Below are 57,285 nucleotides of genomic sequence, written 5' to 3' on the forward strand. Positions count from 1 at the left end.
CGTTGTATCGCGAAAAAGTGGCGGGTCAGGTCGCTTATCGGTTGTATCAGCGTGAAACACAAGGAGAAAGTGATGCTGATTAATATTGGACGTTTGTTAATGCTCTGCGTTTGGGGATTTTTAATCCTCAATCTTTTTCAACCATTCCCACGCCCGCTGAATATTTTCGTTAATGTCGCGCTGATTTTTACGGTTCTGATGCATGGTATGCAACTGGCGCTGTTGAAATCGACCTTACCGAAAGATGGCCCACAGATGACCACTGCCGAAAAGGTGCGTATTTTCCTTTTCGGCGTGTTTGAACTGCTGGTCTGGCAGAAGAAATTTAAAGTTAAAAAATAACCTTATTGCTCGCCAACAAAGCTGACAAAACGCGTTCCTTTAAAGCTCAACGTACCTTTATCACCCACCGTCAGGGCATGGTACTGTTGAGCGTCAAGACGGAACGTCTGCTCCAGTCCGCCGCTTTGCGGTTTGAAACTCGCCTCATAACGCAGACTGGTGCCAGCCGGTATCACTTCCTGCTGACGCGAACGACGATCGTTAATCGGTGTTTCTCGCTTATTGCTCACCACCACCAGTTGTTGCTGGAGCGGTGCCATATCATTATCAGCTTTTTCCCGTCGCTGCTGCATAAAGCGAAACGATGCGGCGACAATGATTAAGCCAATGATAACAATAAAGAAAAGAGGTGCCTTGCTCATCTTTATCCCTCATCGGAAAATGCGGAAATAAGCATACCCTGCCAGTTATGGTGTTGTCATCCGTCCACCCTCGCCACTAAACTGGAAGCAAGACTGTAGGCATTCCGCTTACGAAAAAATAACGAATTCAAGGAACTAAGATGCTTTGGTCGTTTATCGCTGTCTGTCTTTCCGCATGGCTATCTGTGGATGCATCGTACCGTGGGCCAACCTGGCAACGCTGGCTATTTAAACCGTTAACCCTTCTTCTCCTGCTATTGCTGGCCTGGCAGGCACCAATGTTCGACGCGATTAGTTATCTGGTGCTGGCGGGGCTGTGTGCGTCACTGCTGGGTGATGCGTTAACCCTGTTACCACGCCAGCGTCTGATGTACGCCATCGGCGCGTTTTTCCTCTCACACCTGCTGTACACCATCTATTTCGCCAGCCAGATGACGCTCTCCTTCTTCTGGCCGTTGCCGCTGGTACTGCTGGTGCTGGGCGCGCTATTACTGGCCATTATCTGGACGCGTCTGGAAGAGTTCCGTTGGCCTGTCTGTACTTTTGTCGGTATGACGCTGGTAATGGTGTGGCTGGCAGGTGAGCTGTGGTTCTTCCGCCCGACCGCTCCCGCACTCTCTGCTTTTATGGGCGCTGCACTGCTGTTCATCAGTAACTTTGTCTGGCTGGGTAGTCACTATCGCCGCCGCTTCCGTGCGGATAACGCCATTGCAGCGGCTTGCTATTTTGCCGGTCACTTCCTCATCGTCCGCTCACTGTATCTCTGATAAAACTTGACTCTGGAGTCGACTCCAGAGTGTATCCTTCGGTTAATGAGAAAAAACTTAACCGGAGGATGCCATGTCGACTCCTGACAATCACGGCAAAAAAGCCCCTCAATTTGCCGCGTTCAAACCGCTAACCACGGCACAGAACGCCAACGACTGTTGCTGCGACGGTGCATGTTCCAGCACGCCAACACTCTCTGAAAAAGTCTCCGGCACTCGCTATAGCTGGAAAGTCAGCGGCATGGACTGTGCCGCCTGTGCGCGCAAAGTAGAAAATGCCGTGCGCCAGCTTTCTGGCGTGAATCAGGTACAGGTGTTATTCGCTACCGAAAAACTGGTGGTTGATGCCGACAATGACATCCGTGCGCAAGTTGAATCGGCGGTGCAAAAAGCGGGCTATTCCCTGCGCGATGAACAGGCCGCCGAAGAGCCAAAAGAATCACGCCTGAAAGAGAATCTACCGCTGATTACGCTCATTGTGATGATGGCGATCAGTTGGGGACTGGAGCAATTTAATCATCCGTTCGGCCAACTGGCGTTTATCGCCACCACGTTGGTTGGGCTGTACCCGATTGCTCGCCAGGCGTTGCGCTTAATTAAATCCGGCAGCTATTTTGCTATTGAAACGTTAATGAGCGTAGCCGCCATCGGCGCGCTGTTTATTGGCGCAACGGCAGAAGCCGCGATGGTATTGCTGCTGTTTTTGATTGGTGAACGGCTGGAAGGTTGGGCCGCCAGCCGCGCACGTCAGGGCGTCAGCGCATTAATGGCGTTGAAACCAGAAACCGCCACGCGCCTGCGTAACGGCGAACGTGAAGAAGTGGCGATTAACAGCCTGCGCCCTGGCGACGTGATTGAAGTTGCTGCGGGCGGGCGTTTACCTGCCGACGGTAAACTGCTCTCACCATTTGCCAGTTTTGATGAAAGCGCCCTTACCGGCGAATCCATCCCTGTGGAACGCACAACAGGCGATAAAGTCCCTGCAGGTGCCACCAGCGTCGACCGACTGGTTACACTGGAAGTGCTATCAGAACCGGGTGCCAGCGCCATTGACCGCATTCTGAAACTGATCGAAGAGGCCGAAGAGCGCCGCGCACCGATTGAGCGATTTATCGACCGTTTCAGCCGTATTTACACGCCTGCGATTATGGCCGTCGCCCTGCTGGTGACGCTGGTGCCACCGCTGCTGTTTGCTGCAAGCTGGCAGGAGTGGATTTATAAAGGGCTGACATTGTTACTGATTGGCTGCCCGTGTGCGTTAGTTATCTCCACGCCTGCGGCGATTACCTCCGGGCTGGCAGCAGCGGCGCGTCGTGGGGCGTTAATTAAAGGCGGCGCGGCGCTGGAGCAGTTAGGTCGTGTTACCCAGGTGGCGTTTGATAAAACCGGTACGCTAACCGTCGGTAAACCGCGCGTTACCGCGATGCATCCGGCAACCGGTGTTAGCGAATCTGAACTCCTGGCGCTGGCGGCAGCGGTGGAGCAAGGGGCAACACATCCACTGGCGCAGGCCATAGTTCGTGAAGCGCAAGTTGCCGCACTCAGCATTCCTGGCGCAGAGTCACAGCGAGCACTGGTCGGCTCTGGCATTGAAGCGCTGGTCAACGGCGATCGGGTGCTGATATGCGCCGCAGGGAAACATCCTGCCGAAGCATTCGCTGGTTTGATTAACGAACTGGAAAGCGCCGGACAAACGGTAGTGCTGGTGGTGCGTAACGATGACGTGCTTGGTGTGATTGCGTTGCAGGATACGCTACGCGCCGACGCCGCAACTGCCATCAGTGAACTAAACGCACTGGGCGTTAAAGGGGTGATCCTCACCGGCGATAATCCGCGTGCAGCGGCAGCCATTGCCGGTGAACTGGGGCTGGAGTTTAAAGCTGGATTACTGCCGGAAGATAAAGTCAAAGCCGTGACCGAGTTGAATCAACATGCGCCACTGGCGATGGTGGGCGACGGTATTAACGACGCACCAGCCATGAAAGCCGCAGCCATTGGGATTGCAATGGGTAGCGGCACAGACGTGGCGCTGGAAACCGCCGATGCAGCGTTAACGCATAACCATCTGCGTGGTCTGGTGCAGATGATTGAACTGGCACGCGCGACTCACGCCAATATCCGCCAGAACATCACTATTGCGCTAGGGCTGAAAGGGATCTTCCTCGTCACTACACTCTTGGGTATGACCGGCCTGTGGCTTGCGGTGCTGGCAGATACGGGGGCGACGGTGCTGGTAACGGCGAATGCGTTGCGGTTGTTACGCAGGAAGTAAAGGTGTTGCCTGATAGCCTCTGGCTATCAGGCTTAACGCTGGGGCGGGAACGGCGGCATAGTCAGGAAAGCGTAATATAGCGCTAACATCAGAATGACGGAGATAACACTGAATGCAGCAACCAGGCGAGATGCTAATGATGGCCTTTTGAACATCAACCACAGAGCATAAGCAAGCCCGACGCCGTTGAGTAAAGGTAAAAATATCATTAGCCAGAGCCAACCCCATGCAAGTACCCCCAGCCATCCCCCACGACGATAAAAACAGGGAGCTGCCAATTGGGGGCGAATATCGCGAGCAATCCCAGCAATCCCAGACAAACTGGAATTAAATAATCCATTTGTGCATTCCATTACACTTGCTTGCCGGATGCGGCGTAAACGCCTTATCCGGCCTACACAGAGCATCGAACTCGTAGGCATGATAAGACGCGACAGCGTCGCATCAGGCATTGTGCACCATATCGCCAGATGCAGCTTAAACGCTTTATTCGTTCTACAAGCCGGTTGCAAGCCGCAAAATTGAGCGCGATCGCCCCCCTCGCCCCTCTGGGGTGAGGGTTAAGGTGAGAGGAAAAGGCGGCATCGAAGCCAATCTGCCCCCATCAGCCACCTTTGCGAATCAAATAACGATAAGGCAGTCCGTCCGTCTCTTTGGCCACCAGTTCGTGTTCCATAAAGGTACAAAACCCAGGAATATCGCGGGTCGTGGCCGGATCATCGGCAATAATCAGCAACGTTTCGCCAGGCTGCATATTACGCACGGTTTTACGCACCATCATCACCGGTTCCGGGCAGCGCAGGCCTAGTGCGTCAAGTGTGTGGTCAGGGCTGGAAAAGAGATCGGTCATTTTCTTCTCGTCACATAAAAAAACGGCGCTAGTTTACGCCCCGCGAGTCCGTAAGCAAACCAGGTTAACGATTGCGTGAAAATTAACCATTGCATTGTTAACACAAAGCAGTATCATGCGGCGGCTCGAAAAAAGGGTAAGCACGTTATTATCTCACTATAAAATAACGTGCCGTACGTATTGGGTTCCCTCACCCCAATGGTTAATCAAAAAGGTACAATATGAACGCTTTCTCGCAAACTCAACGCTATAAAGCGTTGTTCTGGTTATCGTTATTTCATCTACTGGTGATCACCTCCAGTAACTATCTGGTACAGCTTCCGGTCTCTATTTTCGGTTTTCATACCACCTGGGGCGCGTTTAGCTTTCCGTTTATTTTTCTTGCTACCGACCTGACCGTGCGTATTTTTGGCGCGCCGCTGGCTCGTCGTATCATCTTTGCGGTGATGATCCCCGCGTTGCTGATCTCCTACGTCATCTCGTCGCTGTTTTATATGGGTTCATGGCAGGGATTCGGCGCTCTCGCCCACTTCAACCTGTTTGTCGCCCGTATCGCTACCGCCAGCTTTATGGCCTACGCGCTGGGACAGATCCTCGACGTACACGTCTTTAACCGTCTGCGTCAGAGTCGTCGTTGGTGGCTGGCACCGACGGCTTCCACACTTTTCGGTAACGTCAGCGACACATTGGCCTTCTTCTTTATTGCTTTCTGGCGCAGTCCGGATGCCTTTATGGCCGAACACTGGATGGAAATCGCGCTGGTTGATTACTGTTTCAAAGTGTTAATTAGCATCGTTTTCTTCCTGCCAATGTATGGCGTATTACTCAATATGCTATTGAAAAGACTGGCAGATAAATCCGAAATCAACGCTTTGCAGGCCAGTTAAAGGTTCGTTATCAGACTTGTGATAAGATGGATGAATGAGCCGTTATGGCCGTTTATCAAAAGGAAGATGTCAATGCGCAATCTGGTTAAATATGTCGGAATTGGCCTGCTGGTTATGGGGCTTGCGGCCTGTGATGATAAAGACACTAACGCTACAGCGGAAAGCACAGTCGCGGAAAGTAACGCTACCGCGAATACCGTCAACCTGCTTGATGGCAAGTTAAGCTTCTCGCTGCCAGCAGATATGACCGACCAGAGCGGTAAGCTGGGAACACAGGCCAATAACATGCACGTCTGGTCCGACGCCACTGGGCAGAAAGCAGTGATTATTATTATGGGCGATGATCCGAAAGAAGACCTGGCTGTGCTGGCGAAGCGTCTGGAAGATCAGCAACGTAGCCGCGATCCACAACTGCAAGTGGTGACTAACAAAGCCATTGAGCTGAAAGGTCACAAAATGCAGCAGTTAGACAGCATCATCTCCGCTAAAGGCCAGACGGCGTACTCTTCCGTCATTCTGGGTAACGTGGGAAATCAAATGCTGACGATGCAAATCACGCTGCCTGCTGACGATCAGCAAAAAGCGCAGACCACCGCAGAAAACATCATTAATACACTGGTGATTCAGTAATTTTAAGATGATGAAACGGCCTCCGGTACTTGCTCCGGAGGCCGTTTTTTTAATCGCCACGTCAGCAATAACGCGATTGCTACCAATCCCGCCGCCGCCAGATAAATCACTGGCACACCTGCCCAACTCATCACCAGCCCAGCCAGCGGCCCGGTCACGCCCAGCGATAAATCCATAAACACAGTATAGGTTGCCAGCGCCGCCCCCTGATTCTGCTGAGGCACCGCTTTTACCGCCACCACGCCCAACGCCGGGAACACCAGCGAAAATCCCGCCCCCGCCAGTAGGACGCCGATTTTCGCCATCCACGGCATGGTCGCCACGCCAACCAATAGCAGGCCGATAATCTCAACGCTAAAGCAGATCATCGCCACGTTTAAGCCGCCAATACGATTAATACCGTTAGGGAATAACAGCCGCGTACCGACAAATGCACAGCTAAACAGCGTCAGCGCGAAAGCTGCGCCGTCCCAACCTTTAGCGTCATAAAACAGTGTGATAAAAGTGGCGATGACACCAAATCCGGCGGAAGCTAACGCCAGTGCCATGCCGTATAGCCAGACGCGCCCAAGCACCGCGCGAAACGGCAGCGGCTTGCCTTTGTTGGCTTTCACTGAAGGACGCGGGATCGCCAACAGAATTGCCACCAGTGCCACGCCCATAATGATTAACGCCAGCGCCTGCAAACCGCCCCAGTGATAAAACAGCACGCCCAACGGCGCGCCCATAGCCATCGCCCCGTAAGTGACAATGCCGTTCCAGGAAATGACTCGACCGATATGCAGCGAACCAACCACGCCAACGCCCCACAGTGTCGAGCCGGTTCCGGCAAAACTTTGTCCAATACCGAGAATTACACGCCCCAGACACAGTAATAACAGGCTGATGACGGGCAGACTGGCGGTTAATCCTGCCGTCAGATACCCCAGACCACTCAAAAAGCAGCCGCACAGACCAAAGATGACTATCTTTTTTGGCCCCAGCAAATCGGCGTAACGGCCGGCATGAGGACGACTCAGCAAGGTGGCGAAATATTGCAGGCTGATAACCAGCCCCGCCCAGAAGGCGCTAAAACCCATCACATCATGGACATAGCCCGGCAATACAGCGAGCGGCAACCCGATGGTAAGGTAGCTGGCGAAGTTAAACATGACAATGGAGACAATGCGCAAATTCAGGCGCAATCCGTTAAATGCCGGTTCGGCAACGGGTTCGGGCATGAGGATCACCACGTTTTTACAACAGTGTTTCATTTTTACCACGTGCTGACGTGGAAATCAGCAGTAAGAATCAGAATATTGCTGGCGTGACTCCCGCTACACTTAATACAAAAAGTCACAAGGAAGCCCCAATGGAAACCCCTCAACCCGATAAAACGGGTATGCACATCCTGCTGAAGCTGGCCTCACTGGTGGTGATCCTCGCGGGTATTCACGCAGCAGCAGATATCATAGTGCAACTGTTGCTGGCGCTGTTTTTCGCCATTGTCCTCAACCCGCTGGTCACCTGGTTTATTCGTCGCGGAGTCCAGCGTCCCGTTGCCATTACGATTGTGGTGGTAGTAATGCTGATCGCACTTACCGCGCTGGTCGGCGTGCTGGCGGCATCGTTTAACGAATTTATCTCCATGTTGCCGAAATTTAACAAGGAACTGACGCGTAAACTCTTTAAATTACAAGAAATGTTGCCATTTCTTAATCTGCATATGTCGCCGGAACGGATGCTTCAGCGGATGGACTCAGAAAAACTCGTAACATTCACCACTGCGCTAATGACCGGACTTTCCGGGGCAATGGCGAGCGTGCTTTTGCTGGTGATGACCGTGGTTTTCATGCTGTTTGAAGTGCGCCACGTGCCTTACAAAATGCGCTTTGCGCTGAATAACCCACAGATTCACATCGCGGGATTACACCGCGCACTTAAAGGCGTTTCGCATTATCTGGCCTTGAAGACGCTGTTAAGTTTATGGACGGGCGTGATCGTCTGGTTAGGGCTGGCGCTGCTGGACGTACAGTTTGCACTGATGTGGGCAGTTCTGGCGTTTTTGCTCAACTACGTGCCCAATATCGGCGCGGTGATCTCCGCCGTGCCGCCGATGATTCAAGTGCTGCTGTTTAATGGCGTTTACGAATGCATCCTGGTCGGCGCACTGTTTTTAATCGTCCATATGATCATCGGCAATATTTTAGAACCACGGATGATGGGCCATCGCCTTGGAATGTCCACCATGGTGGTGTTTCTTTCATTGTTAGTCTGGGGATGGCTGCTCGGCCCGATTGGCATGCTACTTTCAGTACCACTAACCAGCGTGTGTAAAATCTGGATGGAAACCACGAAGGGCGGCAGCAAACTGGCGATTTTACTGGGACCAGGCAGACCGAAAAGTCGGTTACCGGGATGAGGCGACAAGTGATACGATACGCACTTTCCATCATAATTAAACGTTGGCCCTGATATGTATCGGATAGTTCTGGGGAAAGTTTCGACCTTAAGCGCAGCTCCACTGCCACCGGCTTTGCGCGATCAAGCACCGCAAGGCCCACGGCGAGAACGCTGGCTGGCGGGGCGTGCATTGCTTTCGCACACGCTTTCTCCACTACCGGACATCATCTACGGTGAACAAGGGAAACCCGCCTTCCCCCCGGAAACGCCGCTCTGGTTCAACTTAAGTCATAGCGGTGACGATATCGCCCTGCTGTTGAGCGATGAAGGTGAAGTCGGCTGTGATATCGAAGTGATTCGCCCGCGCGCCAACTGGCGTTGGCTGGCGAACGCGGTGTTCAGCCTCGGAGAACATGCCGAAATGGACGCTGTGCATCCTGACCAACAACTGGAAGTGTTCTGGCGTATCTGGACACGCAAAGAAGCCATCGTTAAACAGCGTGGCGGCAGCGCCTGGCAAATCGTCAGCGTAGACAGCACCTACCAGTCATCGCTGTCAGTCAGCCATTGCCAGCTCGACAATTTAAGCCTGGCAATCTGCACCCCTACTCCCTTTACGCTCACCGCCGACAGTGTGCAATGGTTCGATTCACTTAACTGATCCGCCCGTCCGACTGCCTATCTCTTGATCCAGAACAGGTTATCAGTATGACGAATACTTAAAATCGTCATACTTATTTCCGCCATCTATTTTAATCCATTGGGGTTACCATGTTCTCCACACTCCGCCGCACTCTGTTTGCGCTGCTGGCTTGTGCGTCTTTTATCGTCCATGCCGCCGCGCCAGATGAAATCACCACCGCCTGGCCGGTGAACGTCGGGCCACTAAACCCGCACCTTTACACGCCTAATCAGATGTTCGCCCAGAGCATGGTTTATGAACCATTGGTGAAATATCAGGCAGACGGTTCGGTGACCCCGTGGCTGGCAAAAAGCTGGACCCATTCGGAAGATGGCAAAACCTGGACCTTCACCCTGCGTGATGACGTGAAATTCTCTAATGGTGAACCGTTCGATGCAGAGGCCGCAGCAGAAAACTTCCGCGCAGTGCTCGATAACCGTCAACGTCACGCCTGGCTGGAGCTGGCAAATCAGATTGTTGGTGTCAAAGCACTCAGCAAAACCGAGCTACAAATCACCCTAAAAAGCGCCTACTATCCTTTCCTGCAAGAACTGGCTCTGCCGCGCCCTTTCCGCTTTATCGCTCCGTCACAATTTAAAAACCACGAAACCATGAACGGGATTAAAGCCCCGATTGGCACCGGGCCGTGGGTTTTGCAGGAATCGAAACTGAATCAATACGATGTCTTCGTCCGTAACGAAAACTACTGGGGTGAAAAACCGGCAATTAAAAAGATCACCTTCAACGTGATCCCCGACCCGACTACTCGCGCGGTAGCTTTCGAAACCGGTGATATCGACCTGCTGTACGGTAATGAAGGGCTGCTGCCACTCGATACCTTCGCCCGCTTTAGCCAGACCCCGGCTTACCACACTCAACTGTCACAACCGATCGAAACTGTGATGCTGGCGCTTAATACCGCCAAAGCCCCTACCAACGAGCTGGCAGTGCGGGAAGCGCTCAATTACGCCGTAAACAAAAAATCGCTGATTGATAACGCATTGTATGGCACCCAGCAGGTTGCCGACACTCTGTTTGCCCCTTCTGTGCCTTACGCTAATCTCGGCCTGAAGCCGCGCCAGTACGATCCACAGAAAGCGAAAGATTTGCTGGAAAAAGCAGGCTGGACACTACCTGCGGGCAAAGATATCCGTGAGAAAAACGGTCAGCCGCTGCGCATTGAACTGTCGTTCATCGGCACCGATGCGTTAAGCAAATCAATGGCAGAAATCATTCAGGCCGATATGCACCAGATTGGCGCTGATATCACATTAATTGGAGAAGAAGAGAGCAGTATCTACGCCCGCCAGCGTGACGGTCGATTTGGAATGATTTTCCACCGCACCTGGGGCGCGCCATACGATCCACACGCTTTCCTGAGTTCGATGCGCGTACCGTCGCACGCTGACTTCCAGGCACAGCAAGGATTAGCCGACAAACCGCTGATTGATAAAGAGATTGGCGAAGTGCTGGCGACCCATGACGAAACACAACGTCAGGCACTATATCGCGACATTCTGACCCGTCTGCACGACGAGGCGGTTTATCTGCCAATCAGCTATATCTCGATGATGGTGGTGGCAAAACCGGAACTGGGCAACATCCCCTACGCGCCGATTGCCACTGAAATTCCGTTCGAACAGATTAAACCGGTGAAACCTTAATGTTGCGTTATGTATTGCGCCGCTTTCTGCTGCTGATCCCGATGGTGCTTGCCGCCTCGGTGATCATTTTTCTGATGCTACGCCTCGGCACCGGCGATCCAGCGCTCGATTATCTGCGTCTGTCCAACCTGCCGCCGACGCCGGAAATGCTGGCTTCTACCCGCACAATGCTCGGTCTGGATCAGCCGCTGTACGTGCAATACGGCACCTGGCTGTGGAAGGCGCTACATCTTGATTTTGGTGTCTCATTCGCCAGCCAACGCCCGGTGCTGGACGATATGCTGAATTTCCTGCCCGCCACGCTGGAACTGGCAGGCGCGGCGCTGGTGTTAATTCTGCTCACTTCCGTGCCGCTCGGTATCTGGGCGGCGCGCCATCGCGATCGCCTGCCCGATTTCGCCGTGCGTTTTATCGCGTTTCTCGGCGTGTCGATGCCTAACTTCTGGCTGGCATTTTTGCTGGTGATGGGGTTTTCGGTGTATCTGCAATGGCTGCCCGCGATGGGCTACGGCGGCTGGCAGCACCTCATTTTACCTGCGGTATCCATCGCCTTTATGTCGCTGGCGATAAACGCACGTCTGCTGCGCGCCAGTATGCTCGACGTCGCCGGTCAGCGTCACGTGACCTGGGCGCGGCTACGCGGTCTGAACGACAAACAGACCGAACGCCGTCACATCCTGCGCAATGCCTCGCTGCCGATGATCACCGCCGTGGGGATGCACATTGGCGAACTGATCGGCGGGACAATGATTATCGAAAATATCTTTGCCTGGCCGGGCGTCGGCCGTTACGCCGTGTCGGCAATTTTTAACCGTGACTATCCGGTCATTCAGTGTTTTACGCTGATGATGGTGGTGGTTTTTGTGGTCTGTAATTTGATTGTTGATTTGATCAATGCTGCGCTGGACCCGCGTATTCGTCGTCATGAAGGAGCGCACGCGTGAACTTTTTCCTCTCTTCCCGCTGGTCGGTACGTCTGGCGCTGATCATTATCGCCCTGCTGGCGCTGATTGCGCTCACCAGCCAGTGGTGGCTACCGTATGATCCACAGGCGATTGATCTGCCTTCTCGCCTGCTTTCGCCAGATGCGCAGCACTGGTTGGGCACTGATCATTTAGGCCGCGATATTTTCTCGCGGCTGATGGCGGCGACTCGCGTGTCGCTCGGCTCAGTAATGGCCTGCCTGCTGCTGGTACTGACGTTAGGGTTGATTATTGGCGGTAGCGCCGGGCTGATTGGCGGGCGCGTCGATCAGGCCACCATGCGCGTTGCGGATATGTTTATGACCTTCCCGACCTCGATTCTGTCGTTCTTTATGGTCGGCGTACTCGGCACCGGGCTAACCAACGTGATTATCGCCATCGCCCTGTCGCACTGGGCGTGGTATGCACGTATGGTGCGCAGCCTGGTGATTTCACTGCGCCAACGCGAGTTTGTGCTGGCGTCACGGCTTTCTGGCGCGGGCCATGTGCGGGTGTTTGTCGACCATCTGGCAGGCGCGGTGATCCCTTCGCTGCTGGTACTGGCAACGCTGGATATCGGCCATATGATGCTGCACGTGGCGGGAATGTCCTTCCTCGGCCTCGGCGTGACCGCGCCGACCGCCGAATGGGGCGTGATGATTAACGACGCGCGCCAGTATATCTGGACTCAGCCGCTACAAATGTTCTGGCCGGGGCTGGCGCTGTTTATCAGCGTGATGGCCTTTAACCTGGTGGGTGACGCACTGCGCGATCATCTGGATCCTCATCTGGTGACGGAGCACGCACACTAATGCCGCAACAGATTGAACTGCGCGATATCGCGCTACAGGCCGCAAAGCCGCTGGTGCACGGTGTATCGTTAACCCTGCAACGCGGGCGCGTGCTGGCGTTAGTTGGCGGTAGCGGCAGCGGGAAATCATTAACCTGCGCCGCGACGCTGGGCATTCTACCCGCAGGCGTTCGCCAGACGGCTGGGGAAATTTTAGCCGATGGCAAACCGGTTTCTCCCTGCGCCCTACGCGGTGTCAAAATTGCTACCATCATGCAAAACCCACGCAGCGCCTTTAATCCGCTGCACACCATGCACACCCACGCGCGGGAAACCTGCCAGGCGTTAGGGAAACCCGCCGATGACGCCACGCTTATCGCAGCCATAGAAGCAGTGGGGCTGGAAAACGCTGCGCGCGTGCTGAAGCTGTACCCGTTCGAGATGAGCGGCGGCATGTTGCAGCGCATGATGATTGCGATGGCAGTGCTGTGTGAATCACCGTTTATCATCGCTGATGAACCAACTACCGACCTTGATGTGGTGGCGCAGGCGCGCATCCTTGATCTGCTGGAAAGCATTATGCAAAAGCAGGCTCCGGGAATGTTGCTGGTCACTCATGATATGGGCGTAGTGGCGCGTCTGGCGGACGATGTAGCAGTGATGTCACACGGTAAGATTGTCGAACAGGGCGATGTCGAAACGCTGTTTAACGCACCGCAACATCCGGTGACGCGCAGCCTGGTTTCCGCTCATCTCGCGCTTTACGGTATGGAGCTGGCATCATGACTTTACTTAACGTTTCCGGCCTTTCACATCACTATGCGCACGGTGGATTTAGCGGTAAGCACCAGCATCAGGCGGTACTGAATAACGTTTCTCTGACCCTGAAAAGCGGTGAAACTGTCGCCTTGCTGGGGCGCAGCGGCTGTGGGAAAAGTACTCTCGCACGGCTGCTGGTGGGTTTAGAGTCGCCGTCGCAGGGCACGATTAGCTGGCGCGGTGAACCGCTGGCGAAGCTCAATCGCGCCCAGCGTAAAGCGTTCCGCCGTGATATTCAGATGGTGTTTCAGGACTCCATCAGCGCCGTTAACCCACGCAAAACCGTGCGCGAGATCCTGCGTGAGCCGATGCGTCACCTGTTATCGCTGAAAAAATCGGAGCAACTGGCGCGCGCCAGCGAAATGCTGAATGCGGTAGATCTCGACGACAGCGTGCTCGACAAGCGCCCACCGCAGCTAAGCGGCGGTCAACTCCAGCGCGTCTGCCTGGCGCGCGCGCTGGCAGTCGAACCGAAATTGCTGATTCTGGATGAAGCCGTTTCTAACCTTGACCTGGTACTGCAGGCGGGAGTGATTCGCCTGCTGAAAAAGCTGCAACAGCAGTTTGGCACCGCCTGCCTGTTCATCACCCACGACTTACGCCTGGTAGAACGTTTTTGCCAGCGGGTAATGGTGATGGACAACGGGCAAATCGTCGAAACCCAGGTGGTGGGAGAGAAATTAACCTTTTCCTCTGACGCCGGACGTGTGCTACAAAACGCGGTATTACCCGCATTCCCCGTGCGCCGTCGCGCCACAGAAAAGGTTTAACGTAAATGCAACGAGTCACCATCACGCTTGATGACGATTTACTGGAGACGCTGGACAGCCTGAGCCAGCGTCGCGGCTATAACAACCGTTCCGAAGCTATCCGCGATATTCTGCGTAGCGCTCTGGCACAGGAGGCTACCCAGCAGCACGGCACACAAGGTTTCGCGGTGCTCTCCTATGTGTATGAACACGAAAAACGCGACTTAGCCAGCCGTATTGTCTCCACGCAGCATCACCACCACGACCTTTCGGTCGCCACGCTGCATGTGCACATTAATCACGACGACTGCCTGGAAATCGCCGTGCTGAAAGGTGACATGGGCGATATACAGCATTTTGCCGATGATGTTATCGCCCAGCGCGGCGTGCGGCACGGGCATTTGCAGTGCTTGCCGAAGGAAGATTGATTTATTTCTGAAACGAGGAAAGAAAAGATATTAACTGAACTTAATTTATAAAATTAAGTTCAGTTGCATAGATAGATCCTGTAAAGGCAGATGTTCTGCGTAATGAACGCAGCTAAAATTTATGACTTCGCTTTATGACATCACAATATGAAGCCAGGTTTCCCTTCCTTACGCCATTGTCCCAATCGTCTTCCTGAATCGCAGTAGCGCGATGGTGAAAAACACGCCGCCAATTGCCATCAGCGTCAGGAACTGCGGCCAGACGATTTCGAATCCGGCACCACGGTAGAGAATGGCTTGCGCGAGGCTAACAAAGTGTGTCGTCGGCATGGTCAGCATAATATCCTGCACCATCTGCGGCATACTTTCGCGCGGGGTAGAGCCACCGGAAAGCATTTGTAACGGTAGCAACACCAGAATCACCAGCAGCCCAAGCTGTGGCATCGAACGTGCTATCGTCCCCATAAAAATGCCGATTGACGTGGTGGCAAACAAACTGAGCGCTACACCCAGCATAAACAGCGGGATCGAGCCTTCAATCGGTACGCCCAGCACACCTTTCACCATCAGCACCAGCGATAATCCCGACACCACCAACACCACCAGCCCCATCGACCAGACCTTCGCCATCATGATCTCAAACGGCGTTATCGGCATCACCAACAAGTGTTCCACCGTGCCGTGTTCACGCTCACGGATCAGTGCCGATCCTGTGAGCACAATCGCCAGCATGGTAATGTTGTTGATGATCGCCATCACCCCGCCAAACCACGCGGGGTCGAGGTTCGGGTTAAAGCGCATGCGGGTTTCCAGCGATACCAACGGTTCGCTGTTATCACGGTAGCGCGCGACAAAGCTATTCACTTCACCGTTGATAATATTCTGGATATAACCGTTGCCAGTGAATGCCTGGCTCATGCGCGTGGCATCGACGTTCACCTGAATATCTGGCTGGCGTCCGGCGAGGACATCACGCTGAAAATTTGGCGGAATATTTATCGCGAAGGTATAGCGTCCGGCGTCCAGTCCGGCATCCATCTCATCGGCGGTGATCATCTCCGGTGGCAAAAACCACGGGCGATAGAAGCTGTTAACGATCCGGTTCGACAATTGCGATTGATCCATATCGGCAATAGCGATCGGCGCGAGGTTCAACGATCCTGGCGTAACGGTTGCCGACGAGTACACCGACACCGTAAACGAGAAGACAATCAGCGTCAGCATCGCTTTATCACCGAGCAGACTGCGCAACTCTTTGATACCCAGATTAAAAATATTGCGTAAATGGCGCATCATCCCTCCTGTTTTTTCAGTAGCAGGATGCTTAAGCCCATCACCAGCGGTATGGCTATCAGCAACGGGATGAAAAGTTGCCACAAATCAGTCAGATCCAGCGCCTTCGAGAATGTCCCACGGGCGATAGTCAGAAAATGGCTGGTCGGATAAACCTCGCCAATCCAACGTCCCGGCCCTTCCAGTGAAGCTACCGGATCGATCATCCCGGAAAACTGCGTCGCCGGAATCAACGTGATTATGGCAGTACCGAAAATGGCGGCTATCTGGCTTTTCATAAAGGTGGAGATCAGCAGCCCCATTCCTGTGGCGATGATGATATACAGCAGTGCCGCCAGGGTGAGCGTCAGGAAACTGCCTTTATGCGGCACGCCAAACACAAACACCGACAGGCCGCAGAGCAGAAAAAAGTTCAGCATTCCCAGCGCGATGTACGGTAGCTGTTTACCGAGCAAAAATTCGCTGCGGGTAGTAGGCGTAACGTAGAGATTGATAATCGACCCCAACTCTTTTTCCCGTACCACGCTAAGGGCGCTTAGCATTGAGGGAATCATCATCAACAGAAGCGGGATCACCGCCGGAACAATCGCTGGCAGACTTTTTACGTCCGGGTTATAGCGATAGCGCGTCTCAATGTTCATCAGACCGCTTTGACTGGCTGGTGTCGATTGTTGGCTTGCCTCGTTCTGTAGCCAGTTCTGATGCATCGCCTGCACGTAACCTTTTACCGTTTCAGCGCGGCTGGGCATCGCACCGTCGATCCAGACGCCGATTTCCACCGGCGTACCGCGTGCGATATCGCGGCCAAAATTGGGTGGGATCTCAATCGCTACCGTCACATCTCCTGCACGCATCCGGCGCTCAAGCTCGTCGTAACTGGTGAGCGGCGGCTGTTCGATAAAGTAACGGGAACCGGAGAGATTGAGTGTCCACGCCTGGCTGCTGACAGTCTGGTCGCGGTCAAGCACCGCAAAGCGCAGGTTTTCCACATCCATACTGATGCCGTAACCCATTATCAGCATCAGGATCACCGTCCCCATCAGCGCCAGCGTTGAACGTACCGGATCGCGTCGCAGTTCCAGTGCTTCGCGGCGGCTGTAGCTAAACAGACGACGCAGGCTAAATCCCTGACGTGGCGCGTGAGTGGTGTCATGTCCCACGGGCGGTGCTTCAACTTCGTTGCTCTGCCCTGCCGCTTCCTGCAAATAGGCGATAAATGCCTCTTCCAGGCTGGCAGCCCTGCGTTTCTCAACCAGCTCCTGCGGCGTGCCGCTGGCGAGTACTTTTCCGGCGTGCATCAGCGAGATGCGGTCGCAGCGTTCCGCTTCGTTCATAAAGTGGGTGGAGATGAAAATGGTCACTTTGTCCTGGCGCGAGAGATCCACCATCAACTGCCAGAACATATCCCTCGCCACTGGATCGACGCCAGAAGTCGGCTCATCGAGGATTAACATCTCCGGGCGATGAATCACCGCCACAGCCAGCGAAAGTCGCTGACGAATACCGAGCGGCAGGGATTCCGGCAGTGCATCTTCAACATCGTTGAGCTTAAAACGCTCGCTCATCTCAGCAACTCGCGCAGGAATGTCCGCTTCCGGAATGTGAAACAAGCGGGCATGTAGCTCAAGGTTTTGCCGCACGGTGAGTTCGTTATAAAGCGAAAACGCCTGCGACATATAACCCACCCGCCGGCGGGTATCGATATCTTTTGGATCGACTGGTTGCCCAAACAACCACGCTTCACCTTCGCTGGCAGGCAGCAGCCCGGTGAGCATTTTCATGGTGGTGGATTTACCGCAGCCGTTCGAACCGAGAAACCCAAAAATCTCCCCGCGTGGAATGCGAAAATTAACGTGATCAACAGCGACAAAGGAACCAAAACGCATGGTCAGATCGCGCGCTTCGATGGCAATCTCTGCGTTTTCAGGTTGATACGGTGGGATGACTACCGCCTGATGCGCCTGGCGTTGCGCTTGCGGCAACAGATTTATAAATGCTTCTTCCAGCGTGGCGCTTTGCGTTTGCTGCCGCAGCTCTTCGGCACTTCCGGTTGCCAGCACTTCTCCGGCATTCATCGCTACCAGCCAGTCGAAGCGTTCGGCCTCTTCCATATAGGCGGTGGCAACCAGCACGCTCATATTACTCTGCCGCTGGCGGATGCTGTCGATCAGATCCCAGAACTGGGCGCGGGAGAGCGGGTCAACCCCCGTCGTAGGCTCATCAAGAATCAACAATTCCGGATCGTGGATTAACGCACAACACAACCCAAGTTTTTGCTTCATGCCGCCGGAGAGTTTACCCGCCGGACGATCGCGAAAAGGTGCTAACCCGGTACTGGTCAGTAGTTCATTAATTCGCACTTCCCGCTCCGCTTTGTCGTGACCGAACAAGCGGGCGAAAAAATCGACGTTTTCATACACCGACAAGGTGTGGTAGAGGTTTTTGCCCAGTCCTTGTGGCATCCAGGCGATGCGCGGACAGACGTCGCGGCGATGCTTCGGGTCGCGCATATCGCCGCCCAATACCATCACGCTGCCCTGCTCAATGACGCGGGCACCAGAAATCAACGACAACAAACTCGACTTCCCGACACCGTCAGGGCCAATCAGCCCGACCATACAGCGGGCCGGAATATCGAGAGTGATATTGTTCAGCGCAACGGTTTTTCCATAATGCTGGCTCACGCCCGCCAGTTGCGCGACAGGCGGGACGGGAACCAGTTCCAGATGCGTCATTGCGGCAACCTCACCGCCAGGTCTTCAGGCCACGGAAGTTCTTCATTCACCCGCACCCACGCCACGCCCGGCAAGCCAGTTTTGACATATTCCAGATGCTGCTGGAGTAATTCCGGTGGGATACGCGCTTTGACGCGGAACATCAGTTTCAGCCGTTCATCGCTGGTTTCGACGGTTTTTGGCGTGAACTGGGCAACGCTGGCGACAAAGCTGATGGTCGCCGGAATACGCAGATCTGGCGCGGCATCAAGGATCAGACGCGCTTCCCCGCCCAGTTTCAGCGTGCCAGCCTGTTCGGTTGGCAGGAAGAAGGTCATATAGACATCGCTCAGGTCGACCATATTCAGCACCCGACCGCCTGCCGCCAACACTTCACCAGGCTCAGCAACCCGATACTGCACACGTCCGTCGCGCGGGGCTTTCAGTTCACTATCGTCGATATCTGCCGCGATACGCCGTTCAGTGGCTTGTGCGGCTTCGACACGCGTTTGCGCCTGAATGATATTGGTGCGTGCCGCTTCTATAGCGGCTTTAGAGGCAGAAACCTGGGCTTTTGCCGATTCCAGCGCAGCACGGGCGCTTTCGGCAGCGGCGCGGTCATCATCCAGTTGTTGCGCAGAAATAGCCCCACTATGGGCGAGCGAGCGGGAACGGGTATGACGTTTGGCAACGGAGTCCAGTTCAGCCTGGCGTTGATTGACCAGCGACTGCGCGGCGCGAGTTTCACTTTGCCTCTGCTCCAGCAAGGCCCGGGCGGCAGCAACGGCGCTTTGTGCTTCTTTGATTTGTGCGATGGCTTCCAGCCGCTGCTCCTGCAACACGCGGGTATCCATTTTCGCCAGCACTTCACCTTCGCGGACAAACTGGCCTTCTTTCACCAGAATAGTGTCGATACGCCCGGCGATTTTGCTGGCGATATCCACTTCCGTCGCTTCAATGCGCCCATTACTGACGGCAAAACCTTCCGGCACACCTGTCGGGCGCAACAACCACCATGCCACGACGGTAGCAACCGCCAGAACCCCGACAACCCACCACGCCAGATGGCGTTTACTCTTATCCATAATCGATCCGCCATAATCCCTGTAAGCAAACGAAACGTGTTACAACTGCCACTGAACGACGTTCAGCGGATTCTTCCATCCGGGATAAGAAGGAAACGGCATATGCGGCCAGGGCGCTGCAAGATGAGCACCAACGGGGAAGGCTTAGTGAAAACGGGTAGTAATGTTGTCATCATCAGCATTCCTGGCCGTAAATGAAACACGCATACTCATAATTGAAATCAATTAAATACTAACAGTTATATTCATGTTGTCTATTTGATTACTATCAGCTTGTGATACACCACGATGTTCTACATTTCGATTACGTTCTTAACCAAAAATCCTTTTTACAGGTTCTCAGGTTGTGCGACATAAATTTTCACAACAGGAAATAATGTAACTATCACACAGAGTTATTATCCCCTTGAGTACGAATATTTCCCGAATGTGAATACGTTTTTTACGAAAAGGTGATGAATGAGAAAAGACTGCACCTTACGCAACGATGAAAATAAGAAAAATATATTAATTCAGAATTCATCGTAGGATAAATATTTAATTACCAGCTTTAATCCATCTCTAAAAGCCGATACTTACAACAATAAATCCAGCTATAGTAAAGTTACTTTTTACAATTAGTGGTATCTCATTGTTATATTTAATTGGCTGAAAATACTACTTATACGTTTTCTGATATTAGCAGAAAAACATATGGAGATAGAGATGAATATCTATATTGGATGGTTATTTAAATTAATCCCTTTGCTAATGGGGGTAATATGCATCGCATTAGGTGAGTTTGTATTAGCAGGTTCTGGACAAAGTGAATACTTCGTTGCAGGGCATGTTCTGATTTCTCTCTCTGCAATATGTCTGGCATTGTTCACTACCGCATTTATTATTATCTCTCAGTTAAATCATGGCGCGAATAAACTCTACAACACATTATTCCCTGTTATTGGTTATGCTGGCTCCATTGCAACTATGATTTGGGGATGGTCATTTCTGGCCAGCGATAATGTGATGGCAGATGAATTTGTCGCCGGGCATGTGATTTTCGGTGTTGGCATGATTGCCGCCTGCGTATCAACCGTGGCGGCCTCTTCCGGGCATTTTCTGCTGATCCCGAAAAACGCAGCGGGTAGTAAGAGTGATGGAACACCATTGCAGGCGTATTCTTCAACTATCGGTAATTACTTAATTGCTATCCCCGTTCTGTTCACTCTCTTCGGTTTTATTTGGTCAATAGTGCTGTTACGCAGCGCAAATATCACACCACATTATGTTGCAGGCCATGTGCTCCTGGGGCTAACAGCAATTTGCGCTTGTCTTATTGGTCTGGTTGCTACCATCATCCATCAAACGCGGAATACGTTCTCAGCGAAAGAACATTGGCTCTGGTGTTATTGGGTTATTTTACTCGGCTCACTTACCGTTATTCAGGGCATCTACGTATTAATCAGTTCAGATGAAAATGCCCGTCTGGCTCCGGGTATTATTCTCATTTGTCTGGGGATGATCTGCTACAGTATTTTCTCCAAAGTGTGGTTGCTGGCGCTGGTCTGGAGACGCGCCTGTTCGTTAACCAACAGAATACCCATGATACCCGTATTTACCTGTCTGTTTTGCCTGTTCCTCGCGGCATTCCTTGCAGAGATTGCGCAAACCGATATGGCTTACTTTATTCCCTCGCGGGTTCTGGTTGGCTTAGGTGCAGTGTGTTTTACGCTATTTTCAATCGTTTCTATATTAGAAGCAGGGTCTGCAAAAAAATAATAGAAAAGACTTCAGATAAGACGCTGAGCGTCTTATCTGGGCTTTATTCAGGTTGATTCCCCCTGATTTCACTGCGAAAACGAGGGGGTACTTTACGTCTTATTCTGCCGCCAAATCCTGCGCACAAGCCCACGCGCTGGACCACGCCCACTGGAAGTTATAACCTCCCAGCCAGCCTGTGACGTCCATCACTTCACCAATAAAGTACAGCCCAGACACTTTGCGCGCTTCCATCGTCCGTGATGAGAGTTCATTGGTGTCCACGCCGCCGAGAGTCACTTCGGCGGTGCGATAGCCTTCGGTGCCGTTGGGTTGTACGCGCCACTCGGTCAATGTGGTAATCAGCGCCTGTTGGTCACGCACGTTGAGCTGTTTTAGCGGGACGTCCGGGATTTGCCCAAGTTGTTGCAACCGTTCAACCAACCGTTTCGGCAGATGAACCGCCAACGTGTTCTTCAGGCTCTGATTCGGATGTGCACTGCGCTGCTCGTTAAGGAAGGCTTCCAGGTCGACATCCGGTAGCAGATTGATGCTGACAAATTCACCCGGTTGCCAGTAGCTGGATATCTGCAACACCGCCGGACCAGATAAGCCACGATGCGTGAAGAGTAAATTTTCACGGAACACCGTGCCGTTTTCAGCGGTGATCACTGAAGGTACTGCAACGCCTGCCAGCACCTGTAACTCTTCCAGCAACGGTTTATGCAGTGTGAATGGCACCAGACCAGCGCGCGTCGGCAACACGTTGAGGCCAAATTGTTCGGCAATCTTATAACCGAACGGCGACGCGCCCAGACCCGGCATCGAGAGGCCTCCGGTCGCAATGACCAGTTTATCGCAGCCGACGGTCATACCATTCAGTTCAAGCGTAAAACCCGTTTCATCCTTTGCCACACTCAGCACTTCGCTACGCAATCTGAAGGTCACATTACCCTTCTCACACTCTGCCACCAGCATGTCAACAATCTGCTGTGCGGAGTCATCGCAAAAGAGTTGCCCTAACGTTTTCTCGTGCCAGGCGATGCCGTGTTTATTGACCAGATCAATAAAATCCCACTGCGTAAATCGGGCGAGGGCAGACTTACAAAAATGCGGATTCTGGCTCAGATAGGCACCAGGCTCGACATAAAGGTTGGTAAAGTTGCAGCGCCCACCACCAGACATGAGGATTTTGCGCCCCGGTTTTTTACCATTATCGATCAGCAAAACTCTGCGCCCTGCCTGACCTGCCAGCGCAGAACAGAACATACCAGCCGCACCAGCGCCTATAATAATGGCATCAAACCTTTCCACGTTGCGCTCCTCTTAGAAAAAATGGGCGTGAATTGTAAAGATTCCTCAGTGGCCGCACCAGCATCAATATTACTTAGGGGAAGTATTTATCTGAATTATATAAGATAATTATTTTTTGAGTGAAATTCATACAGGAGGCAAATCAAAAAAATCTATATTTCACTTTGCCCGCGCCGCGAAAGTCACTGATAATGCGCCGCGTTCATGTCCTCAAAATGGCGTAACGTCCTATGCTACATTTGTTTGCTGGCCTGGATTTGCATACCGGGCTGTTATTATTGCTTGCACTGGCTTTTGTGCTGTTCTACGAAGCCATCAATGGTTTCCATGACACCGCCAACGCCGTGGCAACTGTCATCTATACCCGCGCGATGCGTTCTCAGCTCGCAGTGGTTATGGCGGCAGTGTTCAACTTCCTGGGTGTTTTGCTGGGTGGTCTTAGTGTTGCCTATGCCATTGTGCATATGCTGCCGACAGATCTGCTGCTTAATATGGGATCGTCTCATGGCCTTGCTATGGTGTTCTCTATGTTGCTGGCGGCGATTATCTGGAACCTTGGTACGTGGTACTTTGGTTTGCCTGCATCCAGCTCCCATACGCTGATTGGCGCGATTATCGGTATTGGTTTAACCAATGCGTTGATGACCGGTACATCAGTGGTGGATGCACTCAATATCCCGAAAGTATTAAGTATTTTCGCATCTCTGATCGTTTCCCCTATTGTCGGCCTGGTGTTTGCTGGTGGTCTGATTTTCTTGCTGCGTCGCTACTGGAGCGGCACCAAGAAACGCGCCCGTATCCACCTGACCCCAGCGGAGCGTGAAAAGAAAGACGGTAAGAAAAAGCCGCCGTTCTGGACACGTATCGCACTGATCCTTTCCGCTGTCGGCGTGGCGTTTTCTCACGGTGCGAACGATGGTCAGAAAGGCATTGGTCTGGTTATGCTGGTACTGATTGGCGTCGCACCAGCAGGCTTCGTGGTTAATATGAATGCCACAGGTTACGAAATCACTCGTACCCGCGATGCTATCAACAACGTGGAAGCTTACTTTGAGCAACACCCTGCGCTGCTCAAACAGGCGACCGGTGCTGATCAGTTAGTGCCGACTCCGGAAGCAGGCGCAACACAGCCTGCGGAGTTCCATTGCCATCCGTCGAATACCATTAACGCGCTCAACCGCCTGAAGGGCATGTTGACCGCCGATGTGGAAAGCTACGACAAGCTGTCGCTTGACCAGCGTAGCCAGATGCGCCGCATTATGCTGTGCGTTTCTGACACTATCGACAAAGTGGTGAAAATGCCTGGCGTCACTGCGGATGATCAGCGTCTGTTGAAGAAATTGAAGTCCGATATGCTTAGCACCATCGAGTATGCTCCGGTATGGATCATCATGGCGGTCGCGCTGGCGTTAGGTATCGGGACGATGATTGGCTGGCGTCGTGTGGCGACGACTATCGGTGAGAAAATCGGTAAGAAAGGCATGACCTACGCTCAGGGGATGTCTGCCCAGATGACGGCGGCGGTGTCTATCGGTCTGGCGAGTTATACCGGGATGCCTGTTTCCACCACTCACGTACTCTCCTCTTCCGTAGCGGGGACGATGGTCGTTGATGGCGGTGGCTTGCAGCGTAAAACGGTAACCAGCATTCTGATGGCCTGGGTGTTTACCCTCCCGGCTGCAGTGCTGCTCTCCGGCGGGTTGTACTGGATCTCCTTGCAGTTCCTGTAATCGCACGCATAAAAACGAGCGGGTCAGTTTTCTGGCCCGCTTTTTTTATGCCTTATTGCCGTGGTACTTAATGCCAAATCATCAATGCAATCAGGCTTATCACCACCAGACCACACAATGCGCTGGTCAGGATAAACTGCCGACGCACACGCTCGCAGCGACGAATAAACTCATCATCGTGATGATCACGATACCTCTGAGCATAGATATACCAAACGAGACGAACCTGTTTGTTGGGTTGGCCATGTGAGGTAAAAAAGCCCCCTCCATCAACATATTGATAGAGCAATGGATCGCAATTACGCAGTACCACTAACAACGCGCGTAGTGATGAGAAATAGCGCGCCATGTTAACAATGCAAACGACACATAAAGCCCAAAATAATGCGACGGTGCTTATCATACCTCCTCCCCGGCGACCTGCCCACAGAGTTCCACCCCGGGGCTACCGCTCCCGATACGCTGCCAATCAGTTAACACCAGGTCCTGGAGAAACCGCTTTTGTCGTAACGAACATCCGAGCGGCTCTATAGATAGTGTAGGAGATCAGGTTGTTTTTTTTCCATAAGGTTAACCACTATCAATATATTCATGTCGAAAATTTGATTATCTGATTGGTAAGCAAGGCGGATTGACGGATCATTCAGGTCGCTATAAGGTAAGGATGGTCTTAACACTGAATCTTTACGGCTGGGTTAGCCCCGCGCACGTAGTTCGCAGGACGCGGGTGACGTAACGGCACAAGAAACGCTAGCTGGCCAGTCATCGACAACTTTATGGAAGGAGTAACACTATGGCTTATAAACACATTCTCATCGCGGTCGATCTCTCCCCGGAAAGCAAAGTTCTGGTAGAGAAAGCGGTCTCTATGGCCCGCCCCTACAATGCGAAGGTTTCTCTGATCCACGTAGATGTAAACTACTCTGACCTATACACCGGACTTATTGATGTGAATCTGGGTGATATGCAGAAACGCATTTCCGAAGAGACTCATCACGCGCTGACTGAGCTTTCCACTAACGCAGGCTACCCAATTACTGAAACTCTGAGCGGCAGCGGCGATCTGGGTCAGGTTCTGGTTGATGCGATCAAGAAATACGATATGGATCTGGTGGTTTGTGGTCATCACCAGGACTTCTGGAGCAAACTGATGTCTTCCGCACGCCAGCTAATCAACACCGTTCACGTTGATATGCTGATTGTTCCACTGCGTGACGAAGAAGAATAATTATTCCCCTCTACTTGCTCCTGAACGCCCGCTCATGCGGGCGTTCTGCTTTTTGTTTTGAGCCGATGTTAATCTGCAGTCAGAAAGCTCACCTGCGTAGCGAGCAATTCAAATTTACACCACATAAAAAAGCATGTAACGCCATTACACATAAAAACATCAGCATGATTGGCTGGTTATTTTTGCTGTGATAGTGCATTAATGCATTCATTACATCAATATTAAGAATTTTAGACGCGTGTAAAATCTTTCGCGCGCAATCACTTACGCGTTCATACTTTTCAGGACGGTATTGGAAGGTTAATAAATATGAATACAACAACACCCACTGGGATGCTGCAGCAACCTCGCCCATTTTTTATGATCTTTTTTGTCGAATTATGGGAACGATTCGGCTACTACGGCGTGCAAGGCGTGCTGGCGGTTTTCTTCGTTAAACAGCTCGGATTTTCACAAGAGCAAGCCTTTGTCACCTTTGGTGCCTTTGCGGCGCTGGTCTATGGCCTTATCTCGATCGGCGGTTATGTTGGCGACCATCTATTGGGAACCAAACGCACCATTGTTCTCGGGGCAATTGTGCTGGCGATTGGCTACTTTATGACCGGGATGTCGTTACTCAAACCTGACCTGATCTTCATCGCGCTGGGGACTATCGCCGTCGGCAACGGCTTGTTTAAAGCCAACCCTGCCAGCTTGCTTTCTAAGTGCTATCCGCCAAAAGATCCGCGGCTCGATGGCGCTTTCACCCTGTTTTACATGTCAATCAACATCGGCTCGTTGATAGCATTATCGCTGGCACCAGTTATCGCTGACAGATTTGGTTATTCCGTCACCTATAATCTGTGCGGTGCGGGGTTAATTGTCGCGTTACTGGTCTACATCGCCTGTCGTGGAATGGTAAAAGATATTGGTTCTGCGCCAGACTTCCGACCAATGAGCTTCAGCAAACTGTTGTACGTGTTGATTGGCAGCGTGGTGATGATCTTCGTCTGCGCATGGCTGATGCACAACGTGGAAGTTGCCAACCTGGTGCTGATTGTCCTCTCCATCGTCGTCACCATTATTTTCTTCCGTCAGGCATTCAAGCAGGATAAAACCGGGCGCAACAAGATGTTTGTCGCCTTTGTGCTGATGCTCGAAGCGGTGGTGTTTTACATCCTCTACGCCCAGATGCCAACATCACTGAACTTCTTTGCCATCAACAACGTGCATCATGAAATCCTCGGCTTTTCCATCAACCCGGTCAGCTTCCAGGCGCTCAATCCGTTCTGGGTGGTCATTGCCAGCCCGGTACTGGCGACTATCTATACCCGTCTGGGCAGCAAAGGCAAAGATCTCTCGATGCCGATGAAATTCACCCTTGGCATGTTTATGTGTTCATTGGGTTTTCTGACTGCCGCCGCTGCGGGGATGTGGTTTGCTGATGCCCAGGGACTGACATCGCCGTGGTTTATCGTCCTGGTTTACTTGTTCCAGAGCCTGGGTGAACTGTTTATTAGCGCCCTGGGTCTGGCGATGATTGCTGCGCTGGTGCCGCAGCATTTGATGGGATTTATTCTCGGGATGTGGTTCCTGACGCAGGCAGCCGCATTCTTGCTGGGCGGCTATGTAGCGACATTTACCGCCGTGCCGGACAACATTACCGATCCGCTACAGACATTACCGGTCTACATCGATGTGTTTAGCAAAATTGGTCTGGTCACGCTGGGCGTTGCGGTGGTAATGCTGCTGATGGTGCCGTGGCTGAAACGGATGATTGAGACGCCAGAAAGCAATTAATTTTTCCTGCAGCAAACCGGGTAGCAGTAACGCTACCCGGTTTACTTTTACGCTGGTGTCCCGGCATAAATATCAAAGCGATGCCCTTTGGTAACGACCGCGTTAGGCGTGGCGACATTCGCCAGCGGCGGGGCGTAGTCCGGCCGTTTGACCACCACGCGTTTTGTCGCTAACTGGCGAGCAGGCTCCAGCAACCCATCCGCATCGAGATCCGGCCCAACCAGCGACTGAAACACGCGCATCTCTTTTTTCACTAACGCACTTTTCTGCTTATGCGGGAACATCGGGTCGAGATAGACCACCTGTGGGCGCGGGGTAATATCGGTCAGCGCCGTCAGGCTGGAGGCGTGAATTAACTGCAAACGTTCCTGTAACCAGCCGCCGATTTCCGCATCGGCATAGCCACGCGTCAGGCCATCATCGAGCAGCGCGGCAACCACCGGATTACGTTCCAGCATCCGCACGCGGCAGCCCACCGAAGCCAGCACAAAGGCATCGCGCCCCAAACCTGCAGTGGCGTCGACTACATCCGGCAGATAATCACCCTTAATGCCCACCGCTTTTGCTACCGCCTCACCGCGTCCGCCGCCGAATCTGCGTCGGTGTGCCATCGCTCCACCAACAAAATCAACAAAAATACCGCCAAGTTTCGGCTCATCGCGCTTGCGCAGTTCCAGATGCTCCGGCGTTAACACTAAGGCCATCAGGTTGTCTTCATCGTGCTCCAGCCCCCAGCGGGTCGCCAGAACAGATAAGGCACCGTCTCCGGTGCCCGATTCATCAATTAAGCAGATTTTCACTGACTGATCAGCCCTTAATGCCGTAATGCTCCAGCATCGCATCCAGTTGCGGTTCACGACCACGGAAGCGTTTGAACAGCTCCATCGGCTCTTCTGAACCGCCACGGCTCAGAATATTGTCGAGGAATGACTGTCCGGTTTCACGGTTGAAAATACCCTCTTCTTCAAAGCGTGAGAAGGCATCCGCTGCCAGCACGTCGGCCCACAGGTAGCTGTAGTAACCTGCTGCATAACCTCCGGCAAAAATGTGGCTGAAAGCATGTGGGAAACGCCCCCAGGATGGAGACGGCACCACGGCAACCAGTTTTTTGATTTCTGCCAGCGTTTCGAGGATCTTCGCGCCTTGTTCAGGACGGAACTCCGCGTGCAGACGGAAATCGAACAGGCCGAACTCCAGTTGACGCAGAATAAACAGCGCTGCCTGGTAGTTTTTCGCCGCCAGCATTTTATCCAGCAGCTCTTTCGGCAGCGGTTCGCCGGTTTCATAATGACCAGAGATAAACGCCAGCGCCTCCGGCTCCCAGCACCAGTTTTCCATAAACTGACTCGGCAGTTCGACTGCATCCCACGGCACCCCGTTGATACCGGAAACGCCTGCGGTCTCGATGCGGGTCAGCATATGATGCAGGCCGTGACCGAACTCATGGAACAGGGTGATCACTTCGTCGTGGGTAAACAGCGCCGGTTTACCATTCACCGGACGGTTGAAGTTACAGGTCAGGTAAGCGACCGGTTTTTGCAGCGAACCGTCGGCTTTACGCATCTGGCCTACGCAGTCATCCATCCACGCCCCGCCGCGCTTGTTTTCACGGGCATACAGATCGAGGTAGAAGCTGCCGCGCAGTTCGTTGTTCTCGTCATAGAGTTCGAAGAAACGTACATCCGGATGCCAGACATCGACATCCTTACGCTCTTTGGCGGTGATGCCGTAAATACGTTTAACCACTTCAAACAGGCCGTTAACCGCTTTGTTTTCCGGAAAGTACGGACGCAGTTGTTCGTCGCTGATGCTATAAAGATGCTGTTTTTGTTTTTCGCTGTAGTACGCAATATCCCACGGCTGCAACTCATCGACGCCAAATTCGGCTTTGGCGAAGGCGCGCAGTTGCGCCAGTTCTTTTTCACCTTGTGGACGTGCGCGTTTTGCCAGATCGGTTAAGAAATCAAGCACCTGCTGCGGATTTTCTGCCATTTTAGTGGCGAGTGATTTAAAGGCGTAGTTTTCAAAACCCAGCAATTGCGCCAGTTCATGACGCAAGGTGAGGATCTCTTCCATCACTTTACTGTTGTCCCACTTACCAGCGTTCGGGCCTTGATCGGAGGCGCGGGTGCTGTAAGCGCGATACATCTCTTCACGCAGGGCCTGGTTGTCGCAGTAGGTCATTACCGGCAGATAGCTTGGGATATCCAACGTCAGCAGGTAACCTTCCAGTTCTTTCGCTTCGGCCTGAGCTTTTGCCGCAGCCAATGCACTTTCTGGCATACCCGCCAGTTCCGCTTCGTCGGTGACGAGTTTAGTCCAGCCCATCGTCGCATCGAGGACGTTGTTGCTGTACTGATTGCCCAGTTCGGAAAGACGGGTAGCAATCTCACCGTAACGCTGCTGTTTTTCTTTCGGCAGGCCGATGCCAGAAAGTTCAAAATCACGCAGTGCGTTATCAACCGCTTTTTTCTGCGCTGTGTTCAGCGTGGCGTAGTAATCGCCATCGCGCAGGTCACGGTACGCTTTATATAGCCCTTCATGTTGCCCTACCCAGGTGCTGTATTCCGACAGCAGCGGCAGCGTTTGTTCGTAAGCTTCACGCAGTTCCGGGCTATTTTTCACCGAGTTCAGGTGGCTAACCGGGGAGAAAATACGTCCCAGTACATCATCGACTTCTGCAAGCGGCTGGCAGAGATTTTCCCAGGTGTACGGTGCCCCTTGCGCTACCACGCGCTCTACATTTTCGCGGCAGTCGTTCAACGCCTTAGTGACGGCTGGAACCACATGTTCCGGGAGGATTTTTGAAAACGGCGGGAGTTCAAAGGGAGTCAGTAACGGATTCGTCATAGGTACAGTCCTGGTTAAATAGGGGGAACGAAACGCTCGCAGGCGCTTTCGCCGGATGCGACGCAGGCGTCTTATCCGACCTACTTTGGTAGGCCGATGCCATCCGACGCGTAATGGGTAATAGCATGGGGTTAAGTGTAGTGAATTTCAATGAGAAACGTTACGCTTTCGCGGCGGCGGCCTCTTTTCGGTATACTGTTCTGATACGCTTTTGTGCGCCCCGAATACGGGCCGATTTTTACTTACCGGAACACCTTTACCCATGCTCAGTTATCGCCACAGCTTTCACGCTGGCAACCACGCCGACGTCCTTAAACATACCGTTCAGAGCCTGATCATCGAGTCGCTGAAAGAGAAAGATAAACCGTTTCTCTATCTCGATACCCACGCGGGTGCGGGGCGTTATCAGTTAAGTAGCGAACATGCCGAGCGTACAGGCGAATATCTCGAAGGCATCGCCCGTATCTGGCAGCAGGATGACCTGCCCGCAGAATTGGAGTCGTACATCAATGTGGTAAAACACTTCAACCGTAGTGGGCAGCTACGTTATTACCCTGGTTCGCCGTTGATTGCCCGTCAGTTACTGCGTGAACAAGACAGCCTGCAACTGACCGAGTTGCACCCCAGCGATTATCCGTTACTGCGTTCTGAATTTCAGAAAGACAGCCGTGCGCGCGTAGAAAAAGCCGACGGCTTCCTGCAGCTTAAAGCTAAACTGCCGCCGGTCTCCCGCCGTGGCCTGATCCTTATCGACCCGCCGTATGAAATGAAAACAGACTATCAGGCGGTGGTCAGTGGGATAGCAGAAGGCTACAAACGTTTCGCCACTGGCACTTACGCATTGTGGTATCCGGTAGTGCTGCGTCAGCAAATTAAGCGCATGATCCACGATCTGGAAGCGACCGGTATTCGCAAAATTCTGCAAATTGAACTGGCGGTGCTGCCAGACAGCGATCGCCGTGGCATGACCGCTTCTGGCATGATTGTCATTAACCCTCCGTGGAAGCTGGAACAGCAAATGAATAACGTGCTGCCGTGGCTACACAGCAAACTGGTTCCGGCAGGCACCGGGCACGCTACCGTAAACTGGATCGTACCGGAGTAATTGCAGCCATTGCTGGCACCTTTTACGTCTCGCGCTACAATCGCGGTAATCAACGATAAGGACACTCTGTCATGACTAAACACTATGATTACATCGCCATCGGCGGCGGCAGCGGCGGTATCGCCTCCATCAACCGCGCGGCTATGTACGGCCAGAAATGCGCGCTGATTGAAGCCAAAGAACTGGGCGGCACCTGCGTGAACGTCGGCTGCGTGCCGAAAAAAGTGATGTGGCACGCGGCGCAAATCCGTGAAGCCATCCACATGTACGGCCCGGATTATGGCTTTGATACCACCATTAATAAGTTCAACTGGGATACATTGATCGCCAGCCGTACCGCCTATATCGACCGTATCCATACCTCCTATGAAAACGTACTCGGTAAAAATAACGTCGATGTAATCAAAGGTTTTGCTCGCTTCGTTGATGCCAAAACGCTGGAAGTTAACGGTGAAACCATCACTGCTGATCATATTCTGATCGCCACCGGTGGCCGTCCGAGCCATCCGGATATTCCGGGCGTGGAATACGGCATTGATTCTGATGGTTTCTTCGCCCTTCCCGCTTTACCAGAGCGCGTGGCGGTTGTTGGCGCAGGTTACATCGCCGTTGAACTGGCTGGCGTGATTAACGGCCTCGGCGCGAAAACGCATCTGTTTGTGCGTAAACACGCACCACTGCGCAGCTTTGATCCGATGATCACTGAAACACTGGTCGAGGTGATGAACGCCGAAGGCCCACAACTGCACACCAATGCAATCCCGAAAGCGGTGGTGAAAAATGCCGATGGCAGCCTGACGCTGGAGCTGGAAGATGGTCGCAGTGAAACGGTGGATTGCCTGATTTGGGCGATTGGGCGTGAACCTGCCAATGACAATATCAACCTCGAAGCTGCTGGCGTTAAAACCAACGAAAAAGGTTATATCGTCGTCGATAAATATCAAAATACTAACGTTGAAGGTATTTACGCGGTGGGCGATAACACTGGCGCGGTGGAACTGACGCCGGTTGCAGTAGCAGCGGGTCGTCGTCTCTCTGAACGCCTGTTTAATAACAAGCCGGATGAACATCTGGATTACAGCAATATTCCGACCGTCGTTTTCAGCCATCCGCCGATTGGTACTGTTGGTTTAACAGAACCGCAGGCGCGTGAGCAGTACGGCGACGATCAGGTGAAAGTGTATAAATCCTCTTTCACCGCCATGTATACCGCTGTCACCACTCACCGCCAGCCGTGCCGCATGAAGCTGGTATGCGTTGGGCCAGAAGAGAAGATTGTCGGTATTCATGGTATTGGTTTTGGTATGGATGAAATGTTGCAGGGCTTCGCGGTAGCGCTGAAGATGGGCGCAACCAAGAAAGACTTCGACAACACCGTCGCTATTCACCCGACGGCGGCAGAAGAGTTCGTTACTATGCGTTAAATGTTAAAGGGCAAAGAGTGGTGTGCTCTTTGCCCTTAGCTACGTTTCCGCTATCAGTTCAGAAGCTGAAGCAGGAAGCGGATCAGTTCCAGCAACGCAATTAACGCCCCAAGAACAATGATTGCTTTATCAATCACCCGTTTTCTCCATGCTATGGAGTGAGAATGCATCCGCTTACTCATCCATTGCCTGTCACGGCGCATGTCTCATTGTTAGATAACGACTATCTCACTCCGGCCAGAGCATCAGTTAACGGCACCACCCGTACCACTGATCAGGACTTTGAAAGCGTTTATGCGCATTACCAGAGTGAAAATGCCTCAGAGCTAACTGGATAATTATACAGTGCTTATAGTTTATAAAACCAGCATGGCCTTGCAATAGTTTCAGTATGGTATTAGCATTGATGCGTTAGATGATGACTATCTCACTCCGACCAGGGCCACCAACTCTGGGCTGGAAAGTAAAAAACCGACGCAAAGTCGGTTTTTTTACGTCCTGATTCAGACCCCTTTTCAAATAAATACCCAACTCTTAATTCACACCCATTACCTTCCTTTGCACCTATACATCCGTTAAATCATATATGTTTTTGACTTATTCATTTCGAAGAGAGACACTACCTGCAACAATCAGGAGCGCAATATGTCAATTCTGTTACCCATCCAACTGTTCAAAATTCTTGCCGATGAAACGCGTTTGAGTATCGTTTTACTGCTCAGCGAGATGGGTGAGTTATGCGTCTGTGATCTCTGTACTGCCCTGAATCAGTCGCAGCCCAAGATCTCACGCCACCTGGCATTGCTGCGTGAAAGCGGCTTATTGCTGGATCGCAAACAAGGTAAGTGGGTTCATTACCGTTTATCGCCGCATATTCCTTCCTGGGCTGCGAAAATTATTGAGCAGACCTGGAGATGTGAACAGGAAAATGTTCAGGCAATTGTCCGTAACCTGGCCCGACAAAATTGTTCCGCAGACAGTAAGACCATTTGCAGCTAAAAAATTCACCCACACATATATGAATTTTCGCATATGTTATTTCAGGGAGGCATTATGTTACTGGCAGGCGCTATTTTTGTCCTGACCATCATATTGGTTATCTGGCAGCCGAAAGGTTTAGGCATCGGCTGGAGTGCGGCGTTGGGCGCGGGACTGGCGTTAGTTACGGGTGTGGTACATCCGGGCGATATTCCTGTGGTGTGGAATATTGTCTGGAATGCGACTACTGCATTTATTGCCGTTATTATCATCAGCCTGCTGCTGGACGAATCCGGTTTTTTCGAATGGGCGGCGCTGCATGTTTCACGTTGGGGTCATGGGCGTGGCCGCTTGCTGTTTACCTGGATAGTCCTGCTCGGTGCGACCGTTGCGGCTCTGTTTGCCAATGATGGCGCGGCACTTATTTTGACGCCGATCGTTATCGCCATGTTGCTGGCTTTAGGTTTCAGTAAAGGCACAACGCTTGCATTCGTCATGGCGGCTGGATTCATTGCCGATACCGCCAGCCTGCCGCTTATCGTATCCAACCTGGTAAATATCGTTTCGGCAGATTTCTTTGGCCTCGGCTTTAGCGAATATGCCTCGGTCATGGTGCCGGTGGACATCGCCGCAATACTGGCCACGCTGGTGATGTTGCATCTCTACTTTCGCAAAGATATTCCACAGAACTACGATATGGCATTGCTGAAACCTCCCGCCGAAGCAATTAAAGATCCTGCCACCTTCAAAACGGGCTGGGTTGTTTTATTGCTTTTGCTGGCGGGATTTTTCGTTCTGGAACCGCTCGGTATCCCGGTAAGCGCCATTGCGGCAGTGGGCGCGCTAATTTTGTTTGTAATCGCTAAACGCGGCCATGCTATCAATACGGGTAAAGTGCTACGCGGCGCACCCTGGCAGATTGTCATCTTCTCACTCGGCATGTATCTGGTGGTTTATGGCCTGCGCAATGCGGGGCTAACAGAATACCTTTCTGGCGTACTTAATGTATTGGCAGATAACGGTCTGTGGGCCGCGACGCTGGGCACCGGATTTCTGACCGCCTTCCTCTCTTCTATTATGAACAATATGCCTACGGTACTGGTTGGTGCGTTGTCTATTGATGGCAGCACGGCATCTGGCGTGATCAAAGAAGCGATGGTTTACGCCAACGTTATTGGCTGCGATCTGGGGCCGAAAATTACGCCAATTGGTAGCCTGGCAACACTGCTCTGGTTGCACGTACTTTCGCAGAAGAATATGACGATTAGCTGGGGGGATTACTTCCGTACAGGAATTATTATGACCCTGCCGGTGCTGTTTGTAACGCTGGTCACGCTGGCGCTACGTCTCTCTTTCACTTTGTAATGAGATACTGATATGAGCAACATTACCATTTATCACAACCCGGCCTGCGGCACGTCGCGTAATACACTGGAGATGATCCGCAACAGCGGTACAGAACCGACTATTATCCACTATCTGGAAACCCCACCGGCTCGTGACGAGCTGGTCAAACTCATTGCCGATATGGGAATTTCGGTACGCGCGCTGCTGCGTAAAAACGTTGAACCATATGAGGAACTGAGTCTTGCAGACGATAAATTTACTGACGATCAGTTAATCGACTTTATGTTGCAACACCCGATTCTGATTAACCGTCCAATTGTGGTAACACAGTTGGGAACCCGGCTGTGCCGCCCTTCGGAAGTAGTGCTGGAGATCCTGCCGGATGCTCAGAAAGGGGCGTTCACCAAAGAAGACGGTGAGAAAGTGGTTGATGATTCAGGTAAACGATTAAAATAAACAAAGGGGGCGACTGTGCCCCTAATCGTTGACGCAGCGCGTATCATTTCTTAGCGGATGCGAGATCGTGCAATTTCAGTAAATTGCGCTTCCTGCCCTCACAGATAAATAGTTTCCCTTTTAATAAACAGTTATCACCATAATGATAATAATTAGCACTCTATGTTCCATAAGAGAAAAAACAATTTAATTAAAATAGTTAAATAAAGGACTAGTATTATAAATAGACGGGTAATAACATCACACAGCAATGCTCTCTCTGGGACTAATGTTCAAGATATAAATATCAGACAGGTTTACATTACTATCAGGCATATCACCTGAGAATTGGATGAAAACCATAAAGAAATATCTATTATGGTTTTAACATTTGTTGATAAGGATAGTAACATGAACAAGACAAAAGGTGCACTCATCTTCAGCCTTTCATTTTTTCTTGCCGCATGTAGTTCGATTCCGCAAAATATCAAAGGCAATAACCAACCTGATATTCAAAAAAGTTTTGTTGCTGTTCATAACCAACCAAATTTGTATGTTGGTCAACAGGCACGCTTTGGCGGTAAGGTTATCAACGTTATTAACGGCAAAACAGATACGTTGTTAGAAATCGCCGTATTACCGCTGGATAGCTATGCCAAACCTGAAATTGAAGCCAACTATCAGGGTCGCCTGCTCGCCAGACAAAATGGCTTCCTTGACCCAGTGAACTACCGTAACCACTTTGTCACCGTTCTCGGCACGATTCAGGGCGAACAGCCAGGTTTTATCAATAAAGTCCCGTATAACTTCGTTGACGTGAATGTACAGGGGATTCAGGTGTGGCATTTGAGAGAAGTGGTCAACACCACCTACAACCTGTGGGATTACGGCTACGGCGCATTCTGGCCAGAACCCGGCTGGGGCGCACCTTATTACACCAATGCGGTTAGCCAGGTAACGCCAGAACTGGTGAAATAATTTAGTTTAAAGATGCAGATATTTTCCAAATATCTGCATCTTTAATATGAATATTAATATACAACTATAATTATAAGTCCTGCCCTGTTTATTACCTTTGGCAACCTGATTATGAAGTTAATGCTCGCAACAGGAGTCGGTTATGTTTCTTATAATTACCAAAGACATCATGTTTTTCACCGCAATGAAAAATATTTTGAGTAAGGGTAATGTCGTTCATATACAGAACGAAGAAGAGATTGACTTAACGTTGCATCAGAGTGCTTTGGTGATTATTGATACATTAATGAATAATGTATTCCACTCATCAATGCTCAACAAAATTGAACGTCTGCAACCTGTCCATGTCATTGTTTTCTCGCCGTTTAATATTAAACGCTGTCTGGGGAAAGTCCCGGTAACTTTTGTTCAGAGAAATATTACGATTATTGACTTTGTCGCGCTGCTCAATGGCAGTTACTGTTCTGCGCCAGAAGCGGATGTGTCACTCTCGCGCAAACAGCATCAGGTTCTGACCTGCATTGCAAATCAAATGACGACAGAAGATATTCTGGGAAAACTAAAAATCTCATTAAAAACATTCTACTGCCATAAACACAATATTATGATGATCCTCAACCTCAGGCGGATCAACGAACTGGTACGGCATCAACATATTGATTATCTGGTCTGAATTCTCCAGCCGATATTTATAAAGAGGCCCGGCGACAGCCAGACCTCCGGACAATGACACGTTACGCAGCAACGCCTTCTTGCGTCAGTGCCGCAATCTGTTTACGCCATTGCGCTTGCTCTTGTTCGCCTTCTGTACGTTGACCATAAAGTTGCGCAATCTGCGTACCATCATGGGCAAACAATTCCAGGCTGGTCACGTAGCCATCGCTGGTCGGTTTACGGGTAACCCAGGTTTCAGCGATGCTCTCTTCTAATAGATGAAGAGTAAATGTTGGGTTGAAAATATTCAGCCAGCCTTTCATTGGCACCACTTTTTCTACCACACCCGTGAAAATTTGTACGCAGCCACGGTTGCCAACAAACACCATGATCTCATTGCCATCTCGCTGGGCGGATTCCAGAATCTGCGCCAGCGCACTATTGGCGACTTTGCAGGCTAGATCGTCTGCCACCAGTTTAAACGCCTGTTGGCGCGTCAGGTTATGCCGCTTGAGCAGCGTAAAAAACTGATGAACATCCGTCATCGCACGCCACTCTTGCTCTACAGCACTGGCATTGACGTTGCTATGCGCAGCAGGTGCATCAACCGTTGTTAACTCAAGCGGCGTATTTTCCTCGACAATAAAACGCGCCAGAAGCTCGCTCCATGCCGCCATATCGGTATTGTCGGTGGCATAAACTTTCAGTAACGCATCGCCCTGATGATCAAAGAACTGAACACTCTGACGTTCGCCGCGAGCCGTGGTTTCTTTTATATGGAAAACACTGGCCCACTGGTTGAGAAACAGACGCAGATCCAGCGCGCGCGGATTGAGTATTAATCCGGCATGGCCGTTCAAATGCTGGTTGGTAAATGCCCCAACTTGCTCATGAACAGCATATTCATTACGACAGATACATTTGGTTTCGCCAACGCTTTCCAGCGCCGCGAGAATTTCACGAATATCGCCGCGCATCCGCCACGCATCGTGCGTGACACGGGCAAATGCCAGTTCTGCTTCGCTGATATTCATTAAACCTGCGATGTCACGCGCGTACTTTCCGGGATTTTGTTCTTTTAACTCAAGCCAGCGTGTGTAGTGGTTCATTGTCTCTCTTCCTTCCAGATAAATGCCCCGAAATATCGGGGCTGATGATTACCATTGATAACTCACGAAAATTTTTCCGTTACGACCATCCTGCGGGATACCCTGCGGTGACCAGTACTCTTTATCGAAGGCGTTGCCCAGTACCAGAGTGGTGGTCATGCCTTTGAGCGCCTGCTGTCCTTGATAACTAACGTAGAAATCATTCACGCCGTAGCCTGGTTGTTTGCTGTAACTGCTGCTGACATGTGTTGAGCGATCGGCAAACGTACCAACCCAGCCGACAGAGAAGCCACTGTGGGCGATCGGAATATTCAGGGTGCTGGTAACGGTATCCGGGTTAATGCTGGAGATATATTCTCCGGTATCGGTGTCTTTGCCGCGGGTACGGTTATAGGCCACATCAAGGCTAAACAGGTCAGTGGTATATTTCGTCATTACATCCCAACCCCAGATTTTGGCGTTCGGGACGTTATAAGACATGGTTGTCGCCGCCGCGAAATCGACGGTTGTGGAGATGTAATCCTTCGCTTTGGTATCAAAGTAGCTGGCTTTAAATTCCAGGGCATCATTGGACAACATCAGGTCATCAAAACGCAGCCCAAAGCCGTATTCCTGAGTTTCGTTGGTTTCCGGACGTAAGCTCGGGTTCGGCACCCAATAGTTGGTATAGAAGCGACCAATCGAGAAGTGCTTAGAATCGTTGTACATTTCACCCATCGTCGGCGCGCGGAATGCCTGGGCATACGAACCAAATAACATTAGCCAGTTGGTCGGGTTGATAGTCATCCCCGCGCGAGACGACCATTTGTCGGCATCAACATCTTTGTAACCATCACTGCTGCCGCGATAGCTGTCATAGCGGGTTCCGCCGAGCAGGGTAATCGGCAGATCGCGTAAGGTGATCTCATCCTGTAGCCAGCCGGAGCTGAAATCGATTTTCGCTTGCGGGAAGCCCGTTGTCGCACCGCCCGGATGCTGTTCCTGACGATAATACTCACCGCCATATGTCAGCAGGTGAGAAGCAAAACTATCGGCAAACAGCGTGGAGCGGTTCTCCAGTTTGGCACCTTTTGTTGTCTGTTCACGATATTCGCCGGAACTCCCCGTGTTCTGGGCATTAATACGGACTTCCGACCAGTAAACTTTTGCATCGGCATTTAACCAGTCGTTGCCCACTGGCGCGAGTTTATAAGCAAGTTGCGCATCACGTTGAATCGTTGAACGATCAACCATCGGATTACTGCTGTCAGAAGCTTCAACGGTCTGCGGATTTTTTGGTTCGCGCGCGTCGTTATTGTAATAACGCACTAATCCACTCAGAGCCTGGGCAGAATCAATTTGCCAGGTCCCTTTCGCCAACATGTTATTAATGGCCTCATCATTCGGCGCGGTTTCGCCATTGCTCTGGCGTAAATCACCACGATCGCGGCTGGACCAGGCCACAATACCATCCAGATTTTCCGTTCGCCCAAAAGCACTCGCGCCTAACCCCAGGCTATGATCTCCCGTGCCGCCAGTGCCAAAGACACGAAAACCGCTGCTTTGTCCTTCCTGCAATAAATCTTTTGCATCGACCGTATCGTAGGAGATAACCCCTCCCAATGCGCCACTGCCATACAGTAATGCCGAAGGTCCACGGACAATCTCAACACGTTTGATCAGCGCCGGATCGAGGAAAGTCCCATTCAGGTGCCCGGTATCAGTTCCCTGACGAACACCATCAACAAGGATCAACACACCGCGATGGTCATAGCCACGCATATTCACATCCTGTCCATTTGTACGCCCAGTACCATCAAGGGTAATCCCTGGAACATGACGCAGTAGATCGGTGGCTGACGTAGCCGTTTGGTTTTCAGGGGCGGAAGTGTCGATAACGCTGACCATCATTGGCGCTTCGAAGGAACTGCGTGCATTCCCTGTTGCCGTAACGGTCATGGTTTCAGTAGCAAAAGCAATCGTCGGCAAGCTGGCAGAAACAGCCAAAGCCAACAAACTCAAGCGCAACGAGGTAAATTGCGGACGTGACATAGCGATTCTCCATGAGGAAAATAAAAAATGCTGGCTGCCTGGGTAAAAACCGGGGTGGCTGGCGAAAAATAAATTTATTTGTGATTCAACGCGATAGTATTAGCCGGGTGAGTTAATTGGCGTTTATATCCCGTGAAATTACCTGGTATTTCTGACCATTGCGCAAAAGCACGCCCTCTTTGTCAGGCAAAGTGGTACACCACGTCTGAAGTGAAGAGTGCTGTGCGTTATCCTTTGCAAAAGCTATGATTTTGTTATCCATATAGTCATATTTTGTTAAATCCAAGCGTGATAATGAGAATTATTATCGATCAATTTTTTATGATCAAGCTTTTTTTTAACCGCTATTAGCACAATAAACAGGGGGTTATGACATCTATCTTGTCTCCTGGAAACCATCCTGTTTTTGTGGTAATTCCCCACGGCGTCATCACGAAGCTTTGTCGTTAACGGCAATAATTTCCCCATCTCTTTGCTCTGTAAGCCGCAATATCTCTGAGATCTCCGCTTTTTCCCGCCCTGAAATTTAGTCGGCAACAATAACGTTAGCTGACGAAGCATCTTGATAAAAATCAAAAATAAATACGCTTGTAACACCTTGTGTATTGAATCGATGGTTGTGTTTCATATATAACTCAAATGATAATCATGATCATTCTCAATTTGATACGAGTTCTCATATGCTGCCAAGGATCACCAACAGGCTGTTTCTTTTTTCCCCACTAACGTTATGTATTTCAGTTATGGCCTCCACCGCGAAGACCACTGTAAAACGTATCCCCATGAAAAAACTGTTTACGGCAGTGTTGGCACTTAGCTGGGCCTTTAGTGCAACGGCTGCCGAACGCATTGTGGTCGCAGGAGGATCACTGACGGAGCTGATCTACGCGATGGGCGCTGGCGACCGCGTGGTTGGTGTCGATGAAACGACATCTTATCCACCAGAAACCGCCAAACTGCCGCATATTGGCTACTGGAAACAGCTAAGCAGCGAAGGCATTTTGTCACTTCGCCCGGATAGCGTAATTACCTGGCAGGATGCAGGACCGCAAATTGTGCTCGACCAGCTACGGGCGCAAAAGGTCAATGTCGTCACTCTGCCGCGTGTACCCGCCACCCTTGAGCAGATGTACGCCAACATTCATCAACTGGCAAAAACGTTACAGGTTCCTGAACAAGGTGACGCGCTGGTGACACAAATCAATCAACGCCTGGAGCGAGTACAACAAAGCGTGGCGGCAAAAAAAGCCCCGGTTAAAGCGATGTTTATTCTCTCTGCTGGCGGCAGTGCGCCACAGGTTGCCGGTAAAGGCAGCGTTGCAGACGCCATTTTGTCGCTTGCCGGAGCAGAAAACGTCGCTACCCACCAGCAATACAAAAGCTACAGCGCGGAATCGCTGATTGCGGCTAACCCTGAAGTGATTGTCGTAACCTCACAAATGGTCGATGGCGATATTAATCGTCTGCGTTCTATTGCCGGAATTACCCACACTGCCGCCTGGAAGAACCAGCGTATTATCACCGTTGATCAAAACCTGATTCTGGGAATGGGCCCGCGTATTGCTGATGTCGTTGAGTCGTTACACCAGCAACTTTGGCCGCAATAAATGGATTTGAATCAGACATATGAATACGAATACTACGTTAGATCTCAAGCCACATTTTGCTTTAGACGGTACGCAGCCATTTAAAGACAGACGCGCCATGATGCCATTTCGCGGGGCTATTCCGGTCGCCAAAGAGCAACTGGCGCAAACCTGGCAAGCGATGATCAACCAAACAGCAACACCACGTAAACGACTGGTTTATCTGCACATTCCATTTTGTGCGACACACTGCACGTTTTGCGGTTTTTATCAGAATCGTTTTAATGAAGATGCGTGTGCTCATTATACCGACGCCCTGATTCGAGAAATCGAACTGGAGTCAGACAACGTATTGCATCAGTCCGCGCCCATCCATGCGGTCTATTTCGGTGGCGGTACACCTTCCGCGCTTTCGGCACGCGATTTGGCCAGAATCATCACCACATTACGAGAAAAGCTGCCATTGGCACCTGATTGCGAAATCACGATTGAAGGCCGGGTGCTGAATTTTGACGCTGACCGAATCGACGCTTGCCTTGATGCGGGAGCAAACCGCTTCTCGATTGGCATTCAGTCATTTAACAGCAAAATCCGCAAGAAGATGGCACGCACCTCAGATGGCCCAACTGCCATTGCGTTTATGGAAAGCCTGGTCAAACGCGACCGTGCTGCGGTGGTCTGCGACCTGCTGTTTGGCCTGCCTGGTCAGGATGCACAAACCTGGGGAGAAGATCTGGCTATTGCCCGTGATATCGGCCTCGACGGCGTCGATCTCTATGCGCTCAACGTCCTTCCCAACACGCCGCTGGGCAAAGCCGTGGAAAACGGGCGCACTACCGTGCCCTCTCCGGCAGAACGTCGCGATCTTTACCTGCAAGGATGTGATTTTATGGAAGACGCGGGCTGGCGCTGCATCAGTAACAGCCACTGGGGCCGCACCACACGCGAACGCAATCTCTATAACTTGCTGATTAAGCAAGGTGCCGATTGTCTGGCCTTTGGTTCCGGCGCAGGCGGTTCGATTAATGGTTACTCCTGGATGAACGAACGCAATCTTCAGACCTGGCATGAATCCGTCGCGGCAGGCAAAAAACCGTTGATGATGCTCATGCGTAACGCCGAACGTAACGCGCAGTGGCGTCATACCTTGCAGTCGGGTATTGAAACGGCGCGTGTACCGCTGGACGAACTTACGCCACATGCCGAAAAACTCGCACCGTTACTGGCTCAGTGGTACCAAAAAGGCTTAAGCCGCGATGCTTCAACTTGCCTGCGGTTGACCAATGAAGGTCGTTTCTGGGCAAGCAACATTTTGCAGTCTCTTAATGAGCTAATTCAGATACTTAATGCGCCAGCGATTGCGCTTGAAAAACCATAACAGGAGTGACTTATGAGCCATGTCTCGTTACAGGAATTTTTGAAAACGGAGCCAGACGGTACGCTGGAGGCCATTGCCGAACAATACAATACCTCACTGCTGGAAGTGGTGAAAAACCTCCCCTCCCCGACAATCGTGCCAGGCGATAAATTCGATACTGTCTGGGATACCGTCTGCGAATGGGGCAAGGTCACCACGCTGGTGCATACCGCTGATGTGATCCTCGAATTTAGCGGCGAACTACCTTCCGGTTTCCATCGCCACGGCTATTTCAACCTGCGCGGAAAACAGGGCATGTCCGGGCATATCAAAGCAGAAAACTGCACGCATATTGCCTTGATCGAACGTAAATTTATGGGCATGGATACCGCCTCTATTCTCTTTTTCAATAAAGAAGGCAACGCCATGCTGAAAATTTTCCTCGGTCGGAATGAGCATCGTCAGCTCCTGAGTGAACAAGTCAGCGCCTTCCATACTCTGGCGGCATCTCTGAAGGAACACGCCTGATGACGCCCTGGCTACTCTTTGGCGCAGGCGGAAAGGGGGTTGGAGCCAGAACGCTCGAACTGGCACTGGCGGAACAACGTCCGGTCGTCGCTGTCGTTCGTCATGCCGATGCCGCCACGAGGCTGGCGCAACAAGGCGTACAGGTTTTTACTGGTGACGCTTGTGACGCCAGCATAGTCGCAGCCGCCTGTCGCGCTGCGGGTCCGGATGCGCTTGTCATCTCATCAATGGGTGGCGCACAGGATTATCTGGCGCACAGAACAGTGATTGATGAAGCCGAAAAAGCAGACATCAGACGCATGATTCTGGTGACTTCTTTGGGATGCGGCGATAGCTGGCCGTTCTTATCGGAGCGGGCAAAAGCCGCGTTTGGTCAGGCGGTACGGGAAAAAACACTGGCGGAAAGCTGGCTACAAACCAGCCGGCTTGACTACGCCATTCTCCGCCCTGGCGGACTGCTTGACGGCGCAGCAACAGGCAAAGCACAACGGATACAAAATCAGGAGTGTCATGGTTTTGTCCGCCGTGCCGATGTTGCCGCACACATTCATGAACTGGCAAACGCGCCAGCACTCAATAAGCAGATCTACAGTCTGATTGAACCGGGCCTGAAACCGGCGTAATCCCATGCGGCGCAGGCTCTCCGCGCCGCAACGTCATAACGGAGTTTTACGTGCTCAAGGATTCATTTTCTTCCGCCAGTGTCTTTATGGGGCTATCACTATTATTGCTTGCCCTGGTGCTGTTCGGTGCCAGTCAGGGAGCGTTAAAAATCAGCTTTAGCGCCCTTCTTGATGAGGAATACCGCGATATCTGGCTGAATATTCGCCTGCCACGCGTTTTACTGGCAGTGCTGGTAGGCGCAGCGTTGGCAACCGCTGGGGTAATTATGCAGGGGCTTTTTCGCAACCCCATGGCTGACCCAGGATTGCTCGGCGTCAGTAGCGGTTCAGCATTAATGGTTGGCGTGGCAATTGTCCTGCCCTTTTCCTTCCCTGTGGTGCTGGTGCTCTATGAGCAAATGGTGTTTGCCATCGCCGGAAGTTTAGTGGTCTGCACCGTCATTTTTCTCATCACACAGCGCCATCGCGATGGCAGCATGATGCAATTGTTACTCGCCGGGATCGCCATCAACGCCCTGTGCGGTGCGGCGATCGGCATACTGAGCTATATAGGCGATGAGCAGCAGCTACGACAACTCACGTTGTGGATGATGGGCAATCTCGGTCAGGCGCAATGGCCGACATTATTGGTCGCCAGTTCATTCATTCTGCCAGCCATTATGGCAACAACCTGTCTCGCCGGGACGCTGAATTTGCTGCAACTTGGTGATGAAGAAGCCCATTACCTCGGCGTGAACGTAAAGCGTAAACGCCAACAATTACTGTTGATTAGCTCGCTGCTGGTTGGTGCTGCGGTATCGGTAAGCGGCATTATCGGTTTTATTGGCCTGGTGATCCCGCATCTGATTCGCATGACGACCGGGGCGAATCACCGCTGGCTAATCCCTTGCTCTGCCCTCGCCGGAGCCTGTTTGTTACTGATGGCAGACACACTTGCCCGCACGCTGGTACAGCCAGCAGAAATGCCCGTAGGATTATTAACCAGTCTGCTTGGTGGGCCTTATTTTATGTGGTTGATTCTGCGTAACCGGAGGATCGCATGATCAGCGCCAAAAACCTGGTTTATAGCCTTCATGGGCGACGTCTGACTGACAATGTCTCGCTGACTTTTCCCGGCGGAGAAATTGTTGCCATTCTCGGCCCTAACGGTGCGGGAAAATCCACGCTGCTTCGCCAGCTAACCGGCTATCTTCAACCTGATAGCGGCGAATGCCGGTTGTTTAATAAGCCATTAAATGAATGGTCAATTACCGAACTGGCGAAACACCGGGCCGTGATGCGTCAGAATAGCCATATGGCGTTTCCATTCAGCGTACAAGAAGTGATCCAGATGGGGCGACATCCTTATCGTACCGGTAATCAGGGTGATGAAACGGCACAAATACTGGCGTTATGTGACTGTCAGTCGTTAGCTAACCGCGACTACCGGCAATTATCCGGCGGCGAACAACAGCGTGTGCAATTGGCCCGCCTGCTGGTGCAACTCTGGGAAGCAATACCCTCGCCAAAATGGTTATTTCTTGATGAACCAACTTCGGCGTTGGATATTCACCATCAACAACATCTATTTCGTTTATTACGTCAGTTAGTTCGAGAACGGCAATTTAACGTCTGCTGCGTATTGCACGATCTTAATCTTGCTGCCCGTTATGCTGACCGTGTCGTATTAATGCAAAAAGGCAGAGTTGTCGCAAATGGCAAACCGCAAGATGTGTTGACGCAGCAGGCGCTAACTACGCTCTACGGCGCGGATATTACAGTATTAAGCGATCCCGCTAATCATTCGCCACTGATCGTCCTCGATCATTAAATACGACGGGAGTGCCAGTCTGGTACTCCTGTCGAATTAACTATTATGAACATCAGCTAATTGAAACACCTTTCACCCCTGCCATTCCTTTTAGTAATCGCAACAGGTCTTCTATCGGCGTCGTAGCATGAAGCTGGATATCAATAGCAACCACCTCATGATCTTCATTTTCCTGCAACGAAACTAAATCTGTTTTTATTTTTTTCTGCTTAAACCAGTCGAGCATCGACACTGTATTACCGTTCACCAACGTAAGCTGCAAATGATAATTTTTGCTCATCAGGCGGAAGGTTAATTGATGGAAGACTTCCAGCACCAATAAGGTCATTACAGAACCGTAAATCCCCAGTTCATACATGCCGCTGCCAATCACCATACCGATCGCTGCTGTTACCCAAATATCCGCAGCGGTAGTTAAACCGACAATATTTTGATTACGAACGAGGATGTTCCCCGCGCCGATAAACCCGACGCCAGTGACGACCTGAGCGGCAATACGGCTGGGATCAAGCCCGACATGGTCGAACGCCAGCACATCAGCAAAACCATATTTCGACACAATCATAAACAGCGCACTGCCCATACCAATCAAGACATGGGTACGTAAACCAGCACCTTTGCCGCGTATTTGCCTTTCTATGCCAATAGCACCACAAACAATTGCGGCCAGGATCAAACGAATAATGAATTCGCTAGTCATATAAAAACGCAAAAAGGAGCAGCAAGATGGCTCAACTTGCTACTCCTTTTTGCTTTATTCCTGTTAATTCGGCAGGACATTTGCCAATTTATCTTTGAAGGTATACAAATTTTTCTGCGGATTTTTCTTACAGTATTCAATCACTTTAGGGATCTGAGTCAGGTCAGTTTCGTTTAAGGTTACAGTATCACCGCCTTTATAAACTGTTTCTTCATGCAGCATCCACCATGCAACAGGTGTCATTGCTTTTGGATTCAGGTCAATAAACTCCTGACAAGTCATATCCTTAGCAGATTCATTAGCAGCCAGTGCAGATTGCGCATTCACCAGTGACAGAGCTGCTACAGCGCCAACGAAAACAATGGCTTTACGTAGAGATGAAATATTCATTTTACAACCCATTCAATAAATAATTTACATATGAACAGGAGGATCACCTGCTTTTAACGCAAGGTATTCCGGCCTGTTCAATATTTAAGGAAATACGATGTAACGCATTCCCTTAATTACATATCTTTCTTGATTTTGTCCCATTCGCCTTTAACTTTATCTTTAAAGCTGGCTTTTTTATCCTGGGTACAAGCCTGAACGATAGCAGGCGTTACGGTTGCAATACCCTGAACATCTAAAACCGCATCTTCTGGTTTGTCTTTATTATTCAGAGCCTCAGCAAAACCGACTGCAGTCGGCTGGAAGGATTCGTCTACAGCCAGGAAATCTTCACAGGTCCAGGAGTTGACCGGTTTTTTATTGTCGGCTGCTTTTTGCGCATCGGCTGCATTGCTCACTACAGGCAGAAGAAGCAGACCACCTAGAATAACGCCTAATACTTTTTTCATCGTAATATCCTCAACTATAAAGTGAAAGAGCCGTCACGAATCAATTTCGACATTGAGGTTATAACCTGGTTTTCTGGGTATGTCATGTTGAGACAAAATATCAAAATCAGATATTTTTATTATAATACAATAGGTTACATAGTCATCAAGCACAGTAATTAGGAAATTTTTATTAAATCAACTGCATTCTCTGATGCATTTTTGGCATAGATTGATAGCAGGGGTTTTCCTTCTTAAATTTATAGGGTGGTTCTATGTTATATATAGATAAGGCAACAATTTTAAAATTTGATCTGGAGATGCTTAAAAAGCACCGCAGAGCGATCCAGTTTATTGCCGTGCTGCTGTTTATCGTCGGTTTGTTATGTATCAGTTTCCCGTTTGTTTCTGGCGACATTCTAAGCACAGTCGTTGGCGTATTATTAATCTGTTCGGGTATTGCGCTTATTGTTGGATTATTCAGCAACCGCAGTCATAATTTCTGGCCTGTATTATCGGGTTTCCTCGTGGCGATAGCCTATTTATTGATCGGCTATTTCTTCATCCGTGCACCAGAACTGGGGATTTTCGCCATTGCGGCGTTTATTGCAGGATTGTTCTGTGTCGCAGGGGTTATTCGCCTGATGAGTTGGTATCGCCAGCGCTCAATGAAAGGCAGTTGGTTACAACTCGTTATTGGCGTGCTGGATATCGTCATTGCCTGGATCTTCCTTGGCGCAACGCCAATGGTTTCTGTGACATTGGTGTCAACCCTGGTAGGGATCGAACTGATATTTAGCGCTGCCAGCCTGTTCAGCTTTGCTAGTTTGTTCGTAAAAAATAATAACTAGCAGACCTATCTCTGCTCCATTTTTTAGCCTGGATCATAGTTACGTATAATAACTATGATCCAGTCAATATTCACATCACCGCATTACTCCTTTGATAAATTACATACTATTGTTGAAATAACTATCACACAACGATTAAACCAACCATTTGAAAATTTTATATTTTTCTTTATTTTGCAGCAAATTAGCCATTTCAAACATTATCATGGCTGATATTTTTCGTTGTCAGGTTTAATGTTTTAGAAGTGCTGTGAGAAAGTGAACTGAAGGTTCCATAAACATCGATACTATGGGTACAGTCTGGGGTTTGTTTTTGCACTATCAATGCACTAAAAGAAAGCTGGCAATCCAATTGCCAGCTTAAATAGAAACAAGGAGACTCAATATTTAAATCGGATTACGCTTTAACTTTAGTAATATTCTTCAGAGATCACAAACGGATAAATTATAACTTATTCTTGGGTAGATTCCTGCAAACTGTTAATATTCTGTTTAGTAATCACAAATTGATAACAACCAGGAATATTACCTAGGATCAATATATGGAGTACGTAATGGATAAATCTGAAGTTTTGATTAGTGTTAATAGACGTATTAGTTCACGAAGGGCAAAGTTCTTATAGGCGTTTACTATATTGAACACCATATTCGGACATGGATGTAAATAATGAAAAGGACAACATGTTCGAAACGATAACGGCTAAGGAGCAAGTTATGATTTTTCTCATGACGAAGGATTCTTTTCTTTTACAGGGCTTTTTGCAGTTGAAAGATAATCACGAAATGATAAAAATCAACTCCCTGTCAGAGATAAAAAGCATAGGCAACAAACCATTCAAGGTGATCATTGATACCTATCATAATCATATCCTTGATGAAGAAGCGATTAAGTTTCTTGAGAAATTAGATGCCGAAAGAATCATTGTTCTGGCACCTTATCACATCAGTAAACTTAAAAGTCAGTCACCTATTTATTTTATCAGCCGCAAAGAAAGCATTAACACTCTGCTTGATATTACCTATGGAAAACACTTGCCCCATAAGAATTCTCAATTATGTTTCTCGCATAATCAATTCAAAATCATGCAACTGATTCTGAAAAATAAAAATGAAAGTAATATCACGTCAACACTGAATATTTCTCAACAAACATTAAAGATCCAGAAATTCAATATCATGTACAAGCTGAAACTTAGACGTATGAGCGACATCGTGACTCTGGGGATCTCTTCTTATTTCTAAATAAGGAGTCGATGTGGCCCAGCGATAATTGCCTGAAATTAATGGCTGGCATGACGAGGGATGCAAATGCTGACTCCATTACTCCCGGTGATAACCAAAGGAGAAGCAAAAACGAGCTTATTCCCCTGGTATGTGTATCCACCAGTAGAAACCTTCGTTGCCCGGATGCAGGCAGAGACTGTCGGCAGAACGGCAACATTTTTTTTGCCATTCGCGTCACTATATTGGTCGCTCTGCCTACATGCTCCCTCGCTGGCTTACAACCCCATGGCTTGCATTATGCCGCTGGTCTGTAAATCCCTCATACCTCTCCCCGCGCGTAATTCAAAGAACCGTTATTTCTCACGAATTTTCAGGGACTAAAATGAACAGAAAAAGAAAACTGTTAATACCGTTGTTATTCTGCGGCGCGATGCTCACCGCCTGCGATGACAAATCGGCGGAAAATGCCGCCGCTATGACGCCTGAAGTGGGGGTAGTGACGCTCTCCCCCGGTTCGGTCAATGTGATGAGCGAACTGCCCGGCAGAACCGTTCCTTATGAAGTTGCCGAGATACGCCCCCAGGTGGGTGGCATTATCATTAAACGCAACTTTATCGAGGGTGATAAGGTCAACCAGGGGGATTCACTTTATCAGATTGACCCTGCTCCATTGCAGGCAGAGCTGAACTCCGCGAAAGGTTCGCTGGCGAAAGCCCTCTCCACCGCCAGCAATGCCCGCATCACCTTCAATCGCCAGGCATCGTTGCTGAAAACCAACTATGTCAGCCGCCAGGATTACGACACCGCGCGCACCCAACTGAATGAAGCGGAAGCCAATGTCGCCGTCGCCAAAGCGGCTGTTGAGCAGGCAACCATCAATCTGCAATACGCTAATGTCACCTCGCCCATTACTGGCGTCAGCGGAAAATCGTCGGTGACCGTCGGCGCATTAGTCACCGCTAATCAGGGAGACTCTCTGGTAACCGTGCAGCGTCTGGACCCGATTTATGTCGACCTCACCCAATCAGTGCAGGATTTTTTGCGCATGAAAGAGGAAGTCGCCAGTGGGCAAATCAAACAGGTTCAGGGCAGTACGCCAGTTCAGCTTAACCTGGAAAATGGCAAACGTTACAGCCAGACCGGCACGCTGAAATTCTCCGACCCGACAGTGGATGAAACCACCGGCTCCGTCACGTTGCGTGCAATTTTCCCCAACCCGAATGGTGACTTGCTGCCTGGTATGTACGTCACGGCTTTGGTGGATGAAGGTAGTCGGCAGAATGTGTTGTTAGTACCGCAAGAAGGCGTTACCCATAACTCCCAGGGCAAAGCAACGGCGCTCATTCTGGATAAAGACGATGTTGTACAGTTACGCGAAATTGACGCAACCAAAGCCATCGGAAATCAGTGGGTTGTTACCTCTGGTTTGCAAGCTGGCGATCGGGTGATCGTTTCCGGTTTGCAACGCATTCATCCAGGTATCAAAGCACGCGCAATTTCCTCCAGCCAGGAAAACGCCAGCACCGAATCGAAACAGTAACGTTGCAGGCTTAAGGGGACTTTCATGGCTAACTATTTTATTGATCGCCCGGTTTTTGCCTGGGTACTTGCCATTATTATGATGCTCGCGGGTGGGCTGGCGATCATGAACCTACCGGTTGCGCAGTATCCGCAGATTGCGCCGCCGACCATCACCATCAGCGCTACCTATCCGGGGGCTGATGCGCAAACGGTAGAAGACTCGGTCACTCAAGTGATCGAACAAAATATGAATGGGCTGGATGGCCTGATGTATATGTCATCAACCAGCGATGCGGCAGGCAATGCTTCCATCACCCTGACCTTTGAAACGGGAACATCGCCCGATATTGCGCAGGTTCAGGTGCAGAATAAACTGCAACTCGCGATGCCTTCGTTACCAGAAGCGGTGCAGCAACAAGGGATCAGCGTTAATAAATCGAGCAGCAACATCCTGATGGTAGCGGCGTTTATTTCTGATAACGGTAGTCTCAACCAATACGATATCGCGGACTATGTGGCTTCTAACCTCCAGGATCCACTAAGCCGTACCGCGGGCGTCGGTAGCGTGCAGCTCTTTGGGTCAGAGTACGCCATGCGTATCTGGCTGGACCCACAAAAACTCAATAAATACAGTCTCGTTCCTTCTGATGTTATTTCCCAAATCAAGGTACAGAACAACCAGATTTCCGGTGGTCAACTGGGGGGGATGCCACAGGCGGCAGACCAGCAACTGAACGCCTCAATCATTGTGCAGACGCGTCTACAAACGCCGGAAGAATTTGGCAAAATCCTGCTGAAAGTGCAGCAAGATGGTTCGCAAGTATTGCTGCGCGACGTTGCCCGCATCGAGTTGGGGGCAGAAGATTATTCCACTGTGGCGCGTTATAACGGCAAACCTGCTGCCGGGATTGCTATCAAGCTGGCTGCCGGAGCGAATGCCCTTGATACCTCGCGGGCGGTAAAAGCGGAGTTAAACCGATTATCAGCCTATTTCCCCGCCAGCCTGAAAACGGTTTACCCTTACGACACCACACCATTTATCAAAATTTCAATTCAGGAAGTTTTCAAAACGCTGGTTGAAGCTATCATCCTCGTCTTCCTGGTCATGTATCTGTTTTTACAAAATATTCGCGCTACGATTATCCCAACTATCGCCGTGCCGGTCGTTATTCTCGGCACATTTGCGATTTTGTCGGCGGTCGGTTTTACCATCAACACCCTCACCATGTTTGGGATGGTGTTAGCTATAGGGCTTTTGGTGGATGATGCCATCGTGGTGGTAGAAAACGTTGAACGCGTGATAGCGGAAGATAAACTGCCACCGAAAGAAGCGACGCATAAATCGATGGGGCAAATCCAGCGTGCGCTGGTCGGGATTGCCGTTGTTCTTTCTGCGGTATTTATGCCGATGGCCTTTATGAGCGGCGCAACCGGAGAAATTTATCGCCAGTTCTCCATTACGCTGATCTCCTCTATGTTGCTTTCGGTGTTTGTGGCAATGAGTCTGACCCCAGCCCTTTGCGCCACCATTTTGAAAGCCACACCGGAAGGCGGTCACAAACCGAACGCCTTGTTCGAACGCTTCAACCATCTGTTTGAGAAATCGACTCAGCACTATACCGACAGTACCCGCTCACTGTTGCGCTGCACTGGTCGCTATATGGTGGTATACCTGCTGATTTGTGCCGGGATGGCGGTGCTGTTCCTGCGTACACCGACCTCTTTCTTACCGGAAGAGGATCAGGGGGTATTTATGACCACGGCGCAGTTACCGTCAGGTTCCACAATGGTTAACACCACTAAAGTGCTGCAACAAGTAACCGATTACTATCTGACAAAAGAGAAAAATAATGTCCAGTCGGTGTTTACCGTTGGCGGCTTCGGCTTTAGCGGCCAGGGACAAAACAACGGTCTGGCATTTATCAGCCTGAAACCGTGGTCTGAACGCGTCGGTGAGGAAAACTCGGTGACCGCAATCATTCAGCGGGCGATGGTGGCTCTGAGCAGTATCAATAAAGCGGTGATTTTCCCGTTCAACTTACCTGCGGTAGCGGAGCTGGGTACAGCATCAGGTTTTGATATGGAACTACTGGACAACGGCAACCTGGGGCACGAAAAGCTGACTCAGGCGAGAAACGAGTTGCTGTCACTGGCAGCACAATCGCCTGACCAGGTAACGGCGGTTCGCCCGAACGGCCTGGAAGATACGCCAATGTTCAAAGTGAACGTCAACGCCGCGAAAGCCGAAGCGATGGGCGTGGAGCTGTCTGATATCAACCAGACCCTCTCTACCGCCTTCGGCAGTAGCTACGTGAACGACTTCCTCAACCAGGGGCGTGTGAAAAAAGTGTATGTCCAGGCAGGAACACCGTTCCGTATGCTGCCGGACAACATCAACCAGTGGTATGTACGCAACGCCTCCGGCACGATGGCACCGCTTTCCGCTTATTCTTCAACAGAATGGACCTACGGTTCGCCGCGACTGGAACGCTACAACGGCATTCCGTCGATGGAGATTTTAGGGGAGGCCGCTGCTGGAAAAAGTACCGGTGACGCGATGAAGTTTATGGCAGAACTGGTGGCTAAACTTCCGGCGGGCGTCGGCTACTCCTGGACTGGGCTGTCGTATCAGGAAGCGTTATCGTCCAACCAGGCACCCGCGCTGTATGCCATTTCACTGGTCGTGGTGTTCCTCGCCCTCGCCGCGTTGTATGAAAGCTGGTCAATTCCATTCTCGGTGATGTTGGTTGTTCCGTTGGGCGTTATTGGCGCATTACTGGCAACTGACCTGCGCGGCCTGAGCAATGACGTCTACTTCCAGGTCGGTTTGCTGACCACCATCGGGCTTTCAGCCAAGAACGCCATCCTGATCGTCGAATTTGCGGTTGAGATGATGCAGAAAGAAGGGAAGACACCGGTAGAGGCGATTATCGAAGCGGCGCGGATGCGTTTACGCCCGATCCTGATGACCTCTCTGGCCTTTATTCTTGGCGTACTGCCACTGGTTATCAGTCATGGCGCAGGTTCCGGCGCACAAAATGCGGTCGGTACAGGCGTTATGGGGGGGATGTTTGCAGCAACCGTGCTGGCGATTTACTTCGTTCCCGTCTTTTTCGTCGTTGTGGAACATCTCTTTGCCCGCTTTAAAAAAGCGTAACGTATGAATGAGAGTAAGGCTGAACGTGAATGTTCTGCCTTACTCTTTCCTGACAACCATTCACTACTCAACAACCAGCTAACCATCAGGAATACCAGACTTAGCAAACAGCATTGAAAGTAGAAACCACTCCAGCCATTGGTCATCAACTTGAACAGTACGACACAAACCAGCATTCCCGTAATTATATGAATAATCAGCTTAATAACTCCAAACATGCTGCACCTTTTCCTCCTGAAAATACTAATATCCGTTTGCGAACTGCCAAAGAGAACTTGCCGGTGCCCCCGGCAAATATGGATGGGAAAAGATTTTTACATGAAGCGTAAAGCAGATCCTGACCGACTTTCGAATGATAGATGAAGTCAGGAAAAAGTCCCTGTTGACTGTTGCGCAAACTGGTGTGGTGTTACGCCATAATACTGGCGGAAAGTGTTAATAAAGTACGACGTACTGCTATAGCCACATTTTTCTGCGATCATCGGTAGCGGGAATTGTCGTAACTCGAGCAATTGTCTGGCCATCGACATTCGCGAGGCCAGTAATATTTTACTAAAGCAGGTGTTTTCATCCTGTAGCTTCTTTTTGATTAGGCTTTCACTGGTATACATCTTTTCTGCGATATCACGCAGATACCAGCGTCTGGCAATATCAAAGCTAATAATGCGTTCAACTTTTCCTGCAATGGTACTAATGCTATTAAAAAGGAATGGAATCAGCTCTTTATTTCGTGAAAACATCGAAAGGCAGGAGAAATAGAGCATATTATTTAATGTCGTTGAAGCAATGTCCTCTTTAGTAAAACTATCGAATATTGCTGTAACCAACGGCATCGGTGGGGTCATGTTAACTAACAGCTTTTTTTTATTGTGCAATCCTAAACACCGGAACGGTGGACGGACATTGTGTAAGTAATGAGTAATTATTCGTTCATCAATATCCAGCCTGCGGACATTTGATTCATTAAAGTCAAAACTCTCCGCCATATTTTTTTCTATCAGTAGAATACTATCTTTATACAAAGATAGTTTTTGCTGCTCATGGTATATATCAAATGAGCGACAGGTGAGGATCACCGAACAAACATGTGCCATGACAAGCCCTTATATTCCATTACCACGAACATTACAATTTCAGTATACAAATGAAATGATGAATGATTCACTCCGTGAGCCAAAACTGCCAAAATTGGTAGGACCAAAAGCCAGCCATAGCGCAGTGTACATAACAGCTAATTACTAATAAGTAAATGCGTCAGCAATATATTTTAAGAAAGCGTATAGCTTATGTTTATAAAAAAATGGCTGATATTATCGACAATTAAAGTTATATTTTATTTACTGAGAGCACAAAGTTTCCCGTGTCAACAAGGAGCGTTATAACGGTTTATTAGTCTGGAGACGGCAGACTATCCTCTTCCCGGTCCCCTATGCCGGGTTTTTTTTATGTCTGAGTAAAGAATCAGAGTCTTATCCCTTCAGCATGGCGTTCAGAACTGTAAAAATTTCCCTGCCCAACAAAACTTGCTATCGGGTCACCATTCAGTATTCCCTGCGCTATTCGCTCCTGATACTCTGTCGGCGTCATACCATAATAGTTTCGAAAGACATAAATAAAATACGACGCACTGTTATAACCGCAGGATACGGCTACTCGTTTTATTGGAAAACCATGAACAACAATCAGTTGCAACGCCCGCTGCATTCTACATTCAGTCAGTAACTGTGAATACGATGTCTCTTCTTCACGCAATTTTTTCTTTAACAAACTCGGACTCACCAATAACTCACTGGCAATCTGTGCTAATGACCATTCATGAGCAATATTATTATTGATGACCGTGCAAACCCGCGTTCGCATATTCGGTCGCAAAATATTCATAAGCAGTGGTATAAACTGTTTATCTTCAAGAAAAATAGACAATAACGCAAATGTTAATGCTCTTTTACGTAATATCTCACCATAGCGGAGATCTTGATTTTGCGAAAGATGTACAACTTCCTGAAAAACAGGGATCTCTCTGGAACAATGATGAACAACTAACGAAGGAGCTTTTTTATAGGTATAAAGATTTAGCGTCTCCTCCTTGAGCATCGGGAGAAATAGTGAAAGTGTGTCCTTCGTGACTAATACGACGTTACCTACACACTTATCAATCAAGATCTGGCTTGCATCCGCAAAAACCACATCACCACCATTAAAGCAGCGATATTCACCATTCAACATAGTGAGAATAAATTTATGTTTTGCGTACGCAATTAAACAATTCCCATATTGTGATTGCATAGTTGACTTAATATAACATAAATATATTACTGATTATTAATGTAGCACGCCGCCATCTTAAGTCAAATTTATTGGCAAATAAATTTAAACAATTTTGACAGGGGAATTGATTAAATGTGAAGGAAAATTGTGTAAGAGCATTGAATTTATAATAAAAAAATCGAAAGTACCAACGTAAGGAGATTAATACAAAACAAATGATCTACTGGCGTCATTTTGTTTGATTTTAGAAAGACTTATATTAGATACAACTTAACAACGCCATGAATACAAAATCAATATAATATTAATATTGCGCTAATGAACGTATGCCCCGGTTTTCAAACCGGGGCAAAGATTATTATAACGCCCTGTTATCAGGTATGTTTAAAGCTGTTCTGCTGGGCAATACCCTGCAGTTTCGGGTGATCGCTGAGGTATTTCAGGGAGGCTTTGTAGTCTTCCAGC

Annotated in this window: 57 protein-coding genes and 2 pseudogenes (1 of these 59 running past the window's edge); 37 read left to right on the plus strand and 22 right to left on the minus strand. The window is 50.4% G+C overall.

Annotation, left to right across the window (positions count from 1 at the left end):
* Positions 1-83 carry the final stretch of a 16S rRNA (guanine(966)-N(2))-methyltransferase gene (gene rsmD / locus A1SC_RS07520; protein ID WP_000743180.1) on the plus strand. It extends 514 nt beyond the left edge of the window, so the window shows 83 of its 597 coding nt (coding positions 515-597); the start codon falls outside the window, past its left edge; its stop codon occupies positions 81-83.
* Positions 73-342 (plus strand): DUF1145 family protein, encoded by a 270-nt coding sequence (locus A1SC_RS07515; protein WP_001517271.1) that lies wholly within the window; start codon positions 73-75, stop codon positions 340-342. Before rsmD ends, A1SC_RS07515 begins: the two co-directional genes overlap by 11 nt.
* Positions 343-344: 2 nt before the next feature.
* Here the strand turns inward: A1SC_RS07515 and A1SC_RS07510 are convergent, their stop codons facing one another.
* Entirely contained in the window at positions 345-704 is a 360-nt protein-coding gene (locus tag A1SC_RS07510) for a DUF2500 domain-containing protein (RefSeq protein WP_000030471.1), read from the minus strand.
* 140 nt (positions 705-844) lie between these two features.
* Here A1SC_RS07510 and A1SC_RS07505 point away from each other — a divergent pair, with 140 nt between their 5' ends.
* Both A1SC_RS07505 and zntA read left to right on the plus strand, forming a co-directional pair.
* Positions 845-1,471, plus strand: coding sequence for a lysoplasmalogenase (locus A1SC_RS07505; RefSeq protein ID WP_000964706.1), 627 nt, complete (start codon positions 845-847; stop codon positions 1,469-1,471).
* A gap of 73 nt (positions 1,472-1,544) precedes the next feature.
* A complete protein-coding gene (zntA, locus tag A1SC_RS07500; protein ID WP_000106513.1) occupies positions 1,545-3,743 on the plus strand; it encodes a Zn(II)/Cd(II)/Pb(II) translocating P-type ATPase ZntA in 2,199 nt (732 codons plus the stop codon).
* 32 nt (positions 3,744-3,775) lie between these two features.
* On the opposite strand, the pseudogene A1SC_RS0122180 reads toward zntA, so the two are convergent.
* Positions 3,776-4,083, minus strand: a pseudogene (locus A1SC_RS0122180) (hypothetical protein).
* A 264-nt stretch (positions 4,084-4,347) separates the two neighbouring features.
* Positions 4,348-4,593 (minus strand): sulfurtransferase TusA, encoded by a 246-nt coding sequence (gene tusA / locus A1SC_RS07495; RefSeq protein WP_000130621.1) that lies wholly within the window; start codon positions 4,591-4,593, stop codon positions 4,348-4,350.
* 221 nt (positions 4,594-4,814) lie between these two features.
* Here tusA and A1SC_RS07490 point away from each other — a divergent pair, with 221 nt between their 5' ends.
* A complete protein-coding gene (locus A1SC_RS07490; RefSeq protein ID WP_000991081.1) occupies positions 4,815-5,480 on the plus strand; it encodes a 7-cyano-7-deazaguanine/7-aminomethyl-7-deazaguanine transporter in 666 nt (221 codons plus the stop codon).
* A 72-nt stretch (positions 5,481-5,552) separates the two neighbouring features.
* Positions 5,553-6,110: a phage sensitivity protein DcrB gene (dcrB, locus tag A1SC_RS07485; protein ID WP_001245289.1), complete on the plus strand. Its 558-nt coding sequence runs from the start codon at positions 5,553-5,555 to the stop codon at positions 6,108-6,110.
* A 2-nt stretch (positions 6,111-6,112) separates the two neighbouring features.
* Here dcrB and A1SC_RS07480 read toward each other — a convergent pair whose 3' ends face one another.
* A complete protein-coding gene (locus A1SC_RS07480; RefSeq protein ID WP_001517276.1) occupies positions 6,113-7,363 on the minus strand; it encodes an MFS transporter in 1,251 nt (416 codons plus the stop codon).
* 98 nt (positions 7,364-7,461) lie between these two features.
* On the opposite strand from A1SC_RS07480, the gene A1SC_RS07475 reads away from it, so the two are divergent.
* The 8 genes from A1SC_RS07475 to nikR all read left to right on the plus strand — a co-directional run bounded on the left by A1SC_RS07475 (position 7,462) and on the right by nikR (position 14,586).
* Positions 7,462-8,511, plus strand: a complete 1,050-nt coding sequence (locus A1SC_RS07475; RefSeq protein WP_001517277.1) for an AI-2E family transporter — start codon at positions 7,462-7,464, stop codon at positions 8,509-8,511.
* 54 nt (positions 8,512-8,565) lie between these two features.
* Positions 8,566-9,153: a 4'-phosphopantetheinyl transferase AcpT gene (acpT, locus tag A1SC_RS07470; protein ID WP_016262634.1), complete on the plus strand. Its 588-nt coding sequence runs from the start codon at positions 8,566-8,568 to the stop codon at positions 9,151-9,153.
* 110 nt (positions 9,154-9,263) lie between these two features.
* A complete protein-coding gene (gene nikA / locus A1SC_RS07465) occupies positions 9,264-10,838 on the plus strand; it encodes a nickel ABC transporter substrate-binding protein (protein ID WP_001517278.1) in 1,575 nt (524 codons plus the stop codon).
* Entirely contained in the window at positions 10,838-11,782 is a 945-nt protein-coding gene (nikB, locus tag A1SC_RS07460; RefSeq protein WP_000947086.1) for a nickel ABC transporter permease subunit NikB, read from the plus strand. The genes nikA and nikB overlap by 1 nt, the downstream gene beginning before the upstream one ends.
* Positions 11,779-12,612 carry a nickel ABC transporter permease subunit NikC gene (nikC, locus tag A1SC_RS07455; protein WP_001008957.1) on the plus strand — a complete coding sequence of 278 codons (834 nt, stop codon included), beginning with the start codon at positions 11,779-11,781 and terminating at the stop codon, positions 12,610-12,612. Before nikB ends, nikC begins: the two co-directional genes overlap by 4 nt.
* Positions 12,612-13,376 carry a nickel import ATP-binding protein NikD gene (nikD, locus tag A1SC_RS07450; protein WP_001136196.1) on the plus strand — a complete coding sequence of 255 codons (765 nt, stop codon included), beginning with the start codon at positions 12,612-12,614 and terminating at the stop codon, positions 13,374-13,376. The genes nikC and nikD overlap by 1 nt, the downstream gene beginning before the upstream one ends.
* The gene (gene nikE, locus A1SC_RS07445; RefSeq protein ID WP_000173709.1) at positions 13,373-14,179 is read left to right on the plus strand and encodes a nickel import ATP-binding protein NikE; all 807 of its coding nucleotides are present in this window, start codon (positions 13,373-13,375) and stop codon (positions 14,177-14,179) included. The genes nikD and nikE overlap by 4 nt, the downstream gene beginning before the upstream one ends.
* A 5-nt stretch (positions 14,180-14,184) precedes the next feature.
* Complete coding sequence (nikR, locus tag A1SC_RS07440) at positions 14,185-14,586, plus strand: nickel-responsive transcriptional regulator NikR (RefSeq protein ID WP_001190061.1); 402 nt, start codon at positions 14,185-14,187, stop codon at positions 14,584-14,586.
* A gap of 168 nt (positions 14,587-14,754) precedes the next feature.
* Here the strand turns inward: nikR and A1SC_RS07435 are convergent, their stop codons facing one another.
* From A1SC_RS07435 to A1SC_RS25670, 4 genes are all read right to left on the minus strand, one after another.
* On the minus strand, positions 14,755-15,879 hold the full coding sequence (locus tag A1SC_RS07435) for an ABC transporter permease (protein ID WP_016262635.1): 1,125 nt from the start codon (positions 15,877-15,879) through the stop codon (positions 14,755-14,757).
* Entirely contained in the window at positions 15,879-18,614 is a 2,736-nt protein-coding gene (gene rbbA / locus A1SC_RS07430; protein WP_001517282.1) for a ribosome-associated ATPase/putative transporter RbbA, read from the minus strand. Before rbbA ends, A1SC_RS07435 begins: the two co-directional genes overlap by 1 nt.
* The gene (locus tag A1SC_RS07425) at positions 18,611-19,678 is read right to left on the minus strand and encodes an HlyD family secretion protein (protein ID WP_000361522.1); all 1,068 of its coding nucleotides are present in this window, start codon (positions 19,676-19,678) and stop codon (positions 18,611-18,613) included. Before A1SC_RS07425 ends, rbbA begins: the two co-directional genes overlap by 4 nt.
* Positions 19,679-19,740: 62 nt before the next feature.
* On the minus strand, positions 19,741-19,854 hold the full coding sequence (locus tag A1SC_RS25670; protein WP_214678606.1) for a hypothetical protein: 114 nt from the start codon (positions 19,852-19,854) through the stop codon (positions 19,741-19,743).
* 529 nt (positions 19,855-20,383) lie between these two features.
* On the opposite strand from A1SC_RS25670, the gene A1SC_RS07420 reads away from it, so the two are divergent.
* On the plus strand, positions 20,384-21,436 hold the full coding sequence (locus A1SC_RS07420) for a DUF2776 family protein (protein WP_016262636.1): 1,053 nt from the start codon (positions 20,384-20,386) through the stop codon (positions 21,434-21,436).
* A 99-nt stretch (positions 21,437-21,535) separates the two neighbouring features.
* Here A1SC_RS07420 and A1SC_RS07415 read toward each other — a convergent pair whose 3' ends face one another.
* Positions 21,536-22,729, minus strand: coding sequence for a BaiN/RdsA family NAD(P)/FAD-dependent oxidoreductase (locus tag A1SC_RS07415; RefSeq protein ID WP_000439152.1), 1,194 nt, complete (start codon positions 22,727-22,729; stop codon positions 21,536-21,538).
* A 230-nt stretch (positions 22,730-22,959) separates the two neighbouring features.
* Between A1SC_RS07415 and pitA the strand changes: the two genes are divergently transcribed.
* On the plus strand, positions 22,960-24,459 hold the full coding sequence (gene pitA / locus A1SC_RS07410) for an inorganic phosphate transporter PitA (protein WP_000902773.1): 1,500 nt from the start codon (positions 22,960-22,962) through the stop codon (positions 24,457-24,459).
* Between the two features lie 67 nt (positions 24,460-24,526).
* On the opposite strand, the gene uspB is transcribed toward pitA, so the two are convergent.
* Entirely contained in the window at positions 24,527-24,862 is a 336-nt protein-coding gene (uspB, locus tag A1SC_RS07405) for a universal stress protein UspB (RefSeq protein ID WP_000626185.1), read from the minus strand.
* 390 nt (positions 24,863-25,252) lie between these two features.
* On the opposite strand from uspB, the gene uspA reads away from it, so the two are divergent.
* Both uspA and dtpB read left to right on the plus strand, forming a co-directional pair.
* Complete coding sequence (uspA, locus tag A1SC_RS07400; protein WP_000323571.1) at positions 25,253-25,687, plus strand: universal stress protein UspA; 435 nt, start codon at positions 25,253-25,255, stop codon at positions 25,685-25,687.
* A 309-nt stretch (positions 25,688-25,996) separates the two neighbouring features.
* The gene (dtpB, locus tag A1SC_RS07395) at positions 25,997-27,466 is read left to right on the plus strand and encodes a dipeptide/tripeptide permease DtpB (protein WP_016262637.1); all 1,470 of its coding nucleotides are present in this window, start codon (positions 25,997-25,999) and stop codon (positions 27,464-27,466) included.
* A 47-nt stretch (positions 27,467-27,513) separates the two neighbouring features.
* On the opposite strand, the gene rsmJ is transcribed toward dtpB, so the two are convergent.
* Positions 27,514-28,266: a 16S rRNA (guanine(1516)-N(2))-methyltransferase RsmJ gene (gene rsmJ / locus A1SC_RS07390; protein ID WP_000686602.1), complete on the minus strand. Its 753-nt coding sequence runs from the start codon at positions 28,264-28,266 to the stop codon at positions 27,514-27,516.
* 7 nt (positions 28,267-28,273) lie between these two features.
* Positions 28,274-30,316: an oligopeptidase A gene (gene prlC, locus A1SC_RS07385; protein WP_000184159.1), complete on the minus strand. Its 2,043-nt coding sequence runs from the start codon at positions 30,314-30,316 to the stop codon at positions 28,274-28,276.
* A 262-nt stretch (positions 30,317-30,578) separates the two neighbouring features.
* Between prlC and rlmJ the strand changes: the two genes are divergently transcribed.
* Positions 30,579-31,421, plus strand: a complete 843-nt coding sequence (rlmJ, locus tag A1SC_RS07380; protein WP_001517285.1) for a 23S rRNA (adenine(2030)-N(6))-methyltransferase — start codon at positions 30,579-30,581, stop codon at positions 31,419-31,421.
* A gap of 71 nt (positions 31,422-31,492) precedes the next feature.
* Positions 31,493-32,845, plus strand: a complete 1,353-nt coding sequence (gene gorA, locus A1SC_RS07375) for a glutathione-disulfide reductase (RefSeq protein WP_001517286.1) — start codon at positions 31,493-31,495, stop codon at positions 32,843-32,845.
* Positions 32,846-32,898: 53 nt separating this feature from the next.
* On the opposite strand, the gene dinQ is transcribed toward gorA, so the two are convergent.
* Positions 32,899-32,982, minus strand: coding sequence for a damage-inducible type I toxin DinQ (gene dinQ / locus A1SC_RS0122190; RefSeq protein ID WP_001295215.1), 84 nt, complete (start codon positions 32,980-32,982; stop codon positions 32,899-32,901).
* A gap of 27 nt (positions 32,983-33,009) precedes the next feature.
* On the opposite strand from dinQ, the gene A1SC_RS25505 reads away from it, so the two are divergent.
* The 6 genes from A1SC_RS25505 (at position 33,010) to A1SC_RS07345 (ending at position 37,256) form a co-directional block, all read left to right on the plus strand.
* Positions 33,010-33,183: a hypothetical protein gene (locus A1SC_RS25505; RefSeq protein ID WP_016262638.1), complete on the plus strand. Its 174-nt coding sequence runs from the start codon at positions 33,010-33,012 to the stop codon at positions 33,181-33,183.
* 307 nt (positions 33,184-33,490) lie between these two features.
* Positions 33,491-33,844 carry an As(III)-sensing metalloregulatory transcriptional repressor ArsR gene (gene arsR / locus A1SC_RS07365; protein ID WP_000025636.1) on the plus strand — a complete coding sequence of 118 codons (354 nt, stop codon included), beginning with the start codon at positions 33,491-33,493 and terminating at the stop codon, positions 33,842-33,844.
* 54 nt (positions 33,845-33,898) lie between these two features.
* Complete coding sequence (gene arsB / locus A1SC_RS07360) at positions 33,899-35,188, plus strand: arsenite/antimonite:H(+) antiporter ArsB (protein ID WP_016249316.1); 1,290 nt, start codon at positions 33,899-33,901, stop codon at positions 35,186-35,188.
* Positions 35,189-35,200: 12 nt separating this feature from the next.
* Complete coding sequence (gene arsC, locus A1SC_RS07355) at positions 35,201-35,626, plus strand: glutaredoxin-dependent arsenate reductase (protein ID WP_000065763.1); 426 nt, start codon at positions 35,201-35,203, stop codon at positions 35,624-35,626.
* Positions 35,627-36,016: 390 nt separating this feature from the next.
* Complete coding sequence (gene slp, locus A1SC_RS07350) at positions 36,017-36,583, plus strand: outer membrane lipoprotein Slp (RefSeq protein WP_001044202.1); 567 nt, start codon at positions 36,017-36,019, stop codon at positions 36,581-36,583.
* 142 nt (positions 36,584-36,725) lie between these two features.
* The gene (locus tag A1SC_RS07345; RefSeq protein ID WP_000478606.1) at positions 36,726-37,256 is read left to right on the plus strand and encodes a helix-turn-helix domain-containing protein; all 531 of its coding nucleotides are present in this window, start codon (positions 36,726-36,728) and stop codon (positions 37,254-37,256) included.
* 61 nt (positions 37,257-37,317) lie between these two features.
* On the opposite strand, the gene chuS is transcribed toward A1SC_RS07345, so the two are convergent.
* Positions 37,318-38,346 carry a hematinate-forming heme oxygenase ChuS gene (chuS, locus tag A1SC_RS07340; RefSeq protein WP_016262639.1) on the minus strand — a complete coding sequence of 343 codons (1,029 nt, stop codon included), beginning with the start codon at positions 38,344-38,346 and terminating at the stop codon, positions 37,318-37,320.
* 48 nt (positions 38,347-38,394) lie between these two features.
* Positions 38,395-40,284 carry a TonB-dependent heme/hemoglobin receptor ChuA/ShuA gene (gene chuA, locus A1SC_RS07335; RefSeq protein ID WP_316241416.1) on the minus strand — a complete coding sequence of 630 codons (1,890 nt, stop codon included), beginning with the start codon at positions 40,282-40,284 and terminating at the stop codon, positions 38,395-38,397.
* Positions 40,285-41,060: 776 nt separating this feature from the next.
* On the opposite strand from chuA, the gene shuT reads away from it, so the two are divergent.
* The 6 genes from shuT to A1SC_RS07305 are packed head-to-tail and all read left to right on the plus strand — an operon-like array spanning position 41,061 to position 46,281.
* On the plus strand, positions 41,061-41,984 hold the full coding sequence (shuT, locus tag A1SC_RS07330) for a heme ABC transporter substrate-binding protein ShuT (RefSeq protein WP_010381027.1): 924 nt from the start codon (positions 41,061-41,063) through the stop codon (positions 41,982-41,984).
* Positions 41,985-42,003: 19 nt separating this feature from the next.
* Entirely contained in the window at positions 42,004-43,341 is a 1,338-nt protein-coding gene (gene hutW, locus A1SC_RS07325) for a heme anaerobic degradation radical SAM methyltransferase ChuW/HutW (protein WP_016262642.1), read from the plus strand.
* Between the two features lie 12 nt (positions 43,342-43,353).
* A complete protein-coding gene (gene hutX, locus A1SC_RS07320) occupies positions 43,354-43,848 on the plus strand; it encodes a heme utilization cystosolic carrier protein HutX (RefSeq protein WP_000020030.1) in 495 nt (164 codons plus the stop codon).
* A complete protein-coding gene (gene chuY, locus A1SC_RS07315) occupies positions 43,848-44,471 on the plus strand; it encodes an anaerobilin reductase (protein ID WP_000189366.1) in 624 nt (207 codons plus the stop codon). The genes hutX and chuY overlap by 1 nt, the downstream gene beginning before the upstream one ends.
* Before the next feature lie 50 nt (positions 44,472-44,521).
* Complete coding sequence (gene shuU, locus A1SC_RS07310; RefSeq protein ID WP_000910396.1) at positions 44,522-45,514, plus strand: heme ABC transporter permease ShuU/ChuU; 993 nt, start codon at positions 44,522-44,524, stop codon at positions 45,512-45,514.
* Positions 45,511-46,281 (plus strand): heme ABC transporter ATP-binding protein, encoded by a 771-nt coding sequence (locus A1SC_RS07305; RefSeq protein WP_001517293.1) that lies wholly within the window; start codon positions 45,511-45,513, stop codon positions 46,279-46,281. The genes shuU and A1SC_RS07305 overlap by 4 nt, the downstream gene beginning before the upstream one ends.
* A 52-nt stretch (positions 46,282-46,333) precedes the next feature.
* Here the strand turns inward: A1SC_RS07305 and A1SC_RS07300 are convergent, their stop codons facing one another.
* From A1SC_RS07300 to hdeA, 3 genes are all read right to left on the minus strand, one after another.
* Positions 46,334-46,981: an MgtC/SapB family protein gene (locus A1SC_RS07300; RefSeq protein ID WP_010381017.1), complete on the minus strand. Its 648-nt coding sequence runs from the start codon at positions 46,979-46,981 to the stop codon at positions 46,334-46,336.
* A 63-nt stretch (positions 46,982-47,044) separates the two neighbouring features.
* A complete protein-coding gene (gene hdeB, locus A1SC_RS07295; RefSeq protein ID WP_001517295.1) occupies positions 47,045-47,371 on the minus strand; it encodes an acid-activated periplasmic chaperone HdeB in 327 nt (108 codons plus the stop codon).
* Positions 47,372-47,487: 116 nt separating this feature from the next.
* On the minus strand, positions 47,488-47,820 hold the full coding sequence (hdeA, locus tag A1SC_RS07290; protein WP_000756548.1) for an acid-activated periplasmic chaperone HdeA: 333 nt from the start codon (positions 47,818-47,820) through the stop codon (positions 47,488-47,490).
* 254 nt (positions 47,821-48,074) lie between these two features.
* On the opposite strand from hdeA, the gene hdeD reads away from it, so the two are divergent.
* The gene (hdeD, locus tag A1SC_RS07285; RefSeq protein ID WP_000965682.1) at positions 48,075-48,650 is read left to right on the plus strand and encodes an acid-resistance protein HdeD; all 576 of its coding nucleotides are present in this window, start codon (positions 48,075-48,077) and stop codon (positions 48,648-48,650) included.
* 714 nt (positions 48,651-49,364) lie between these two features.
* Positions 49,365-49,892 carry an acid resistance transcriptional activator GadE gene (gene gadE / locus A1SC_RS07280; RefSeq protein ID WP_000576682.1) on the plus strand — a complete coding sequence of 176 codons (528 nt, stop codon included), beginning with the start codon at positions 49,365-49,367 and terminating at the stop codon, positions 49,890-49,892.
* Positions 49,893-49,930: 38 nt separating this feature from the next.
* Here gadE and A1SC_RS25200 read toward each other — a convergent pair.
* Positions 49,931-50,197 (minus strand): annotated as a pseudogene (locus A1SC_RS25200) (hypothetical protein).
* Positions 50,198-50,304: 107 nt separating this feature from the next.
* Here A1SC_RS25200 and mdtE point away from each other — a divergent pair.
* The 3 genes from mdtE (at position 50,305) to A1SC_RS25205 (ending at position 54,881) form a co-directional block, all read left to right on the plus strand.
* Positions 50,305-51,414 carry a multidrug transporter subunit MdtE gene (mdtE, locus tag A1SC_RS07275; RefSeq protein WP_306173773.1) on the plus strand — a complete coding sequence of 370 codons (1,110 nt, stop codon included), beginning with the start codon at positions 50,305-50,307 and terminating at the stop codon, positions 51,412-51,414.
* A gap of 24 nt (positions 51,415-51,438) precedes the next feature.
* The gene (gene mdtF, locus A1SC_RS07270; protein ID WP_000024856.1) at positions 51,439-54,552 is read left to right on the plus strand and encodes a multidrug efflux pump RND permease MdtF; all 3,114 of its coding nucleotides are present in this window, start codon (positions 51,439-51,441) and stop codon (positions 54,550-54,552) included.
* Between the two features lie 113 nt (positions 54,553-54,665).
* Entirely contained in the window at positions 54,666-54,881 is a 216-nt protein-coding gene (locus A1SC_RS25205) for a hypothetical protein (protein WP_032141470.1), read from the plus strand.
* A 36-nt stretch (positions 54,882-54,917) separates the two neighbouring features.
* On the opposite strand, the gene gadW is transcribed toward A1SC_RS25205, so the two are convergent.
* The 3 genes from gadW to A1SC_RS25920 form a co-directional block, all read right to left on the minus strand.
* Positions 54,918-55,646: an acid resistance transcriptional activator GadW gene (gadW, locus tag A1SC_RS07265; protein ID WP_000951549.1), complete on the minus strand. Its 729-nt coding sequence runs from the start codon at positions 55,644-55,646 to the stop codon at positions 54,918-54,920.
* A 367-nt stretch (positions 55,647-56,013) separates the two neighbouring features.
* The gene (gene gadX / locus A1SC_RS07260; protein WP_001191824.1) at positions 56,014-56,838 is read right to left on the minus strand and encodes a DNA-binding transcriptional regulator GadX; all 825 of its coding nucleotides are present in this window, start codon (positions 56,836-56,838) and stop codon (positions 56,014-56,016) included.
* A gap of 356 nt (positions 56,839-57,194) precedes the next feature.
* Positions 57,195-57,285: hypothetical protein (locus tag A1SC_RS25920; protein WP_029697111.1), on the minus strand; the 91-nt coding region annotated here is incomplete at its 5' end.

Origin of the sequence: Escherichia sp. KTE52 (assembly GCF_000408325.1) — a bacterium.
GTDB lineage: Bacteria > Pseudomonadota > Gammaproteobacteria > Enterobacterales > Enterobacteriaceae > Escherichia > Escherichia marmotae.

What these genes read in the sequence shown, in the direction of transcription:
- A1SC_RS07515 (WP_001517271.1), top strand. Translation starts at nt 73, where the DNA reads ATGCTGATTAATATTGGACGTTTGTTAATGCTCTGCGTTTGGGGATTT.
- A1SC_RS07510 (WP_000030471.1), bottom strand. Translation starts at nt 704, where the DNA reads ATGAGCAAGGCACCTCTTTTCTTTATTGTTATCATTGGCTTAATCATT.
- A1SC_RS07505 (WP_000964706.1), top strand. Translation starts at nt 845, where the DNA reads ATGCTTTGGTCGTTTATCGCTGTCTGTCTTTCCGCATGGCTATCTGTG.
- zntA (WP_000106513.1), top strand. Translation starts at nt 1,545, where the DNA reads ATGTCGACTCCTGACAATCACGGCAAAAAAGCCCCTCAATTTGCCGCG.
- tusA (WP_000130621.1), bottom strand. Translation starts at nt 4,593, where the DNA reads ATGACCGATCTCTTTTCCAGCCCTGACCACACACTTGACGCACTAGGC.
- A1SC_RS07490 (WP_000991081.1), top strand. Translation starts at nt 4,815, where the DNA reads ATGAACGCTTTCTCGCAAACTCAACGCTATAAAGCGTTGTTCTGGTTA.
- dcrB (WP_001245289.1), top strand. Translation starts at nt 5,553, where the DNA reads ATGCGCAATCTGGTTAAATATGTCGGAATTGGCCTGCTGGTTATGGGG.
- A1SC_RS07480 (WP_001517276.1), bottom strand. Translation starts at nt 7,363, where the DNA reads ATGAAACACTGTTGTAAAAACGTGGTGATCCTCATGCCCGAACCCGTT.
- A1SC_RS07475 (WP_001517277.1), top strand. Translation starts at nt 7,462, where the DNA reads ATGGAAACCCCTCAACCCGATAAAACGGGTATGCACATCCTGCTGAAG.
- acpT (WP_016262634.1), top strand. Translation starts at nt 8,566, where the DNA reads ATGTATCGGATAGTTCTGGGGAAAGTTTCGACCTTAAGCGCAGCTCCA.
- nikA (WP_001517278.1), top strand. Translation starts at nt 9,264, where the DNA reads ATGTTCTCCACACTCCGCCGCACTCTGTTTGCGCTGCTGGCTTGTGCG.
- nikB (WP_000947086.1), top strand. Translation starts at nt 10,838, where the DNA reads ATGTTGCGTTATGTATTGCGCCGCTTTCTGCTGCTGATCCCGATGGTG.
- nikD (WP_001136196.1), top strand. Translation starts at nt 12,612, where the DNA reads ATGCCGCAACAGATTGAACTGCGCGATATCGCGCTACAGGCCGCAAAG.
- nikE (WP_000173709.1), top strand. Translation starts at nt 13,373, where the DNA reads ATGACTTTACTTAACGTTTCCGGCCTTTCACATCACTATGCGCACGGT.
- nikR (WP_001190061.1), top strand. Translation starts at nt 14,185, where the DNA reads ATGCAACGAGTCACCATCACGCTTGATGACGATTTACTGGAGACGCTG.
- A1SC_RS07435 (WP_016262635.1), bottom strand. Translation starts at nt 15,879, where the DNA reads ATGCGCCATTTACGCAATATTTTTAATCTGGGTATCAAAGAGTTGCGC.
- rbbA (WP_001517282.1), bottom strand. Translation starts at nt 18,614, where the DNA reads ATGACGCATCTGGAACTGGTTCCCGTCCCGCCTGTCGCGCAACTGGCG.
- A1SC_RS07425 (WP_000361522.1), bottom strand. Translation starts at nt 19,678, where the DNA reads ATGGATAAGAGTAAACGCCATCTGGCGTGGTGGGTTGTCGGGGTTCTG.
- A1SC_RS25670 (WP_214678606.1), bottom strand. Translation starts at nt 19,854, where the DNA reads ATGATGACAACATTACTACCCGTTTTCACTAAGCCTTCCCCGTTGGTG.
- A1SC_RS07420 (WP_016262636.1), top strand. Translation starts at nt 20,384, where the DNA reads ATGAATATCTATATTGGATGGTTATTTAAATTAATCCCTTTGCTAATG.
- pitA (WP_000902773.1), top strand. Translation starts at nt 22,960, where the DNA reads ATGCTACATTTGTTTGCTGGCCTGGATTTGCATACCGGGCTGTTATTA.
- uspB (WP_000626185.1), bottom strand. Translation starts at nt 24,862, where the DNA reads ATGATAAGCACCGTCGCATTATTTTGGGCTTTATGTGTCGTTTGCATT.
- uspA (WP_000323571.1), top strand. Translation starts at nt 25,253, where the DNA reads ATGGCTTATAAACACATTCTCATCGCGGTCGATCTCTCCCCGGAAAGC.
- dtpB (WP_016262637.1), top strand. Translation starts at nt 25,997, where the DNA reads ATGAATACAACAACACCCACTGGGATGCTGCAGCAACCTCGCCCATTT.
- prlC (WP_000184159.1), bottom strand. Translation starts at nt 30,316, where the DNA reads ATGACGAATCCGTTACTGACTCCCTTTGAACTCCCGCCGTTTTCAAAA.
- rlmJ (WP_001517285.1), top strand. Translation starts at nt 30,579, where the DNA reads ATGCTCAGTTATCGCCACAGCTTTCACGCTGGCAACCACGCCGACGTC.
- gorA (WP_001517286.1), top strand. Translation starts at nt 31,493, where the DNA reads ATGACTAAACACTATGATTACATCGCCATCGGCGGCGGCAGCGGCGGT.
- A1SC_RS25505 (WP_016262638.1), top strand. Translation starts at nt 33,010, where the DNA reads ATGCATCCGCTTACTCATCCATTGCCTGTCACGGCGCATGTCTCATTG.
- arsR (WP_000025636.1), top strand. Translation starts at nt 33,491, where the DNA reads ATGTCAATTCTGTTACCCATCCAACTGTTCAAAATTCTTGCCGATGAA.
- arsB (WP_016249316.1), top strand. Translation starts at nt 33,899, where the DNA reads ATGTTACTGGCAGGCGCTATTTTTGTCCTGACCATCATATTGGTTATC.
- arsC (WP_000065763.1), top strand. Translation starts at nt 35,201, where the DNA reads ATGAGCAACATTACCATTTATCACAACCCGGCCTGCGGCACGTCGCGT.
- slp (WP_001044202.1), top strand. Translation starts at nt 36,017, where the DNA reads ATGAACAAGACAAAAGGTGCACTCATCTTCAGCCTTTCATTTTTTCTT.
- A1SC_RS07345 (WP_000478606.1), top strand. Translation starts at nt 36,726, where the DNA reads ATGTTTCTTATAATTACCAAAGACATCATGTTTTTCACCGCAATGAAA.
- chuS (WP_016262639.1), bottom strand. Translation starts at nt 38,346, where the DNA reads ATGAACCACTACACACGCTGGCTTGAGTTAAAAGAACAAAATCCCGGA.
- chuA (WP_316241416.1), bottom strand. Translation starts at nt 40,284, where the DNA reads ATGACCGTTACGGCAACAGGGAATGCACGCAGTTCCTTCGAAGCGCCA.
- hutW (WP_016262642.1), top strand. Translation starts at nt 42,004, where the DNA reads ATGAATACGAATACTACGTTAGATCTCAAGCCACATTTTGCTTTAGAC.
- hutX (WP_000020030.1), top strand. Translation starts at nt 43,354, where the DNA reads ATGAGCCATGTCTCGTTACAGGAATTTTTGAAAACGGAGCCAGACGGT.
- chuY (WP_000189366.1), top strand. Translation starts at nt 43,848, where the DNA reads ATGACGCCCTGGCTACTCTTTGGCGCAGGCGGAAAGGGGGTTGGAGCC.
- A1SC_RS07305 (WP_001517293.1), top strand. Translation starts at nt 45,511, where the DNA reads ATGATCAGCGCCAAAAACCTGGTTTATAGCCTTCATGGGCGACGTCTG.
- A1SC_RS07300 (WP_010381017.1), bottom strand. Translation starts at nt 46,981, where the DNA reads ATGACTAGCGAATTCATTATTCGTTTGATCCTGGCCGCAATTGTTTGT.
- hdeB (WP_001517295.1), bottom strand. Translation starts at nt 47,371, where the DNA reads ATGAATATTTCATCTCTACGTAAAGCCATTGTTTTCGTTGGCGCTGTA.
- hdeA (WP_000756548.1), bottom strand. Translation starts at nt 47,820, where the DNA reads ATGAAAAAAGTATTAGGCGTTATTCTAGGTGGTCTGCTTCTTCTGCCT.
- hdeD (WP_000965682.1), top strand. Translation starts at nt 48,075, where the DNA reads ATGTTATATATAGATAAGGCAACAATTTTAAAATTTGATCTGGAGATG.
- gadE (WP_000576682.1), top strand. Translation starts at nt 49,365, where the DNA reads ATGATTTTTCTCATGACGAAGGATTCTTTTCTTTTACAGGGCTTTTTG.
- mdtE (WP_306173773.1), top strand. Translation starts at nt 50,305, where the DNA reads ATGCTCACCGCCTGCGATGACAAATCGGCGGAAAATGCCGCCGCTATG.
- mdtF (WP_000024856.1), top strand. Translation starts at nt 51,439, where the DNA reads ATGGCTAACTATTTTATTGATCGCCCGGTTTTTGCCTGGGTACTTGCC.
- gadW (WP_000951549.1), bottom strand. Translation starts at nt 55,646, where the DNA reads ATGGCACATGTTTGTTCGGTGATCCTCACCTGTCGCTCATTTGATATA.
- gadX (WP_001191824.1), bottom strand. Translation starts at nt 56,838, where the DNA reads ATGCAATCACAATATGGGAATTGTTTAATTGCGTACGCAAAACATAAA.